The sequence below is a fragment of the Fictibacillus norfolkensis genome (assembly GCF_014836645.1).
GTDB classification, from domain to species: domain Bacteria; phylum Bacillota; class Bacilli; order Bacillales; family Fictibacillaceae; genus Fictibacillus; species Fictibacillus norfolkensis.
In genome coordinates, this window is the sequence record NZ_JACSQM010000009.1 from 1 (window position 1) to 57,671 (window position 57,671).

Genomic DNA, 57,671 nt, shown 5'->3' on the forward strand with positions numbered 1-57,671 from the left:
TGGACTCGTGGTGTAGTGGTTAACATGCCTGCCTGTCACGCAGGAGATCGCCGGTTCGACCCCGGTCGGGTCCGCCACTTTTTTGGCTCGATAGCTCAGATGGTAGAGCAGAGGACTGAAAATCCTCGTGTCGGCGGTTCGATTCCGTCTCGAGCCACCATTTTACTTTAAATCCTAAAACATGTTGCATGTTCCTTGAAAAGGGAGCATGCTTTTTTTATTTGTGTTTGTGTTTTTGTGGGCAGGCTTGGGTGAGGGGTATTGAGCGGAGGCGTGAATGTCGAGTATGATCGAATGGCCTTTATGTTGTCTCTTAGACTTAATTGATATCGATTTTGACTTAATTTTTTTCGTTTAGACTTAATTACATCACGATTAGGCTTAATCTACAGTTTGAGTACCCCGCTAGGTATATGTGCTGGCCTATTCTGACCGCAAAAACAACACCGATATGCCTCCCAAAAAGCATACAAAGAGACATGCACTGCACAAATCAGCATCTACTCACTCACGTTTCATACATTTTCACACCAACCATAGACTTTTAATGCTGATAAAGAGGGATAAGTACTCAATCGTTCGAATATAGTGTATCAATTGGGATGAGGAAGGTAGTGATCATACAGATGGAATTTGAATGGGCGCTGTATTTGATCGCGAGTTACCTTGTTGGTTGCATCATGACAGGGTTTCTTGTAGCAAAGCTTATAAAAGGCGTTGACTTACGATTATTAGGCAGCGGAAATATAGGAGCGCGGAATGCTGGCAGAGTATTAGGGTCATCAGGATTCGTACTCACGTTAGCTGGCGACATTTTAAAAGCGGCTGCGGTCGTTTGGGCAGGGATACAATTTCAATATCCACCCTATATACAGCTTCTCGGTTTTTTAGCGGTGATTCTAGGGCACCTTTATCCGATCTTTCTTCGTTTTCATGGGGGAAAGGGAGTGGCTTCCTTTATCGGAGGTATGATTATTTTTCATCCGATATCTGCGGTTCTTGTAGCAGCTGCGTTTCTGCTTTTTTACGGAATAAAAAGAAGTCTAACCGTAGCGGGACTCTTTGCTTTTGCACTCACTCCTTTCTTCTACTGGCTGTTTGAAAAGCAGTGGCTAGAGACGTTGCTTCTGATTCCGATCAGCTTCCTCGTTGTGTATGTTCAAAAAGAAGATATAAAAGAACGCATCAAAATAACGGAATAAGTGTAAAAAAGGGGTATAAATCGGTGAATTTATGCTCTTTTTTATGTCGTTTATTTACAATTGCATTACAAAATCCCTGAAATTCTGACAAAGCGAAATTCCTTATGATAGGATACTAGAGGTGCTAAAGACATAAGAAGCAGTAGGTCTTTAGACATATTTTAGAGATAGCAGAGAGAATCTTTAGGGGGAAATAGAAAAAGTGAACAGTCGAAAAACCACTGAAAGATTTATTAAATATATCGCACTGCCGTTTGTTGCAGTGATTCTAATAGTGTCAGCATTCACGATGAATCCATCGAACACATCCGCGAGTAGCGACGATAACCAGTTGATCAAAACGGTGTATCACGTTTATGTAGATGGAAAGAAGGTTGGAACGGTTCGTGAAGAAAGTGTTGTCGATGAGGCAGTGGACCAAATTCTCCAACAGGCAAAAGGCAGAAAGAATAACTTTACATTTGCGGTGAGAGAGTCTATCGAGCTTAAGCCTGAAAAGATGTTCAGACCAGAGTTCGATAACGAAGAAGTAAGAGAGAACTTGAAGGACCAGCTAACGGTTGAAGTTGAGGCTTATCGTTTGGTCGTTGGCGGACAAACTGTTGCGTATGTTTCTAGCAAAAAAGAAGCGAAAGATACGTTGCTGAAGTTAAAGCTTGAGCATGTCTCAAAGGCTGAGCTAGATGACATCGAAAAAAAGAAAGCAGAGAACGAAAAGCTTGAAGTACCGGACTTAAAACCGGGAGAACGAAAAGTGGTTGATATCGACTTTTCAGCGCCAGTACTTATTCAAAGAGCGCAAACGTCCATCAGTGAGCTCGTTACGGTAGATGATGCCATTACTTCTTTAAAAGAAGGAAGTCTGCACAAAAAAGAGCATATGGTTCAAAAGGGAGAATCGGTTCAGTCCATCATAGAAAAATATCACTTAACGATGGATCAGTTCTTTACGCTAAACCCAAGGCTTATGCTAGTACCGGTTGTTCGTACGGGACAGGCAGTAACGGTTACAGAGAAAAAGCCTTTTACTGAAGTACTTCTGTACGAAGCAACACGTGTTCAGAATGAACTTCCTTTCCAGGTTGAGAAACAAGAAGACAGTACGCTGGAAAAAGGACAGATCAAAACGGTTCAAAAAGGACAAGTTGGCTTAGAAGATATTACGTATACAACAAGAAAAGCTGATAACAAAGTGCTGAAAAAAGAGATATTAGAGAAGAATCAAGTGAAGACACCGGTTACGGAAATTCAAAAGATTGGTACAAAAGTGATTCCTTCTAAAGGGACAGGCACTCTTTCATGGCCGGCTGTAGGTGGATATATTTCTAGCCATAAAGGCACGCGTTGGGGTAAAGAACACAAAGGTATGGATATTGCCCGACCTTCAGAACGCTCAATCCTGGCTGCAGATAACGGTAGAGTTGTTTCTGCAGGATGGGATGGAGATTATGGGAACAAGATCATTATCGATCACAATAACGGCATGAGAACCATTTATGCTCATTTAGATTCTATTTCTGTTTCAGCAGGTGATGTGGTGCAGAAGGGGTCTAAGATTGGTGTGATGGGTTCAACGGGTCAATCGACTGGTGTGCATTTGCATTTTGAAGTGTATGAGAATGGTGTTCTTAAAGATCCAGCTGATTTTGTAAGTGAAAATTAAAGTAATGTGAAGTAGGTTGATTTTCGTTTCAGATGCTCGCTTTCCGTGGGGCAGGCGGTGAGCCACATTTGTACGTTTCACTTTTAAGTGTCTCACCTGCCCGCCTGTCCCACAGGAGTCTCGCATCTTACACTACAATCAACCCTTCAATGATGATATATAATAAACAAACCTCTTAGGAACAATAGCTTCCTGGGAGGTTTTTCTTGCTAGAATCTAATAGAATTACTTTTCAGGATGTAATTCACGCTACACAACCGTAAAACTAGAGTGAAACCAACTTTTCTTTGTCTAAAATTAGAAGGTTTTGCTAGTAGTATGGAGAAAGTTTCAACTGTGATAAAATAGTAGAGATACCATATAATCGATACTACAAAATATTCTGCTATATATAAAATAGAGTTTCCGAAAAAGGAGCGTTCTCATGGATAAGAAAATTCTCGTTGTGGATGATGAAAAGCCCATTGCAGATATTCTGCAGTTTAATCTTGAAAAAGAAGGTTTTACCGTAAGCTGCGCGTATGATGGCATCAATGCGTTAGAAAAGGTAGAAAAAGAGAAGCCGGATATGATTTTATTAGATATTATGCTTCCACTAAAAGACGGCATGGAAGTTTGTCGTGAGATTCGTAAAAAGTACGATATGCCGATCATTATGCTAACTGCAAAAGACTCTGAAATTGATAAAGTATTAGGCTTAGAGCTTGGTGCAGACGATTACGTGACAAAACCATTCAGCACGCGGGAATTAATTGCACGTGTTAAGGCTAACCTGCGCCGTCATCAGCAGGAATCAGAGCGTGAGGTAGATGAGAACAATGAGATCACGATCGGTTCTCTTACGATTCATCCTGATGCGTATATCGTGACTAAACGTGGTGAAACGATTGAGTTAACACATCGTGAATTTGAACTGCTGCATTATTTAGCCAAACATATCGGACAAGTGATGACGCGTGAACACTTGCTTCAAACGGTATGGGGATATGACTATTTTGGGGATGTAAGAACGGTCGATGTAACGGTTCGTCGTCTGCGTGAAAAAGTAGAAGATAATCCAAGTCACCCATTATGGATCATTACAAGACGCGGAGTGGGGTATTACCTAAGAAATCCTGATCAGGAGTAGTTATGATGGATAAAGTCAATTTTTTTAAATCAATACACGTTAAGTTTGTATTGATTTATGTGTTGCTCATCTTAATAGCCATGCAAGTGATCAGCGTTTATTTTATCAACAACTTAGAAACTGATCTTCGGCAGAGTTTCTCTAAATCACTTTACGATAGAGTGAATTTATTAGAGTTTAACGTTGAGCAAAAGATGAAAGACAAAGATCGGTACAAAGAAAAGAAAGCTGAAGATGGTGAAGATCCGATAACGCTTGAAGATGATATTCAAGCGTTAATTGACGAGGAGTTCGAAGAGAAAGAGATCCAAGTACTTAATGAAGACGGTATGGTGCTTGCGAGCAATAAACCGCAGTTGGTGGGGCAGATCAGCTTCAACCCGAAGATCAAGCTTGCTCTTGAAGGAACGGTCGATGATGAGATCATGCTTCATGAAGGAGAGCGGGTCATGGTGCTCGCAAAACCGATCAAAATTGATGCTACAGGTGAGAACATTGGGGCTATCTATTTAGTAGCTTCTATTGAAGGTATCTTTAAACAAATCTCTCGTATTAATAGCATTCTAGTGACAGGAACCGTAATCGCTCTTATTATAACCGGACTGCTAGGGGTCTTTTTGGCACGTACGATTACACGGCCTATGGCAGATATGAGAAAGCAAGCTCTTGTTATGGCAAGAGGGGACTTTTCTCGAAAAGTTCAGCTGTATGGAGACGATGAGATCGGTCAGCTTGCTATGACCTTTAACAACTTAACAACTAAGCTGCAAGAAGCAACGGCCATTACAGAGAGTGAACGTAGAAAGCTGCGTTCCGTTCTAACGTACATGACAGATGGTGTGATTGCGACAGATCGTGACGGAGCGATCATCCTGATGAACGACCGATCTGAAGAGATGCTGAACATCTCTAGACAGAACGCGCTGGGAACGCCTCTTATGGAGCTATTGCGTTTAAATACGGAATACACGTGGGAAGAGCTTTATAACGAATACGAATCCATGCTGCTCGATTTTAGTACAGACGACATGCATTATGTGGTGCGAGCAAACTTCTCCACGATACAAAAAGATGACGGGCCAATCAATGGTCTTATTTGTGTTCTTCATGATGTTACTGAACAAGAACAGATCGATAATGAACGACGTGAGTTTGTATTCAACGTTTCGCACGAATTAAGAACACCGCTGACGACGATGAGAAGTTATCTGGAGGCGCTGGCTGAAGGGGCGTGGCAAGATGAGAACATCGCTCCGCGTTTCTTAGAGGTTACTCAGAACGAGACAGAACGTATGATCAGGCTCGTAACCGATCTGCTTCAATTATCAAAGATGGACAGCAAAGATTACCGATTTAACTTTTTTGAAATTGATCTTGTCGACTTCTTAAACGGCATCATCGATCGTTTTGAGATGCTTGAAAAGGAAAATATTGAACTTTCAAGGTCCCTGCCTAAGCACAAGATCAACGTTCAACTGGATACGGATAAGATGACACAAGTGCTTGATAATATCATCTCGAACGCGATGAAATATTCTCCTGAAGGTGGAACGATCACCTTTAACGCTTCCGTGATCGGCCGCAAGGTGAAGGTAAGTATTTCAGATCAAGGTGTTGGAATCCCGAAGAATAACGTTTCTAAGATCTTTGATCGATTCTTTAGGGTAGACCGTGCCCGTTCTCGAGATATTGGAGGCACAGGCCTAGGTCTCGCGATCGCAAAAGAAATCGTACTTGCGCATGGCGGAGACATCTGGGCAGAAAGTGAATGGGGCCAAGGAACGACCATCCACTTTACTCTTCCTTTAAAAAAGGTTAAGGAGGGGCTGCAGCAATGAACTGGTTAAAGTGGATTACACATGCAAAAGAAGTGATCACATTTTTTAAGAAGAATTATGAACATATCAAATCGATCGCGCTTACTTTATTAATCGGTTTGAGCCTTGTTCTCACATGGAGCTTATGGACTTTCAAGCCAAGCTATCCATCTTTAGAAGGAGCTCGTATCGTTAAGAAACAGGAAGTAGATGTTGAAGCTGGCATGAAGCAACTTGTTTACCCTACACAGGTGATCTACCATAGTGGGGATGAGTTGTACGGACTTGAAGCAAGCAACTTAATGAAAGAATTTCAAATGGGCTTGAACGAAACAAAATTTACATTTGATACTGGCTCTAAAAATAATCGAGCTTTCGATCCTAATGAAAAGTTTTTACGCGACAACAAGTATGTGGAGATTATTTTTCCAGTAGGTATGAGTCAGGATATTTATAAAGAAATCTTCTCATTTGAATCCGAGATACAAGCTACTAAACCACAAAATGTAGACCGAATCTTTTTATATCAAGATAAGATGACAGATAGTATCGAAGGCTATCTTGTTTCTTATCAACAAAATAAGATGCAAAAGATTAGGGCTACTAATAATGAGCTAAATCCGTTAATAAGAGATATGGATAAGTGGGTCGATACGGGGAACTTAATTCCTTATATCAAGTATGACATTGAGGGTGACGGGAAAGAAGGACAAGCAGAGATCCTTAGAAGGTTTTATTTACCTCAAGATTCATTAGCCTTAACTCGCTATACGTACTTTTCTAAAGCAACAGGTGAAGATACGTATGAAACGTATAAAAAAGCACTGTTTAAAGATCCGTTAGCTGTTAAAAGTGCATCTGATAAAAATCAGATCACATATGCTGATGGAACAGCAGCAATGGTTGTGAATGAGGTGCAAAATCGATTCACGTTCACAAACTTTGCCGGAAATCGGAACCCAAACACAACACCAAATATTTCACCACTCTATCAATCTTTAGACTACATCAATACGCACGCAGGATGGGGAAACCCATATATTCTTTCCGGTCTATCAACGTATTCCGCAAACTTCTGGCTGTTTGTTGAGAATTTGCCTGTGTTGGATCCGGAGATGCAGATGAGCCTAGTGTGGTATGAAAACGAGCTTAAGGAATATCAGCGCTCACTCGTTCAGTTACAACTCGACCAAAAGTCTTATCTTTCACAGAAGGTAAACATCCAATCAGGGTTAGATGTTATTAAAGAGCTTGAAGAAAAAGATTACAACCAGAACTATGTACAAGATATTCGAATTGGATTCACGATGAAAAAGCAAAAAGAACCACATGTATATAAGCTAGAGCCACAATGGTTTATTAATTATGATGCTAAAGGATGGCAGCCGTTATTTTCACAGACAGGAAAGGAAGGATTTAATTGAATTGGCAAAGAACAAAAAGTATTTTTATCCTTACCTTTCTTGTCTTAAATCTATTCTTGGGTTATCAGCTCTATCAAAAGAACGACATTAACAACATCTCGAGACTTACAGATCAGCCTTTAGAAGAGCGGTTAGCGAATAACGAAATATCACTATCGGAAAAGCTGCCGAAATATAAAGAAAAACAAACCTTAATCAGTGCCCAGCGTTACAAGTTCTCGGAGGAAGAAAAGAAATTCCCTGAAAAAAATGTATCGCTGGATAAGGAAGCGAGCACTGACATCACCCTTCAATATAATCTTAGTAAACCGATGGATCTTCCGAAGAAGGATACAAAAGATCTGATCTCAGAGCTTAATCAATTTGCAGAAGATAACATAACCCGCGGTAAAGAATACGCTTTTTATGAATGGGATAAAAAGAGCAATATCGTCTGGTTTACACAAGTCTATCAAGAGAAAAAGGTCTTCTATAATCCTACTAATTTTGGCATTGTTTCTGACGGAAAAGATTTTGATGTGCCGAACGGAATGATTAAGTTCAAGCTTGATGACAAAGGAAATCTTACTAGTTTTATGCAGACCTATCTCTTTATTACAAGACAGGGTGCTTTTCAACAGATCATCTCACCTAGCAAGGCGCTTGAGAAACTATTAGAAACGAACCTTCAAAAAGGTGATCATATACAAAAAGTAGAGCTTGGCCACTATAGCCTTGTAGGTGAAGGGGAAGTTCAGGTTTATACACCTACGTGGTTCATAGAAACCAAGGACGGACAGTATTTAGTTAATGCGACTGACAGTTCCATTCAAGTTTTGACGGAAAAGGCAGAGTAGAGAGGAACATGCGGTTATGAGTTTAAAATTTAGCGTTCTTGCAAGCGGCAGTTCGGGAAACGCTGTTTACGTTGAAACCGAACAAACACGCTTGCTCGTGGATGCGGGCTTAAGTGCCAAACAGATTCAGATTTTATTTGAAAAAGCAGCATGTGGTGAGGTGGCCGACATTGACGGCATCCTCGTCACGCATGAACATAGCGATCACATAAAAGGACTCGGTGTGCTGGCTCGAAAATTTAAGCTGCCGATCTATGCGAACAAAAACACGTGGAATGCTATGAACGGTTTGATTGGAGAAGTAGCGACCGAGCAAAAGTTTGAGTTTGAGATGGAAAGTGTTAAAACGTTCAACGATTTAGAAGTTGAATCCTTTGGCGTGTCTCATGACGCGGCGGAGCCAATGTTCTACGTGTTTCATCACAACGGCCGCAAGCTAGCACTCATGACAGATACAGGCTATGTAAGCGATCGTATGAAAGGTATCATTCGTGACAGCCACTCGCTCGTGATCGAATCGAACCATGACATCAACATGCTCATGATGGGACGTTATCCATGGAACATTAAACGAAGAATCTTAGGGGACCATGGTCATATTTCGAACGAAGATTGTGGACATGCTCTCGCTGATGTAATCGGTGACGGCACGAAACACATCTATCTTGCTCACTTGAGTAGAGACAACAACATGAAGGATATTGCTCGCTTAGCTGTTGAGCAGACGTTAAAAACGTATGATATCTCAGCAGGTGAACAAGTGATTCTGCACGATACAGATGCGAGTCAGCCAACAAAATTGGCTTTAGTCTAAATACTTACTTGTTTAAAGTAAGCCGTTTCCGGAAATAACAATAAGTGTGGGAAATTATGAAAAATAACCCAAAATGTCCATAATTTCAGGACTAATTGCTTATACTAGGTTATGAATTCATCCATTTAATTGTTGAAAGGAACGGTGAGGAGCATATGGGCTATTACGATGATGATTATGAATCACCATCTCGACAAAAAGGAAACCGTGGAGGAAAGTTTCTACCAGCTTTGCTAGGAGCTATTCTAGGCGGTTTGCTTGTCTTATTTACAGTACCTGCACTAGGAGGAGCTGGTCTTTTGCCAGACAATCTGTATCCTCCGAATGAAGAACAAAATGGTCTAGGTACTGACGAAGATGTAGAACAGCGAAAAGTGGATGTCGATCTGACGACGAATGTAACGGATGCCGTTGATAAAGCATCTGGAGCGGTAGTGGAAGTCATCAACATTCAGCAGACTGATTTTTGGAGCCAGCAGCCAGCGGGCACAGGATCAGGTGTTATTTATAAAAAAGAAGGCAATAAAGCGTATGTGGTAACAAATGACCACGTTGTGGCCGATGCGAACCAGATTGAGATCACGCTTAGCAACGGCACGAAGCTTAAAGGCACACTACGTGGAACAGATCCTCTCATGGATTTAGCTGTAGTTGAGATTGATGGCAGCAAGGTCGATAGTGTAGCGGAATTTGGGGTATCTGGTGACTTAAAACGTGGTGAACCTGCTATCGCGATCGGTAACCCGCTCGGAAACTTCCCAGGATCAGTCACACAAGGTATCGTATCAAGTGCGGACCGTTCGATTCCAGTTGATCTGGATCAAGACGGAAACCCAGATTGGCAAGCTGAAGTTATTCAAACAGACGCAGCGATCAACCCTGGTAACAGCGGTGGTGCTTTGATTAACATCGCTGGTCAGGTGATCGGGATCAACTCTTCTAAGATTGCTCAGAACGAAGTAGAAGGAATCGGATTTGCCATTCCATCTGATGTGGCAAAACCGATCATCGAAGACCTAGAGAACTATGGTGAAACACGCCGACCGTTCTTAGGGGTTAACATCATTCCGCTTTCTCAAGTGAACACGTATCAGCGTGAACAAACGTTGAAGATTCCAGACAGCGTACAAGAAGGTGTCGTTGTTATGGAGATCACGTCAGCTTCACCAGCAGCTCGTGCGGGTATTAAGGAAATGGACGTTATTGTCGAGATGGGTGGAGAGAAGATTAAAGACCCAATCGCTCTTCGTAAGTTCCTTTATACAAAAGCGAAGATTGGTGATGAGGTGGATGTGACGTATTATCGTGATGGGAAGAAGAAGACCGTGAAAGTTGAATTGAGCGGTGGTAAGCAATCTCAATAAAAGCGGGAAACAGGGGGCTTTAGGGTCTCCTGTTTTTCTTTTTGGTGAGGCTTTGGTGTCTTTGGAAGTGAGTTGATTTCCGTTCCAGGTTGCTCGCTTTCCGCGGGGCAGGCGGTGAGCCACTTGCCGCTATGCGCCATTAAGTGTCTCACCTGACCGCTTGTCCCGCAGGAGTCTCGCCACCTTACACTTCAATCAACTTGGCGGTGAAGGAAGAAAAATAAAGAGACTAAGACAAGAAAAACAAAACGTCACCCACCATTTAAGAAAAAACTATTAGTTGATTCCACATGTGGACAACTTTATTTTAGCAGATTGTTTACACACAGCTGTAATTTCGTTAGTGTAAGAAGAAGGATTGTGGATAAGTTAGGAGGGAAAAGATTTGGTTATTATTTGTTGCAAAGACCATGCTGAGCTTGCGATTGACATCATTGTGGATGAGTTTGAAACGCCACCTGTTGTTGAGTTACTAACAGAGAATGACGAGTTATCAACAGGTTGTGAATACTGCGATAACAAAGGTGCATATAAAGTATCGAACATATGAACGCCTACAAGATATAGCACTAATTGTGCATATGTGGATAAGTTCTGGGGATAACTTATTTGAAAGGAAGTTTTCAACAAGTGAATATTTCAATCATTTCCGTAGGGAAATTAAAAGAAAAATACTTAAAACTAGGTATTGATGAATACTTAAAACGACTAGGACCTTATGCAAAAGTAGAAATTATCGAGGTGCCAGATGAAAAAGCACCTGAAACACTAAGTGATCAAGAGATGATCATGGTTAAAAACGCTGAAGGTGAAAGAATTCTGGCAAAGATCGGTCAGGATGTTCATGTGATTGCAATGGCGATCGAAGGTAAGGCTGTGTCATCTGAAGATTTAGCTAAGAATTTAGATCAGCTTGCGACGTATGGCAAGAGCAAGGTTGCCTTCGTCATTGGAGGCTCTTTAGGGTTGAGTGATGCTGTCATGAAGCGCGCGAATGAGAAGATTTCGTTTGGAAAGATTACGTATCCGCATCAGTTGATGAAGCTGGTGTTGGTTGAGCAGATTTATAGAGCTTTCAGGATTAATCGAGGGGAACCTTACCATAAATAATAATCCTTTAAATAAGGAAACAGCACCTCCTTTATAAAGGTGCTGTTTCTTATTTCATTTTGTTTTTTTTTCGTATCTAACTATTTGAAACAGGATACTTCAACCCATTTTTCTTAATCTTATCTTTAATAATTGTCTCGACATCTAAATCCAATTCACTGCAGAGCATAAGTCCGTAGATGAATACATCAGCAATTTCTTCTTTAATGTTTTCAATGTTTTGTTCTACAGCCTCTTCACTGCTTTTCCACTGAAAATCTTCTAATAATTCAGCTGCTTCAATGGAAAGAGAAATGGCAAGATCTTTTGGATTGTGGTGAGGTTTCCATCCTCTTTCATCTCGAAATTCATTGATAGCGTTTATTAGCTGCTTAATTTCATTCATGTTGTTCATCCTTTTTTGTGTTTGTTTACAAACTAGCTTTAATACTTACTCCGATCTTCCGCAGCCACTTCTACCTGACGAGGTGACAAATCCTGATAAACAACTGATTTCTTCAGTCGTTCTCTAAAATACTCATTTAATTCTGGATCCGTACAGAAGATGAAACATCCTTTTTGTCCTCTAGTCATAAGAGTTCGGTATGTGTTCCTAATAATTTGGTCTGCCAGGGCATGAGCTTTTTCTGGATTTTCTTTTGCTAGCGTCTTAATACCTTTAAGGGATTGATCAGTTTTTGCGCGTTTTGTGTAGTCGGTCATTACCTGGTCATCCTGAAAGGCAAGGTCTGGCCCAATAATAACACCGACATAATCAAATTCAAGTCCTTGAGATGTGTGAATGCAACCTGCCTCAGAGACAGAATCCTGGTGTATTGCCCATATGCTGTCAGAGAGGTTCCAGCTGATATTAAAATTATGTTCTGGAATAACAATGTCTTTATGAAGAGTACTCGTCCGACCATTTTTTGGCCACTCCCAACAGTAACCGGCAAGCATACGTGATTTATTGTTTTTCCTATTTAGCTCTTCAATTTCCTGCAGCATACTATTCGGATTATCATACACTCTAAAGTCGTAATCTACGCCTCTATCATTTGTATTAGCCGTTTTTCTGATTTGAAGTACGTCATCAAGCCAGGCGATATATGCATCAGATCCATCGCACCGAAATTGTGAAGTGAGTTTCCCTTGTACTAATTCAGCATCTAACTCATTTGCATACTTTTTAATTAAATCTATACTTCCAATATCTTTTAGTGTCACTTTTTGGTTTTCATCGATAAAGAAAATAGTAAATTTAGATGAATGGATTACTTCTTTTATCTGGTTGTCTCCTAAATTGCTGAATAATCCTGACTTTTCATTCAAACGATGAGCTTCATCTATGATGAGTACATCAAACTCATTCTTTTCTGATTCATAGAAACTACCTGAACCTTTAAATAGATTATCGATTTGTGTTTTCTTGATGGTGCCTTTCAGTTTAGAAGCATAAACGTTACGTGGAGCTGAATTTTTTGAGACATATAGGGCTGTTAAGTTTTCATTGATAAGATTCACAAGAAGGTTTATAGCCATAACGGATTTCCCGGTTCCTGGTCCTCCTTCAATTACCATTACTGTCTTCTGATTGCTTTTGATACTCTCAATTGCTAAGTGAAAGGCATCTTCGTAAAACACTTTTTGTTCATCAATAAGCACAAATTCTTGATTACCTTTTAATAAGCTTGCGAGAGAATCTTGTAAGGATTTAGACGGCCGAATTTTACCTCGCTCAATCTGATAAATCAATTGGTTATGGTCACCGTAACGAACGTATTTCTTTATAAAATCTCTTAATTTCTGTATCTCACCTTTTGCAAACACAGGTGCTTTAACAAGATGATCTGAATAGTGAGGGTCCATCAATGGGTCATTTTCTAACTTTCGATAATTATGTAAATAGGCACACGGTTTCAATGCAATATGTTGATCTTGTACATTCTGATTAAAATCTTCAATTAAAGCAGCGTATGACCAAGCTTGATAAGATGGATGCGTTACCGTTCTCATTTTCCCTCCAAGATAGGTAGACACAAGCGCATCTTTAGACGTTACCTTTTCAACCTCTGACCACTGTTTTAACTCTACAATCACCACATGATCTTGAGCACCGTCATGGCCAGCTATTAGAAAGTCGACTCGTTTAGATGTATTCGGAATCTTGAATTCTATCGCGACAGATGCATCATCCGGAATCTCGTTATCCTGCATCACATTTGACATACGGTGAAGAGAGTTCTCCCATGAGTTGATTTCACTTTTAGAAGTACGGCCGATTTTCTGTTGGTATGACTCGTAAAGACGTTCGACGAGAAGCTCGTTTGTAACATCGGAAATAAATTCGGTTTTTGTCGCTTCGTAAATAATCAAGTGTGTCACCTCTTTTGGGATTCTTCTCCATATATTTTATCACTTTTAAAGGTAGCAGATTAATAATTATTAATGTAAGTAGATTAGAACCCATTATTGTACATTTGACAAAACCCCAACTCCGTAATAGTATTAAAAACTATATTCAGAACTAAAAAAATTAATAGATAGAAAGCTATGATAGCTGTAGGTCGTACTACAGCAGGAGCAGCTTCTGGAGAGACCGCTTTGTTAGCGGCGCCGAAGGGTTCACAATCTCAGGCAAACGGACAGAAGAGTATTGAATTTTGACATTGTTGTGCTGTTAGTTTTAGCGCAGTGAATGCTTTTTTCATATTCTCATGTACAAGAGAGATTGGAGATTCTTCCAGTCTCTTTTTTTCGTTTGATTTGCATCTTAGAAGGAGGATTCATACGTGTCACAGCAAGAGTTGAAGAGAGATTTAGCTAACCGCCATGTGCAGCTGATTGCCATTGGCGGAACAATTGGTACGGGGTTATTTTTGGGTTCAGGAAAAGCGATTCAGCTTGCCGGACCGTCTGTTATATTTGCTTATTTAACGTTGGTATTGCATTGTTTTTTATGATGAGAGCACTAGGGGAACTGTTGCTTTCGAAGGAAGGCTATGAGTCGTTTACCGATATCGCGGAGGATTATCTTGGTCCGCGAGCTGCGTTTATCACAGGATGGACGTATTGGTTCTGCTGGATCATGACAGCGATGGCAGATGTGATAGCGGTCGGTGTCTATGTACAATATTGGTTTAACATACCGCAGGGGGTTCCAGCAATTGTCTGTTTGCTTCTTTTACTTGGGCTAAATCTTTTAACCGTAAAGCTTTTCGGAGAATTGGAGTTTTGGTTCGCTTTGATCAAGGTGATTACGATTCTAGCGTTAATTGTGATAGGCGTTGTCCTACTCGTTATGGGTTACCAAACGGATGCGGGAACGGTTTCCTTAGACAACCTGTGGGATCATGGAGGTTTGTTTCCTAATGGTGTGACTGGTTTCCTACTCTCGTTCCAAATGGTTGTGTTCGCGTTTGTCGACGAGTCGCATTCTATTTACGTTAAGCAAGAGTGAGCAGGCTCCTCGATCTTTTAAGGAACTAACGAAAAATTCTGTGCCGGGAAACGCATTGTGGGTTTCGACTATAGTCGTTTCAGTGGGAGCGCTGCTCAGCAAGTTGATTCCAGAGCAGGCTTTTGGCATCGTAACAACCATCAGTGCTATCTGTTTCATCTGGGTGTGGAGCGTGATCTTGATCAGCCATATTAAATTCCGTAAAACACGATCTGATCTGCACAATAAGTCAGCGTTCAAAGCACCTTTTGCTCCATTCATTAATTATGTGGTGCTCGCGCTGTTTGGGTTAATTTTGATCGTGCTGCTCGTGGCAGAAGCTACACGTCCGGCGTTATTGCTGACACCCATTTGGTTTATTTTATTATTTTTCTTGTATGCTTTTAAAAAACCTATGCTGAAATAAAAGGATTGGTTATTTGGAATGCATCATTGATCTGGATCTTTAGAGACATCTTACATTTTATAAGTAGCATCTTTAAGCAGGTGATAAGCAGGAAGCGACGAATTTTCCTTTAGAGTTAATTACAAGGAGGTTTTTAGGGTGAATTTGTCAAGAAATCGGAGAACAGATACTGCTTCAAAAGTGATCCCAGTTCCACCTCAAATCGTCTATCTAGCTATTATAAATCCGAATTCACTAATTCAATGGCTTCCGCCTGAAGGGATGTCGGGTAAAATTGATACCTATGATTGCCGTGAAGGAGGAGCTTATAAAATGACGCTTACGTATGAATTGGATGAGTTGATTCTTGGCAAAACGTCGGATAACACCGATGTGGCGGAAGGAACATTTTTGGAGCTGGTCCCAAACCAGCGAATTATCCAATCTGTTAACTTCAATTCCGAAGATCCTGCTTTCTCGGGTGAGATGATACAGAAATGGATATTGGAAGATGTTTCGGGAGGCACTAATGTTACAATCGTTTGTGAAAACGTACCAGAAGGTATTCGTAAGGAAGATCACGACACTGGACTAAGGTCCACGCTAGAAAATCTTGCTGCTTTTACTGAGAAATTGTAAATAGACACATGAAATTTATCGGATTAACAATCCAGAGATTTTTTTAAATCTCTGGATTGTTTCAGTTATTGATCAGCGCGTATCTTTTAGTTATTTAGTTTAGGTGCGCGGGGACGGTTCTCGTGCTTCTTATTGTATAATTAGATGGAAAGGTGAATCCTTTAGTGTTTACAGTTGTAAGTTAGGAAGCAGCAGAACCGTCCCTTTGCTTTCCCTACCTCCTCGCACTCCATCGATTTATCAGTCCAACTAGATGACCATTTACGATAATAACCCCAAGGATAATGATTGCTCCACCTAGAATACTGGTATAAATGACCTTTTCATGTAGAAGTAGCACGGCTGCTATTAGTGTAGAGATTGGTTCGAGGTATAAGAAAACAGATACTTGAGTTGCTTCCAACACCTCCAATGCTTTTGCCCAGTACCAATAGGCAATACCGGATACAAAGACTCCAAGGAAAATAAGATGAGCCCATTCTACTCCATCTAGAAGAGCAAGCTTTTCCCAGCTTTTATTCTGATAAATGAATGGGAGAGTAAGCAAAAGTCCCAAAGCACTCATGTAAAAGGTGAGGACCAATGCAGGCAAGGGCACCTTTAGGCTTTTTAGTAAAACTGAATAAATGGCCCAATTTAAGGTACTGAGAACCATCAGTAGATACCCGATGTTGATTGAGAATCCTAAGGACCTATCTCCACCTGCTGTTGTGACCAGCAACACACCACTAATGGCCAAAATAATTCCAACTGCCTTTGGAACTGTCAACTCTTCATGCAGAAAGACCATGGAAAGAACGACAGTGAAAACCGGAGAGAACGTAATGAGCCAGCCTGCAGAGGATGCATCAATAGATAAAAGTGCGCTCGCTTGAATGACCTGATGAAGAAAAACCCCAAGAATCCCTAATACAATTAAGTGCGGGATATACTGTATCGGGAGTTTCATGGAATGTTTCTTTTTCACAAGGATAAGTATAAATAAAAACAATGCACCTATACCAAAACGGATGACCAGAAGAGTAAAAGGATCAAGCTTGTCCAGTACTGCTTTAGTCGAGACAAAAGATATTCCCCAAAAACTGATGGACATGGTGGCATATAATGAGGCTCCTAGCATTTTTCGAAACGAGATCATAGATAGGCATTCCTTTCTCAATTATTTCTTCTACCATCTTATGCTTGTCCTGAAAAAACATGAGAATGAGAAGATTATCTAGGATCAAGAAAGTTCTTGAGAAGCGGAAGCACAGAGACGGTTCTCGTGCTTCATTTACTTAACATACTTTGCAAGGGAAGTTACTTAATATGTTAATTTCTTCTTTAAATTATTTATTAGCATCCTAAATATACGAAATGTACCTTTGATTCATTCCAGTTTAATAAGGGTATTTAATATGTGAGATGTGGCCGTTTAATATTGACTATGTTAAAACTTAACGATTAGTAGATATAGCGAATCTATGGCACCCTATTCCGAACGCTCCTTGAAAAAAGAGTAATCCGGAGTTAAGACAGTATTGGTTTTAAAAGGGAGATTCATTATGAAAATCTATACGATTGGACATTATAATCATTCAAAAGAACAGTTCTTAAAGATACTCCAAGCAGCAGAAATTAGCTTTGTTGCAGATGTCCGGGCATTTCCTGCAAGTCGTAGGAATTCACATTTTAATAAAGAAAACATGGTCCAATGGTTGAAAGAAGCAGGAATTTATTATCGACATTACCCAGGTCTAGGCGGTAGAAGAAAAATAGCCGGAGTTGTAGGAGAGCAATTGAACGAAGGTTGGAATAACCGTTCATTTCACAACTATGCAGATTATACGCTCACGGATGATTTTCAGTATGCTTTGGAACAGCTCAAGGAACAAGCTAAACAAAAAAATCTGGTTTATATGTGTTCAGAACATCACCCGGCAAGATGTCACCGTCTGCTTATCAGCAACTGGCTACAGGCAAATGGATGGGATGTGCGCCATCTTATACCTAATTCCAAGGGAGATCCTAGGATAGTCTCTCATGAATTGGGACAGTGGGGAGCCGTGCCAATCATTGAAGAGGATGGGACCGTCGTGTATCCGAAACTATAAAATGAGAAAATGCAAACAAAGATGCCTGTCCCAACTACTAAAAGGGGCAGGCGCTTTTTTAAAGGAAGCATGAAGACCGTATTCGACGCTTCATTTATGGATAAAAAAGAAGTGCTTTTCTATAATTTCTATTAGCCGAGATTGCACATATGAAAGAATTTAATTTTATAATGTTGTTTTGAAAAAATGATAGAACATAATTATAAAAACCTGCACAGGGTGTACTATTTTTATGTTTTTTATTTTATGCAGTAGTTACTGTTTTATTTAACATTATTACATGTAGAAGAAATACCCTATAATCAACCCACTACCGAGGTTATTCTAACGGAGTTTTCTGTTAACAGACAAAAAGAATTTAGGTTCACGGTCACTATGGGTATGGCATAGGATAGCTGTAAATTTAGGATATGTAGGTGATTAAGTTGAAAGAGCCTTCTATTGTTTACAGTGAAATACCTTTTGTTGCGATTTACGAAAATATATTGAGTGATAGTGAATGTCAGCAATTAATAGCTTTAGCCAAAGAACGTTTAAAGCCTTCAACGGTCGTTGGAGCAGCGGACATACGAAAATCAGATCAAGCGTGGCTTCCTCATCTGTTAAATGAAACGGTTCATCAGATTGCACAGCGCATTGCCTCTATAGTAAACAAGCCGCTTACTCATGCAGAACAGTTACAAGTGGTTAGGTATCAGGTCGGCGGAAAATTTGATGCTCATTATGATACGTTTAGTCCCTCCACTCAGTTAGGGAGAACATATTTATCGAATGGAGGACAACGGATCGTAACAGCCCTTCTCTATTTAAACTCTGTGACTACTGGAGGAGGAGAAACTTTTTTTCCATCGCTAAATTTCGAAGTAGCTCCTAAAGAAGGGAGTTTACTCGTTTTTGAAAACTGTATAAAAAATACAGATCACCCACATCATCTTTCACTTCATGGTTCTCGTCCCTTAACAAAAGGTGAGAAATGGATAGCTACGCTCTGGTTCAGAGAAAAGCCACGTCACTAGTGATCATCATGTAAAAGCCAGAGATATTATCAAGTCTCTGGCTTTATTGATTTTGATAGAAGTCACGGTTTACCTGAATGATTTTGTTTTCCTTTTCCAGGGTAGAGAGATAGATAAAGGGTGAGAGGAGAACGATATGAACTGGACAGTAGTGGTTAGCACATTTTTTATCATTTTTTTAGCCACATTGGCTTTAATGAAGTTTAATAAAAAAAAGTGAACTCTATGTTACAGGTTGACATTTTCCTAAGTTCGTACTAGTATAGGGAATTATTTAGAAATATATATTAAAGATAGCAAGCTATGATTGCTGTAGGTCGTACTACAGTAGGAGCAGCTTCTGGAGAGACCGCATGTTAAGCGGCGCCGAAGGGTTCACAATCTCAGGCAAACGGACAGAAGAGTATTGAATTTTGACTTTGTTGTGCCTGTCATTTATAGCGCAGTGAATGTTTTTTTCATATTCTAATGTACACGAGATTGGAGATTCTTCCAGTCTCTTTTTTTCGTTGTATTTGCATCTTAGAAGGAGGATTCATACGTGTCACAGCAAGAGTTGAAGAGAGATTTAGCTAACCGCCATGTGCAGCTGATTGCCATTGGCGGAACAATTGGTACGGGGTTATTTTTGGGTTCAGGAAAAGCGATTCAGCTTGCCGGACCGTCTGTTATATTTGCTTATTTAACGTTGGTATTGCATTGTTTTTTATGATGAGAGCACTAGGGGAACTGTTGCTTTCGAAGGAAGGCTATGAGTCGTTTACCGATATCGCGGAGGATTATCTTGGTCCGCGAGCTGCGTTTATCACAGGATGGACGTATTGGTTCTGCTGGATCATGACAGCGATGGCAGATGTGATAGCGGTCGGTGTCTATGTACAATATTGGTTTAACATACCGCAGTGGGTTCCAGCAATTGTCTGTTTGCTTCTTTTACTTGGACTGAATCTATTAACGGTAAAGCTTTTTGGGGAATTGGAGTTTTGGTTCGCTTTAATAAAGGTGGTTACGATTCTAGCGTTAATTGTGATCGGCGTTGTTCTACTTGTTATTGGTTACCAGACGGATGCGGGAACGGTCTCTATAAACAACCTGTGGGATCATGGAGGTTTGTTTCCTAATGGCATGACGGGATTCTTACTCTCTTTTCAGATGGTTGTTTTCGCGTTTGTCGGAGTAGAATTGGTTGGTGTGGCTGCAGCAGAAACGTCTGATCCTAGAAAGAATATTCCCTCTGCGATCAATAAGATTCCACTTCGAATTCTATTCTTCTACGTTGGCGCATTGATCGTGCTGCTCTGCATCAATCCTTGGACAGAGTTAAACGCAGTGGAAAGTCCGTTTGTTAAAACGTTCAGCTTAATAGGAATTCCGCTTGCGGCTGGAATCATCAATTTTGTTGTGTTGACTTCAGCGGCATCTGCCTGCAACAGCGGATTATTTTCAACGAGTCGTATCCTATTTACTTTAAGCAAGAGTGAACAGGCTCCTCGATCTTTTAAGAAACTAACGAAAAATTCGGTGCCTGGTAACGCGCTTTGGGTTTCGACTATAGTTGTTTCAGTGGGAGCGCTCCTCAGTAAGCTGATCCCAGAACAAGCTTTTGGCATCGTAACAACCATTAGTGCGATCTGTTTCATCTGGGTGTGGAGCGTGATCTTGTTCAGCCATATTAAATACCGTAAAACACGTAAAGACCTGCACAAGAAGTCAACATTCAAAGCACCTTTTGCTCCATTCGTTAACTATGTGGTACTCGCGCTGTTCGGGGTCATTTTAATCGTGTTGCTTGTGGCAGACGCTACACGTCCGGCGTTATTGCTGACACCTATTTGGTTTATTCTGTTGTTTATTCTTTTTTCGTTTAGGAAAAGACCTTAATCTAATATTATACACACTAAAAAAGTAGAGGAACTCGTGTTGGTTTCTCTACTTTTTAAATCGCTCTTTTCTAGAAGATAGTTGCTTTTAACTCCGTCACCTTTGACAATTGATTGGAGTGGAAGGTTGCCTTATACAATTTCATTCTTTAATAAATTTTGCCGATCATATATTTTTTCAAAAAGGATTCCAGCTATATAGTAAAAACCTAGTCCAAAGAAAATATGAGTAAGTGTAAACTTTGCACCGAATGAAGTGAATTCATATACTAGTACGGGTAGTTTTACAGTGGACCAAGCTCCTAAGAAAAACACGATATAACGAACGCTAGCTCCCTTTTTTAATAATAACACTGCTATGGGAAAGGCTATATAAAGTGGACCTGCAGCAACAGTTGCTAATATTAAGGTGAACAAGATTCCATATATACCCGATTTGTCACCCATATATTTTATTAAAGATTCTTTTTTTATCCACTGATCTAATAGCCCTACTAAAATAAAAATCGGTGGAAGTAAAAACAGCATATTCCAGAGACTTTCAGCAGTTAACTGAATAGTATTCATGGCAATAGACTGATTTATATATGCAATTACTAACAGTCCCACTAGTAATACTAGAAAGAGACGATATCTTTTTAATTTTTTCACACCATCACCACCCAAACTATCCATGCAAATAGAAGAGACATAATTATGGCAGAGGCATTTCGAGCATACGCAAAACTCCTCCCAAATATTTTTTGTTCCATAGTTAAAGTAGCAAGTCCTACAGACATTAGGGTAGACATTAAAACCGCTACTTGAGGGAGGGCAGCACCATTTTGAACGAGTGTACGACCGAGAGGAAAGACAATAAAGCTTGGAACTAAAGCAACAGAGCCAAGAATTGTAGAATAAACCATACCTAATAATCCCGAATTTTCACCTATCACTGAAGATATCAAGTCAGGTGACAATAATGACAACGTTAATCCAACAAATAACATGATTGCTAATAAATCTGGGAGAACTTTTCGAAACATTTTCCATGCACTAATTAACGCTAATTTTGTTTTGAGTTTATTTTTCTTAAAAGAAATTATCAAATAAATAGTGGCTAAGCTATATAGAATGATTCCGCTAAGCATTAATTTGTGTCTTCCAATCGTTATATTTCTCTATGAAAAAGGATAAATTCTTCATTTTTTCCTCTATATCCAACTGATGTTCTTCTAATTTTTTTTTTCCAATGGCGGTTATTTTGTACATCCTCATTGGTTTGTGTTGATCAGTGGTATTCAAATAAGATTCAATTGCTTCTTCTTGCTCCAATTTTTTTAATGTACGATACAAGATCGCGCTATCGATGGGATTGACTGGAAGCTCTTCTTCACATTTTTGCAATAGTCTTCCCCCGTAATTATCTCCTTCTGTAAGAAATAACAATAGAAATGCTCCTGTATGTCTTCCTGTATGTTTCATGATGTATACACTCTCCATTTCTAATTTATTTTTTTACTGTCATTAACAGTATACTGTCGTTAACAGTGTTATGTCAAATCTTGAATAATACCACCCCAACAACTAACATTGCGTTTCTATCGTCAATTTCCTCATAACACGTTTATCTTTTTTATGAATTGTGCTCTAATAAGAAAGAGTTAAAAAAGCAGGTAGCTTACGTGCACAAAAGCTTTTGGTGTATGTATAATGAGTTTGCGAAATGAGGAAATACTTTGAAAAGATTTAAGAAGTTCTATATAGAAATTACAAGCATCTGTAATTTGGCGTGTCATTTTTGTCCTCCAACTGAACGAGCCAAGCAGTTCATTTCTGTTGATGATTTTACAAAACGATTAGACCAGATCAAGCCTTATACTGATTTCATCTATTTGCATGTAAAAGGTGAGCCACTGCTTCATCCGAAAATCGATCAGCTGTTAGACTTAGCCCATGAAAGAGGGTTTAAAGTTAATATCACTACGAATGGAACGCTCATCAAAAAGAATTGGGACAAGCTTATCAATAAGCCTGCGCTCAGACAGATGAATTTTTCTCTTCATAGTTTTGATGGCCACGTCGGTCAGAGTATGACGGATAAAGAAGAATACGTAAGAACGATTCTTTCTTTTGTACAAGAAGCAACGAGGGAATCTCCGTTATTTGTTTCTTTAAGGCTTTGGAACCTGACGCAAGACAATGCGACGAACTTGGAAAAACAGCGTAACCGTCAGCTGCTTGAGATTATTGAAAACGAATTTAATCTCGGATTTAGAATTGAAGAAAAGCTCACGCCGGGTAAAGGAATTAAACTGGCTGATCAAATTTTCATCAATCAAGATTACGAGTTTAAATGGCCGGCACTTCATGAGGAAGAGGATGACGGAAAAGGATTCTGCTACGGCCTCCGCAATCAAGCGGGTATTCTGGCGAACGGTACAGTCATTCCATGCTGCTTAGATGGAGAAGGTGTTATCAACTTAGGAAATATTAATGAAACACACTTTTCATCTATTATTGAAGGTGACCGAGCAAATAATCTTGTAGATGGTTTTTCGCGAAGAGAAGCTGTTGAGGAACTTTGCAGAAAATGTGGTTATCGTAAGCGGTTCGGTAAATAGAACGAAACACATGTTAGACATTTAAGGCGGGGAGGTACCCTGTCTTTTTTTATGAGAAAAAACGCACCTAATCTCAAGAACTCTGAAGCAGCAAATTCTGATCAGAAATCGTGATTAGGTGCGTTCATTATCTATTATTTTAATTTAAAATCAAATCGATCAGCGTCCATCACTTTTACCCATGCTGCGATAAAGTCGCGTACGAATTTTTCTTGGTTGTCGTTCTGCGCATACACTTCAGCGAGTGCGCGAAGTTCTGAGTTGGACCCGAACACAAGATCAAAGCGGGAAGCTGTTCGCTTCACTTCTCCTGATTTACGGTCGCGGCCTTCGTACTCGTTAAAGCCTTTTGATTTCCACTCCACGCCCATGTCGAGCAAGTTTACGAAAAAGTCATTCGTTAACGTGCCAACACGGTCTGTGAATACACCGTGTTTCGTATTCTTATAGTTTGTCCCAAGAACGCGAAGACCTCCGACGAGGACGGTCATTTCAGGTGCAGAGAGACCTAGTAGCTGTGCTTTGTCTACAAACATCTCTTCAGGGCTTGTGCTATATTCTTTCTTTTGATAGTTGCGGAACCCGTCTGATACCGGCTCAAGTACATCAAAAGAAACAGCGTCCGTTTGTTCAGGCGTTGCATCACCACGTCCAGGTGTAAATGGAACCGTTACATCAAAGCCCGCATCTTTTGCTGCTTTTTCAACAGCAGCACTTCCGCCAAGAACGATCAAGTCGGCTAGACTCACCTTCGTGTCGAGTTGGTTTTGTAGATCAGAATAGATTCCTAGCACTTTCTCCAGCTGTTGGGGTTCGTTAACTTCCCAACCTTTTTGAGGAGCTAAACGGATGCGTGACCCGTTCGCACCTCCGCGCATATCAGAAACACGGTACGTGCTTGCTGAAGCCCATGCCGTTTTGACGAGCTCACTCACCGATAATCCTGTATTTAGAATCTTTTCTTTTAACTGAGCGATGTCAGATGCTGATAGATCATAATCTACACTCGGAACAGGATCTTGCCAGATGAGTTCTTCGTCTGGAACCTCAGGGCCTAGATAACGAACTTTCGGCCCCATGTCACGGTGAAGCAATTTGAACCATGCACGTGCAAAGGCATCAGCGAATTCATCTGGATTCTCGTAATAACGGCGAGAAATTTTTTCATAGTCCGGATCCATACGCAATGCCATATCAGCTGTTGTCATCATCGTCTTCACACGGATTGAAGGGTCTTCTGCATCAGGAGCCATGTGTTCTTCTGTCACATCAACAGGACTCCATTGGTAAGCGCCTGCTCTACTCTTCGTTAACTCCCACTCGTAACCGAACAGAAGATCAAAGTAACCGTTATCCCATTGTGTTGGGTTCGATGTCCAAGCTCCATCAACACCACTCGAAATGGTGTCGCGTCCTTTTCCGCTTCCGTGACGGCTAAGCCAGCCTAGTCCTTGTGTTTCGATGTCTGCTGCTTCAGGATCGTCTCCTACTAGAGATGGATCGCCTGCGCCATGGGCTTTTCCGAAGGTATGCCCACCTGCGATAAGTGCAACCGTTTCTTCGTCATTCATCGCCATACGGCTAAACGTATCACGAATATCACGAGCACTTGCGAGTGGATCAGGCTTTCCGTTCGGCCCTTCAGGGTTCACGTAGATCAGACCCATCTGAACAGCAGCGAGCGGGTCTTCAAGCTCACGGTCACCCGAATAACGGTTGTCTGCTAACCATTCTTTTTCCGATCCCCAATAAACATCTTCTTCTGCATGCCAAATATCTTCACGACCGCCAGCAAAACCAAACGTTTTTAACCCCATAGATTCAATAGCTACGTTACCAGTGAAAACAAGGAGATCTGCCCATGAGATCTTGTTGCCGTATTTTTGTTTGATCGGCCATAAAAGACGGCGAGCTTTATCAAGGTTTACGTTATCTGGCCAACTGTTTAGAGGTGCGAAGCGCTGAGAACCTGATCCGCCGCCACCCCGTCCATCAGCCGTACGGTATGTACCTGCAGCATGCCAAGACATACGGATGAAGAAAGGACCATAGTGACCATAATCCGCCGGCCACCAATCCTGGCTGTCCGTCATCAATGCATGAAGATCTTTCTTCAGTGCGTCATAATCCAGTTTGGAGAACTCTTCACGATAATTATAGTCGTCTCCCATCGGATTTGATTTTTTGTCATGTTGGCGAAGAACATTTAGATTGAGCTGATTCGGCCACCAATCCTTATTTATCGTTCCATGAGGAGCTCTAGATGTCGTAATCGCACTATCCTTGTGGTGTGTGACAGGACATTGACCTGCAGATGTGTGCTCTTTTTGATCGGGCTTGTTGTTGTTTTCCATTACAATTTCCCCTTCCTTTTTTGGAACTTAAAAATTGCAAAACACGAAAAGCCATGATGTTAAATATTTGATTATTATGATAACTCAATTATAGTGGACAGGTATGTGGATTCAAAGCGTAATGCACTTTTGGTTGTCACATTATGAGTTATGTGTAAAACGCGAACTCTGGAAGAAGTCTTGAGTGAAATTCATTGTGGTAAAATGAACAATAACTATAAGAAATGAGGACTACATAGATGTCTAACCTACCAAACTGCCCAAAATGCAATTCTGCTTATGTGTATGAGGATGGAGCTTTTCTCGTATGCCCCGAGTGTGCTCATGAATGGGCTCACGAAACAGAGAGCGAATCTGACGAGAAGGTTGTAAAAGATTCGAACGGAAACATCCTTCAAGACGGTGACTCTGTATCTGTTATTAAAGATCTTAAAATCAAAGGTACATCTTCTGTTATTAAGATCGGCACGAAAGTAAAAGGAATTCGTCTCGTTGAAGGCGATCATGATATTGATTGTAAGATCGACGGATTTGGCGCGATGAAATTGAAGTCTGAGTTTGTAAAAAAGATATAGAGATTCTGATTAACCACCATTCTCCGGTGGTTATTTTTTTTTCGTAAAATAATCCTACTCCTCAAGATCCCAACTCGCTAATCCCTGTCCTTCCAGTATTTAACGCTCATTTTTTCTCAAAAAAAGATGGAGAAACATAAATAAAAAAAGGTTAACAATCGAATACTTAGGGTATTTAAAGAAAGTATGTGTGCATAAAAATTTTAAATACAAACCTTTATATTCTAATATAGTAATTATTCATAGATTGATCGCAAAAGGAGAGGCAGAATGAATATACATTTTGAACAAAAAAAGCAGCAATTAGGTATTCGGGAAATTTGGGGAAGCACACAGCAAACCATTTCTTCTGTCTGCTTTGATTCCAGAAACGTAATGAATAACTCTTCCTTTGTCTGTATAACTGGAGAACAATTTGACGGTCACACCTTTATTGATAGTGCCATCGAGAACGGTGCAGTTGTGGTGACCGGTGAAAATAAATCGATTTTAAAAGAGGCGAGCGAAACATATCGTGATGTTACATTCATACTCGTTGAAGATGCTCGTGTATTTATGGCTCAATTATCTATCCTATTTAACGAACGTATACATGAAAAATTAATAACAGTTGGTATTACAGGGACGAATGGTAAAACGACGGTCGCAGCTTATGTGAGATCGTTGATGAACCTTTGTGATGTAAAATCCGGTTCGATCGGAACTACCGGAATGATTTCCTCTACAGGAAATCTGAACATGAAACAGTCAACGCCAACTACGCCTGAAGCGCCTGATCTTCATCACATCTTCAAACAGTTTGTAGAGAATGGCGATCAACTCGCTGCGATGGAGGTCACTTCTGTTGGAATCGAACAAAAACGAACAGCAGGTATCGATTTTGATGTAGCAATTCACACAAACTTGTCGCCAGAACATTTAGAGTTTCATCATACGTTTGAAAACTACAAACAAGCAAAGTTGAAGTTATTTAAACAAGCAAAAAAAGCAGTAGTGAACATCGATGATGAGGGAATGGGTAAAGAAATCGTTGAGTTGTTTGCAGGTCCTCTGCTAACGTACAGCATGAATGAAGAGAGCGGTGCGGATGTGATTGCAACGGACCTTAAGCAGGTAGCTAACGGCACTTCATTTACCATATCCGTTCACGAAAAACGTTATTCTGTAATAACACCATTTTACGGATCTTATAATATAGCGAATCTCCTTTCTGCAATCTGTACAGGTTTGCATATTGGAATTCCATTAGAAAAAATGCTTTATGTTCTGCCTGAAATGACAGGACCTGAAGGAAGATTTGAAATCATTCATAAGCAAAAGCGTAAGATTATTTTGGACTACGCACACACTCCTGTTGCGTTACAAAACCTTGTAACAGAAGTGAAAAAGCTGCCATACAGTCGATTGATTGTGCTAGTAATGGGCATCGGAATAAGAGATAAAGAAAAGATGCCAAAAATGGCAGAAACGATTGAGAACCAAGCCGATGAAATCGTCGTATCTGTAGACCATCCCGGATATAACGATCCGAGTGAAATTGTTGGCCACGTGATGAGAGGGTTCAAAAATCCTGATGCACCTAACATTCACTCAGAACTTACTCGTCATGATGCGGTGATTAAGGCATTATCTCTTAGTGAAGAAAATGACATCGTTCTCCTCACGAGTGGCTGTATTAATGGTGCTCAGATTGTTAAAGGCGAGAAGATTCCTCACTCCGACAAAGACATCATTGCAGACTTCTTTAGAAGTAAAAAAGTGTCGAAGAGCGGAAGAATGTTTGCTTCTTCTAAAATAAGATGGGCTCCGCCTAAAAAGAGAAACGTATTGTAAAAAAGTTTAGTTAAACATGAACCCCGTTATGGATATAGCGGGGTTTTTACTCGTTGTATTTTCCATAAACGAAGCATCAAACACTCTCTTTTTACAGTTATGGGGCATAACCCCTAAACAAGCCGGGTATTGGTTAATACTTACAAAATGTCGAAGGAGCTGACAGCGTGAATACACTTTTCTTAGTATCTTTTTTAGTGAGTTCAATTGTGACAGGTGCGAACTCAAGCGAAATGGCCTTAAATCGGACGAGCAATGAAGTAACGCAGAATGAAGAGGAAACACAAAGCTTTTCTGAGCCGATCAATACGGAAGAACAGCAAGATGCTGTTTTGAAATTTATCAATGTGGACGTGGCAGCAGTATCTACCTTTGAAGTACAAGCCTTTGATTCTTTAGCTAGCGTTTCAGGCGGAAATTATACCGACGACGAGACGATGTATTTGGAGTTAGTGGAAAATACGATTCCTGCTTATGAAAAAGCAGTAACCCAAGCGAAGATCATCGATGTTCAAGGAAAAGAATTAGTAGGAATGAAGAAGCAAATCGTAAAAGCTACCGAAACATTTTACGAAGGCATAATTTTGCAAAGACAAGCGTTAGAACAACAAGATGAAAATCTGATGACACAGTCTAATCTAAAATTAGAAGAATACTTCCAATTGGTAGACGCTTATCACGCAGAGATGGAATTATTGAGCAAAAAATACGACATCGAATATAAAGACGCTCCAAGTAATTCTGAGCAACTGGAACAAACAGAAGAAGGAGATTTCTTGTAAATGCCTAGTGAAATGGCTAGTACTAAAACATAGACACCCCCAAGACATCATTGATTAGTTGATTGGAGCGTAAGGTGAGAGACTCCTGGGGAATCAGCGGGACATTTCGAAGAGTGCAAGTGGCTAGTTCAGCCCCGACAAGCAAAAGGTGAATGGGTTGGAAGGCGCACTTTGCCTTCTTAGCCATTTAACTTTTGACCTCGAGGGGCTAGCCACTGTAACAAGCCAGGTGAGACTCTTAACAGCGCAGAGCGCTAAGAGGCTCACCGCACGCCCCCCGGAAAGCGAGCATCCTGGAGCGCAAAGCAACCTCTTTCAAATCTTCTAGACATAACAAAAAAAGTAGCTACCCTGCAAAACGGATAGCTACTTTTTCTTAATGTGCCTGTGATTCACTCACTTCTTCATCGCGCATGGAAAAAACTTTCTTCGCAACCGTTAACGCGTTCAGCACACGTGGAAATCCAGTATACGGAATTAAGTGCGTAATGCTTTCCACAATCTCTTCCTTCGTTAGTCCTGCCGTCAGCCCTGTATTGATATGCAGCTCCAATTGTGGCTCCGTTCCTTGTGTCACAAGAGAAGAGATCGTTACAAGCGCTCGTTGCTTGTTCGTCAGTCCTGCTCTTGAATAGATCTCGCCGTACGCGAATTCAATAATGTATTTTCCTACATCTGGCGCGATATCTTGCAGGTCATCCGAGATTTTTAAGTGCGTTGAGATGTCTTTGTTATCCGTTAACGTATACTCCATTAACTTATCTAGTCCATTTTGATAACGATCTTTTTCCATGAGTAGTGCCTCCTATAATTTGTATAGGAATTACTTTATCTCTACTCAATCTATTCGTAAAATACATATAATTCATATAAGTCATGCATTTTAGTTATATATCATTCGCTAAATGGTGAAAGCATATTAATAAATTCTCGAGTCGCATACGTAACGTATTTATCTTTCTTTTTTATAATACCTAGCTTATAAGGCAGGGAGGGATCAACGATCGGAATGGCTTTAATCAAATTTTGATCTACCTTTTTTGCAATCGATTCTGGAAAGATGGAAACCCCCAAGTTCTCCCCGATCATACCGCTGATAAAGTCCCATTGTGAGCTTTCATAGGAAATCTTCGGATGAAAGCCAGCTGTAATACATTCTTCGATAACACGATCATGCAGGGTGAAGCCTTCTTTGAAGATAATAAAAGATTCATTCTCCAATTCTTTCATCGTTACTTTTTCTCTATCAGCGAGCGGATGAGAGTGATGAACAAACAACATGAGCTGTTCGGTTAAGAAAGAAACGATCTCAAGTTTATCTTCATTTAAGGGCATTACGACAACCCCTAGATCTAAGAGACCGTCATTCACTTCTTGCTGCACACGGTTTGCGCCATGTTCCACGAGCTGAATCTGTATTTCAGGGTATGAAGCTTTGAATTTCTTGATGATTTTAGGGAAAAATAAGAAGCCGATAAGAGGTGGGATTCCAATTTTGATTTTCCCTTTTTTTAAGTTCATTAAGTCGTAAAGGTTCGATGAAAGATTGTCCAAAGACTCTAGAATCATCTTGCTTTGTTCAAAAACGATCTCGCCGGCTTCTGTTAGTTCAATTTGTCTAGAAGAGCGATCGATCAATTCCATCTCGAGTTCGTCTTCTAAACTTTTTACCATTTTACTAAGACTAGGCTGAGATAAATGCAGTACGGTTGAAGCTTTCGTGAAGCTTTTATGTTTGGCTACAGCGTGAAAATAGGTCAATTGTCGAATATCCATATGGAGAACTCCATTCTATAACTTTTGTGCATACTATCTATAGTTATAATTCATTTTACTTAATAAATACACAGGAGTAAAATGTCCTTCGTGCAATAAAAACTTTTGAAAAGTAAGTGCTAATAGATGAAAGCGCACTCTTTCTATATAAAAAAGGAGGAAAGATTTTGATTAGTATCATAATAGGTCTGGCTCTACTCATGTTTTTTGCCTACCTGGGCTGGTCGATCATCTGGGTCGCTCCAATTGTAGCGGGTATCGTTGCTCTAATGAGTGGATTAGACTTGATGGACGCGTATACCAATACGTATATGACTGGCTTTGTAGATTTCGCAAAAGCTTGGTTTCCGATCTTCTTATTAGGAGCGGTACTCGGTAAGTTGATGGAAGACACGGGAGCTGCTAAATCGGTTGCGATTCAGTTTACAAAGTTTATAGGTGAGAAACGAGCGATTCTCGGAGTTTTGGTAGCATCAGCTGTCTTAACTTACGGTGGCGTAAGTTTGTTTGTCGTCGTGTTCGCGATCTATCCGATCGCATTGGCATTGTTTAAAAAAGCCGATATCTCTAGAAGATTGATCGCACCTACGATTGTTCTTGGGGCATTCACCTTTACGATGACTGCTGTACCAGGAACACCACAGATTCAAAACTTAATACCGATGAACACGTTTAAGACAACCCCTATGGCGGGTACCATTATCGGTATTGTAGCTACGCTGATCATGGCAGTTGGCGGCTATTTCTGGCTGAAGTTCAGAGAGAACCGTTTAACAGCAGCTGGTGAAAAGTATACCGAACCAAATAAATCAAAAGAGAATGAAGATGAAGATGAGGAGAACCTTCCAAACTGGATTCTATCATTAGTCCCTTTAATCGTTGTTGTTATTTTACTTAATTTCTTAAAAATCGCTCCAATTCCTTCGTTGTTAGCTGGAATTCTAGCTATTCTTCTTATCAATATCAAGCAATACAAAACGTTCATCCCTTCTATGAACGAAGGTGCTAAAGGTTCTGTAATGGCAATCATCAATACGAGTGCTGCAGTTGGATTCGGTGCGGTTGTAACGAGTGTACCGGACTTCGACAATATCACAGATATGCTTTTAGGAATCTCTAGCAACCCGCTCGTATCTGAATCACTAGTCGTACAGCTTTTAGCGATGATCACAGGTTCAGCATCAGGTGGTATGGGAATCGCATTACAAGCTCTTGGCGGAACGTACTATGATTTGTCTCAGTCAACAGGCATGAGTCCTGAGGCGTTCCATAGAATGGCATCCATTGCGTCTGGAGCATCGATCCTGCCTCATAATGGAGCACTGTTAACGCTTCTTGCGGTAACACAGTTATCTCATAAGGAAACGTACAAAGATGTATTTGTTGTCGCTTTAATCATCCCTACCATTGCCGTAATTGTTGGAATCATTATGGCAAGCATGGGAATTATATAAAAACTTTTTAGGAGTGAGTATAGTATGGTAGAAAATAAAGTAGTCGTTATTACAGGTTCTGCAAGTGGTATCGGATTTGAAATCGGAAAAACATTCGCTCAAAACGGAAGCAAAGTAGTCTTAACAGACCTTAATGAAGAAGGCGTTAAAAAGGCTGCAGAAGAATTAAAGAGTCTTGGACTTGAAGCGATCGGCCTGAAAGCGGACGTTACAAGTGAAGAAGACATCAAGAGCATGATCGAAACAGCACACAAAGAGTATGGCCGTGTTGACGTTTTGATCAACAACGCTGGTCTTCAGCACGTTTCACCGATCGAAGAGTTTCCAACAGCTAAGTTCGAACTTATGATCAAAATCATGCTAACAGCACCATTCATCGCAACGAAGCATGTAATGCCGATCATGAAGCAACAAGGTTTCGGCCGTATCATCAACATCTCATCCATCAATGGTTTGATCGGATTCGCTGGAAAAGCAGCCTACAATAGTGCTAAGCACGGAGTAATCGGTCTTACAAAGGTTGCTGCACTTGAATCAGCAGCAGAAGGTGTTACGGTAAACGCACTTTGCCCAGGTTACGTGGACACACCGCTTGTTCGTGGTCAGATGGAAGATTTAGCGAAAACAAGAAACGTTTCATTAGATAAAGTGCTTGAAGAAGTTATCTATCCACTAGTTCCTCAAAAACGTCTTATGGAAGTTAGTGAGATCGCAGACTATGCGATGTTCCTATCAAGCGACAAAGCGAAAAGTGTAACTGGACAAGCAATCGTAATCGATGGCGGTTATACAGCTCAATAATTTTTAGTTTTGATGAACCTCAGCCATGTATTTTGGCTGGGGTTTTCATTTTGTGTATAAAGTGGAGTGGGAGGCGGCTGTTGTTTTGCTAGGGGTGAGGGTATATGCAGAGGTGGTACTAGTCGAACGTTGTCGACTCGCCGATATATGAGGAAAACTCGCGGGATTATGGGCAAAACTCGCCGGATTAATTCAAAAATTTCAGGGATTATGGCTGGGATTTCCGGAATTATCTTGGTGAATACCCCTTGTGGTATCAACTGAAATCACCTATGAGCCACAAAAAACATCATTTTTACCTTCAAGTATTGAACTATGTGCCACAAAGATCACTCGAGATAGTAAACAAAGAAAAGACCGACTAAAATCACCATTTTTTAGTCGGTTTTTGTACTTTTTTTATTCATTTGACGTGTTGTAAGGAAAGCAAGCATCCAGAAGCGTAACCTAACTCTCCCACGAGCTTCAATATCATACTCTAAAGTGCTTCCCTAACCACTTTCTTATAATAAAGAACAGACAGCACCCCAAAGATTGAATAGAGGATCGTATACACGACCATGACGATGTTCATTGGTGTCCAGAGTTCAGCTCCGAACAGGAACCAGCCAGATTGTACGGCGAAATAGCTGTGAAGCAAGCCGACCAACAGTGGAATTCCAAAATTAAAGAGCTGCTTATACTGAATGCCCTTCAACAGATCACTCTGGGTGTAACCTAGTTTTCGCAAAATCATATAGTTCGGCTTTTCACTTTCTCCCTCGTCCATCTGTTTGAAGTAGAGGATGCACCCTGAGGTGACGAGGAAAGTTAGTCCGAGGAAACCTACGATAAACATCATGAGTCCCATGTTTTTCTTTTGATTCGTGCTGATCTCATGACGAGATTCGTTGTATAGCTTTTTATACGTTTCGGTTGATTTAAACAGTTTATCTGCCTCTTCCAGTTGTTCTTTATTTTTAATGTCGATCCCAATATAGAGGCTGGATTCTTTTTGGACCTTAGGATCGATATCTTTTTTCATCTTCTTAAAAATTGCATCATCAACGATTGCGGTTGGAACACCTCCGGCTGTGAAATACCAGGAGACGGGATAATCATCTTCTAAGCCTGCATAACGTTGAGTGAGCGTTTCTGTCTTTCCTTTGATCTTAATAGAACCAGAGCTCTTTAATGGCATAAATTTTTGAAGCAGGTCGTCATAGCCGGTAAAGACCACTTCATCCGGTGAAACGTCCATGCCGGATATTGACTTTTCGCTAACTAAAGGGAGCGCCATCGCTTTTGGATCGATTACGAGTTCTTCTAAGCTTCGATCAATAAGCTGCGATGCGTTAACTGTCACCTGGATCACTTCAATCGATTTTTCCGAATATGGAATATTGTTCTTCTCTAAAGCAGCTTGAAACGTATCTGCTGACTCTCTATCGATGATTGAAAAGTCATGTGGAACGTTATTTTCAGCTGTTTTCTCTGCAGAATAATACGAGATGTATGCAAGGCACAACAAAGCGATTGAGAGCGCTGAGACGGTTGTAATGATCATAAGCAGAAGTGCGTTCGACTTCATGCGGAACATAACGGATGCGAGTGACATCACTTCGTTAATGGAAAGATATCCACCTTTTCGCTTTCTCACTAGGTTTAGCAGAAAACTAACAGAGCCTTTGTAAAAGAAGTACGTACCTAGAATGACGGCAGCCAAAATGAAGATCATTGCTCCAAATAATTGAGGCATCGTTGTAAAATCGCCGCCGAACAGTTTGGAAGATACGATGTAACCTGTCGCGATCAGAACAAGACCCACTATTCCCATCACCATCTCGAAGCGAGATAGTTTTTTCACTGTGATTTCTGTAGAAGAAGTGACACGGAATAGGGATAGGATGGTCTGCCTTTTAATGAATGTATAGTTCATGATCATGATCAACAGATAGATGACTGTGAAAACGATAACCGTTTGTACAAGAGCTTGTGGTGAAAACCGTAGTGATGCGATCGAATCAACACCCGTCGTCTTGAACAAAACGAGAATTATTAATTTTGAGAACGAAAATCCTGCAAAGATTCCGATTAATAGGGATCCAAAGTAGAGAAATAAGTTTTCAATAGAAAGAATGCGAAAAATCTTACCCTTTGTCATCCCGATTAATTGAAACAAACCGATCTCTTTACTGCGTCGTTTGATAAAGATGTTGTTCGCGTAAAGTAAAAAGACGGATACGATCACGACCAGCAAGATAGAAGCGGCTCGAATGGCTGCTTCACCTTTTACTGAACCTTCAACAGAATCCATCGATGGGTCATATTGCAGAGTCACAAAAGCAAAATAAAGGGCAGAACTGAACACTAAAGCAAAAACATATAGATAATAACTTCTTAGGTTTTTCTTTAAATTTCGAAAGATCAATTGATTAATGTTCATGCTGAACACCACCTAAAACACCTTGCGTTTTCATAATATCCTTAAAGAAACTCTGTCGATCCTGTTCTCCTTTCATAAGCTGCGTGTAGATCTGTCCGTCTTTTATAAAAACCACACGACTGCAGTAGCTTGCTGCAACAGGATCATGCGTCACCATTAAAATTGTCGCTTGTCTGTTCTCGTTAAGACCGCTTAATTTGTTGAGAAGGTCAGACGCAGACTTGGAATCGAGAGCACCCGTCGGTTCATCCGCGAAGATGATGCTTGGCTCATGAATGAATGCGCGTGCCGCAGATGTTCGCTGCTTTTGGCCACCTGAGATCTCGTTCGGATATTTATCTTTTATCTCAGAAATACCGAGCTCTGTTGCGACTTGATTAAATTTCTTTTCAGCTTCTTTTTTCGGTGTTTTGGTGATCGAAAGCGGCAGCAGAATATTTTCTTTAACGGTTAATGTATCTAAAAGGTTGTAATCTTGGAAGATGAAGCCAAGGTTGTTCTTTCTGAATTCTGCCAGCTGTTTTTCCTTCATAGCTGTCATCTCAAATGAGTTGATTTGAATCGTTCCTTCGCTTACTTGATCGATAGAGGATAGAACGTTCAACAATGTCGTTTTACCGGATCCGGATGCTCCCATGATACTGATGAACTCACCTTTTTCAACGGAAAGATCAATGCCTTTTAGGACGTGCTGTTTATTATTTTTATTTCCATAGCTCTTATGAAGCTTAACTGCTTTCAATATACTCATAATCTAATTACCCCTCTCTGATAGTTTCATTATAGAAAGCATTTCAGTCCTTTTCCTTCTTTTCACATAACAAAACAGAAAAGCATGTGACACTTTCGTCACATGCCCATCGTTTGATCGAACTCATTTCTTTTTGGGAAAGCGAGTGTAACGGTTGTTCCTTCATTACGCTTTGACTCTACAGAGAGTTGAATATGTAGGGATTCGGCTGCTTTTTTGGCTAAATATAACCCCATGCCGGTGGAAGCTTGATCTTGATGGTCTGTTGTTGACGTGAACCCTTTATCAAAGATACGAGGCATATCCTTTGTATCAATTCCTCGACCAAAGTCTTGAATTCTTAAATAGTTTCTGTCGTTCAAGCTATAGCTGTTAATGATGATTTCTGAAGAATGGCTGTATTTCACAGCATTCGTTAATATCTGACGAACGATGAAAGCTAGCCATTTTGCATCGCTTAAGACATGATGAACTTGAAGATCGAAATTGAAGCCAATTCCTTTTTGAATGCACCAAGATTGCAGTGTTTTCAGTTCAGAAAAGAGCAGTGTCTCAAGCTCCGTCCTTTCCATATAAAGATCGTTCTTAATAAAAGGAATCCTCTTTTGATGGAGCTGCTGATCAAGCAGAAGGTGGATACGAAGCCACTCGTAGGTCAGATCTCCTTTTAGTGGCGTATCGTCCATCCGCTGAATCATCAGATGCATGGCCGTTAGAGGCGTCTTAACCTCATGGATCCAGGCTAGGAGATCGTCCTTTTCCTGTTCGATCAATAAACGGTTCTCAGAAGCGGTTTGTTTTAAATGCTTCGTTTGTTCGATGATGCTGTTTTCAACGATTTTCTCAAAAGGCGAAGAAGGTGATGACATATTAGAAAGGTCAAAATCATTTTCCCTTTCCTCGAGCTGGTTGAAGAAGGCTGTTTCTTTTTGATACCGAGAAAAAAGAAAGATAACAAAGACGATTAATGAGATGAACACGATATAGCCAACAGCAGAAAGAGGAATCGATGAATCGAGATAGGCGATCAAGAGGAAGATGATCTGCTGTAATAAAAAGAGAAAAATCCAACTGACGCGTTCGATTAAAAAGCGTTTAATCATACAGAATCCTCTTCTATTGCACGATAGCCTTGTCCTACTTTCGTCTCGATAAATTGCCCGAGTTCGATTTCCTCTAGACGTTTTCTTAAACGATTCACATTCACGGTGAGGGTATTGTCACTAATGAACTTTTTATCGTCCCATAAGCTGTTGATGAGATTGTCGCGACTAACAATTTTATTCTTTTGCTCGATCAGAAGTTTAAGAATAAACACTTCATTCTTAGTCAGTTCAACGGAACCTTTCTCGTTTGTTACGGTATTCTTTTCATAATCAATTTGAGCGCCGCACCACGTTTTAAGGCTAACAGTGTCTGTATTATAATTATAAACACGCCTGAGAATCGCATGAATCTTTGCGATCAAGACTTCAAAATGAAACGGTTTTTGGACAAAGTCGTCTGCACCAAGCTGCATGGATAAGACCATATCGCTCGGATGATCACGCGAAGATAAAAAGATGATCGGCACATTAGAATGCGATCGAATGTTACGACACCAATGAAAGCCATCGAACTTCGGCAGCTGTATATCGATGACAACAAGGTCAGGTTTAATTTCTGTAAACTCCTGCATCACCCGTCCAAAGTCAGTAATACCATATACCTCATACGACCATTGAGACAATCGTTCCTTGATCTCGCTGAATAGCGTCAAATCATCTTCAATAAGCAAAATTTTAAACATCTATTATCACCACATCATTACTTGATATGTTTTTTAGTGTATAGCAAAACTTGGATATTTTCTAGGATGTGCATTTTTTTAATTGGTTTTCATATGCTTCGGAGCTCTTGAAAGTGGTTGGTTTCCACTTCAGATCGCTCGCTTTCCGCGGGGTGTGCGTTGAGCCTCCTAGCGCTTTGCGCTGTTAGGAGTCTCAACTGTCCCACTGATCCCGCAGGAGTCTCGCATCTTACGCTCCAACCAACTTCACAATGATGAAAGGAAAAGTGATGCAAAGTTACAGCAGAAAAAAGATGCCTTCTGTATATAGGCATCTTTTCTAGAAAACTTATGATGCTACAACCTCACTCATTAAAGCGTGGGTATTTCCTTCTGAATCCTTATAAAATACCATCCATGTCTCCGTATGCTCCATCTTAGCGACGATATGAGGGGAGTCTAGGAAAAATACATCTTTATGTTTAAGTTTCTCATAAGCTTCTGTGATGTTTCCTACCTGAAAGTATATAACGGAACTAGCTCCTCTAAATTCTTCCTTTTCAGGAAGGCTGAGAAGTAATCTTAGACCGTTACAATCAAAAAAGGCCATATTCTCGGTACTAAAAAGAAGTTGTAAACCTAATACGTCCTTATAAAAGTGAATCGAGCGTTGGATATCTAGAACGGGTACTGCAATTTGTCCAACACTTTGAATGACATCAGTCTGAATGGTCATGTTAATCTCTCCCTTATCATTTTCTTCATCATAAACATTAGTAATAGCTATTTCTTATCCGATATCACCTTTTTTCGATATTGAAGGGGAGAGATCCCTATATGTTGTTTAAATAATCTGCTGAATGAAACAGGGTTATTCAATCCAATTTCATAAGTAATGTCAGTCATGGAGTATTCGGTAGTCTTGAGCATCGTTATTGCTTTTGCGATTCTTAACTCAGCAATATGCTGAAAAGGTGTTTTTTTGTAGATGGTTGAGTAATTTCTTAGCAGGTGATTAGGAGATAAGCATGAGATTGCTGCAATTTCATCAAGCGTAAGTTGTTTATCATAAAAGGCTCTTATGTATTCATTTGCGATGCTGACACGTTTATAAATTTCTTCGCGTGTAGATTTTCGGACTAAATCTAGTCGATCGATTTCTTTGAAGGTTTTCATTTGTTCTCTTAATAGAGCAGTCATAATGGAATGAAATTGTTCATCTAACAAGCTTGTGTCATTTTGGAATTGATTTGTATGGTATTTTAAAAGATTCATTTGATGAGTTAGCAGCGGGCTTTGTTCATACGTTTTTTCAAAAAAAGAAGCAGATGTATGATGACTAAAAGAATCATCTAACAGTTGGTGATTGGACGCTGATAGGTTACGGAATACATCGTTTGCAAAATCTTCTTGAAAAAAGATACAGAATGATTCTACTTCTTTTTGTTCGTCTATGGTTATGGTGTAAGGACCTTGATTGAGCAGCAAATAACTTCCTTTCTCAACAGCAAAATATCCTCGTTTCGTTTTGTAATGAGCCCTTCCGTTCGAAAAGGTTTTAATAGAGAGAAGTCCATTACCATCCCAATGAAATTGCGCACTCTTTGCATGAAGGATGTAATTGGATTTGCGTACGTTTTCTTCAGTCATATGATTGCTCCTAAAAGAGTTAGTAATAGGGAAATTATACCTTATTCAGCGAAATCTAAGAGAAACTTTTTCTTATTGTTCCACATGAAACAATGAAAAAAGAAGGTGATATTGTTCACCTTCCAACGTTACTCAACCTATCTTCGCACCCTCAAATCGAGTGGCGATTGGGTTTACTTCTATTTCAATGGTTGCGCCTGATGGACTCGAAGCGACTACTTGAACTTCATCGCCTCTTCTTAACTCGACGAGTGATGAAGTAGCTACGATCGCATTTGGCGATGTTATCGTTTCTTGATTTCCTGCGACGATCTCACCATTAACACGAATACCAACGAACGCAGAATACGGTGTTCCTGTATAAATCGGCAAAAAGATACTTGCTGTGAACGTATAGATGCCATGGCTCTTTGGAACAAACGTTGATGTATCTGGATTGTATTCATTATTGCTATCAAAGACCTCTACTGGATAAATCACTTGATTTGGGGTAGATCCTAAAATAAATTGAAACAGATCTTTAACTGCCTTAAACGCAGAAACTTTTTGGCAAGGCTGAATCTTTCTATGCTTGCACTCACAATCTCTTTTCATATGTGCGTACGGATCTTGATCATAATTGTAGTACATACAAACTTCCCTCCTATTTTCACTCTAATCTAGAAAATAAATCAGAGAATAATCTATCAGATTATTACTAGTAGATTATGCGGACAAGTTGTAAGTGGTGTGGATAAATAGAGGTAGGGGAAGTAGATTGCTAGACACAATTAAATAAGCGATTAGTAGTTTCTAATCGCCGTTAAAAGGTTTGAACGTACATCTAATCATATTTCACAACAGGCCATTTTTCTTTTCGAAGGGAATTCATGAGCTCAGGGCTAGCGTTCACATTCGTCTGCACGATTTCTTTAGGTGTTAAAGCCATCCATTGGTTTAATGAAACATCTGCAAAACGGTCACTTTTGAACATTTCTAAAAACCATAAACTCTTATTTCCGGTATTCTGCACATAATGCCCAAATGCAAACGGGACATATCCTACATCTCCGGCTCGTACGTCAAAAGTTCGTGCCGTTCCATTTCCAGCGAAAGCGGTCATCCGCCCTTGGCCAGCTAAATAATATTGCCACTCATCATTATTCGGGTGCCAATGCAACTCTCTCATTCCGCCAGGTTTTATTTCTACTAAAGCGGCAGCGATTCTCTGTGAGATCGGAAAATTAGTAGAGTCAACAATGCGTACGGTACCACCGGGTGTAACGAGCGGTTTTTGGGCCATTAAGCGGTGCGTGAAGCTTAATGGTACCGTTCCATAGGGATCAGGTACGGCTTGTGTTTCAATCGGACCGGGAACGGTAGACTGATAAATATAACGTTGTTCAGTCGGAATGTTCGCAAATGCGCTCTCCGGTATACCGAAGTTTGCTGAAAGAACTTCTTTCGGTGTATGTGCAAACCAATCTGAAATAGAGAATGTGCTCAGATCGGAGAAATTCCCATCATCGAATACGAGTAAAAACTCACAGCCTTCTTCAAGTCCTTGAATGGAATGAGGAATGCCAGGAGGGAAGTACCAAAGATCACCTTCACCCACATCGGCGATAAAATTCCTGCCGTTTTGATCAACTGAGGTAATACGAGCACGGCCTAAAATCATATAAGCCCATTCCGCTTCTTGGTGCCAATGAAGCTCCCTTACACCGCCTGGGGTCAGACGCATGTTTACACCAGCAAGCGTCTTTGCGACAGGAAGCTCACGAACCGTAATCTCTCTTGACCAGCCTCCAAAATTCAACTGCATATGTGTATCCGAATAGGAAAATCGCAAATTCGGGACTGTTCCAGCATCTGTTGCAGGTGAAACTAACATATCCGGATTTTGTATATCACGCATAATGTCGCGAGGTCCTAAGTCGGTCGCACCCGCACCATCACTGCGAATTGGTTGCGGAATCTGCATTGGTCTTCGTTGCTGTTGCTCTTTATTGTTCTTATCCATGTGATGAGCTCCTCTCTTATAGAAGGTTCAAACGTCATCTCTGTATTCATATGGAGAGGACATCTTGAACATGCAGATTTCTTGAGAAGGAGCCACACAAAAAAACACCTAAAAAGCCTAAGGCAGCTTAAAGGTGTTTCGTATGCGTGAAAATCTCATCTTGGTGGCTTTTAATGCGTTTTAATTGTGCCACAATAATAATGCTGATGATCACGAGCAAGAACCAGGAGCTGATCTTACCAATATGAACGAGTGACCAAGCTGCTTCCTGATTTGGATACTGCCAGGCCCCTAGAAATGTTGTAATGTTTTCTGCGATCCAGATAAAAAATCCAATCAACAAAAAGGAAAGAAGGATCGGCATTTTATAGACACGCTCGTTGATCGTATAATGAACAACGGTCTTATAAAAGATAGGAAATAAAAGCAGAATCAGAATCCATCTGGCATCAAACAAGTAATGATGAGTAAAAAAGTTAAAATAGATCAGGACACAAATACCGAAAGAAAAGAGAGGGTTCGGCCAACCAGTAATCTGAAGGTCTAGCCTCCGCCAGCTTTGGCAAATATAACTCGCAACACTTGCATACATAAAACCGCTGTAAAGAGGTACACCATAAATTTTCGAATAACCCTCTTCCGGATAGCTCCAGGACCCCATATGAACTTTAAATAGCTCTAGAGCAAGTCCGATCAAATGAAAGACACAGATGACTTTTAGTTCATCTATCGTTTCAAGTTTCGTTACGATCATCGCAACCTGTGTAAGGAGACAAAGAAGGAGTATGAAATCGTATCGAGGGATGAACGGAATGCTGACGAATTTTGAAAGAGCTAACGCACCAAAGATGATGACTGGAAAGATGCAAGAAAGTGCTTGTAAATAAGTGAATGTAAGAAGCGCCCTCATGAGCAAACCACCTTTTATCGATTGATATGGAAATATATTGTATCCATAATAACCTATGGTGATCTAAATCTCATCATATAAAAAAATGTTCAGTTTAACATGAATCTGTCAGTTGACTTACTTACTTAAGCGCTGCATCCGCTAACGAATAGACGATCGCATCATCTGTTGGTGGATTATGAAGACCGGCTCTCACATCGCGAAAGTGCCGCTGAAGCGGATTTTGTACAGAAAGACTTCTAGCCCCAACGATCCTCATCGCAAGATCTACGACTCTATTTGCACTGTTTGTTACAGAATGCTTAACGGCAGCGAGTTCTGTTCCTAGATTCTGACGCTGTTCAGGGTGGTTCACCCATTTTTCAGCAACGGCATGAAGAATCGTTCTTGCTTGGAATAATTCAAGTTCTATCTTTCCAATCTTTCTCCTCACTTCTGGCACGTCTGAGATCGGTCCTGATAATGTGTTAGGGCTATATTCTGACGCAAATTCAATCGCGTAATTCCGTGCTGCTCTTGCGATACCTAGGTACACAGCTGGTACTTGAAGATACCAGCCTTTCGGAACGACGTTCTTCCCATCTTCAACAACAAGAAGGTTTTCCTTGGGCACATAAACATCTTTCAAAAGGAGATCGTCACTTTTTGTGCCTCTCATAGAAACACTGTCCCAAGTTTCTTTTACAAAAATTCCTTTTTCCCGATGATCCACTAAGAAAAAACCTTTATGGTTCGTTTCAGAAATGGTGGCGGTGATGATCGAGTAATCAAGAGCCTCTGCCATAGAAGTAAAAGCCTTACTCCCATTGATCAGCCATCCGTCTGCTTTCTTGACTGCGGTTGTAGTAGGAATACCCCCGCGAGACGGACTTCCCGTCGCGCGCTCTGTTTGTGCCAAATTAATGAGTGCTTTTTGAATAACAACTTTCCGGCTAAGATCAGCGAACGCATCTCCGCTCCAATGACGGTTTTCCGCCGCCTCTAAAAGAGTACCCAGATGCCACCCAAGGGAAAGAGCAGTAGGAGCATCCCCCTCAGCTAAATGCTCTTGAATGGTTAAGAACTCAAGTAGATTCAACCCTTTACCACCATATTCTTTTGGAATGGTAAGAGAAAGAAAGTCAGCATTCTTCAAATCTTGAAAGTTCTCATAAGGAAATACGCCTTCTTGATCTACAAAATCTGCCCGTTTCTTAAATATTTCTTTTAGTCCTAGAGCGGTACTAACCGCTTCATCAAAATGATCTATCTCAGTGGTTTTTCTCAAAGGTAAGCTCATGGTTTCCTCCTGATTTTTTTATCATGTAGTGATTTTTTTTACATAGTTTTTATACTTCAGTGACTTGTTGGTTGGAGTGTAAGGTGCGAGACTCCTGCGGGACAGGTGGGGAGGTGAGACACTTAAGAGTGAAACGTACGAATGTGGCTCACCCCCTGCCCCGCGGAAAGCGAGCACCTGAAACGGAAATCAACAGCTCTCAAGTACTTACTTTTAATAACAACAAACACAAAAAAGCCCTCTTTCAAAGACGAAAGAGGACGTAGATTCCATATGCTTACACGCTCTCTCATCTATCAGACATTCATAAAAACATCTGCTGGAATTAGCACCTTTCTTTTTACAAAGCGGTTGCTGCAGGATCGTAGGACCAGTTCCTCCCCTGACTCTTGATAAGAAAAATATTTAATTAGTCATCACTATAGAGGATAAAGCAAACCACTGTCAACTAAAAACTGATTGTTAAGAAAATTATTTTATTTCTCTAAATTCCATTGACAGGTTATTTTTATTCCTGTATATTTCGTTACTAAATTGAATAGTATCGATTCCTTATCGAGAGAGGTGGAGGGACTGGCCCTTTGAAGCCTCGGCAACAACTATTTTTAGGACTGTGCCAATTCCAGCAAGCGAAAGCTTGAAAGATAAGAGGAAATCTTTATACGTATGTTTATTTCACGTATTTTTTAACCTCTTCTCATCACAGAAGAGGTTTTTTATTTTCTCTTGGAACGGGTACGAAAAAAATTGGATACGGAGGAATGTATGTTGAGTAAAGAAATTTTATTAAACGCGTTCGATATGACGAGTGCCATGCACAATTCTCATGGCCTTTGGAAACACCCGGAGAACAAGAGACAAAGAAGTTACAAGGATCTGAACTATTGGATCGAGTATGCAAAGCTTTTAGAAAGAGGGAAGTTTGACGCGGTTTTCTTTGCAGATGTATTAGGCGTTTATGACGTTTATAAACAAAGCAAGGCACCTTCTATTCAAGATGGGCTTCAAGTTCCTTTAAACGATCCAGCACTTCTTGTATCGGCGATGGCGAGCGTAACAGAGAACCTATCTTTTGCTGTTACGGTAAGCACAACGTATGAACAGCCGTTTGGCAACGCGCGCCGCTTTTCTACGCTAGATCATCTAACGAATGGGCGAATTGCTTGGAATGTAGTTACTTCTTATTTGCCAAATGCGGCGAGGAATTTTGGACTGCAGAATATGATCAAGCACGATGAACGATACAACATCGCAGATGAATACCTGGATGTTTCATATAAGCTTTGGGAAAGCAGTTGGGAAGATGGAGCCGTTGTAGAAGACGTTGAAAACAATAAACTGGTAGATCCTGAAAAAGTCCATGAGATCAATCATGAGGGGCAATACTTCAGCGTTGAAGGACCTCACTTGACCGAACCTTCTTTGCAGCGGACACCTGTGATCTACCAAGCGGGAACGTCTGAGCGTGGACGAGACTTTGCTGCCAAGCATGCTGAATGTATTTTTGTAGGTGGTCCAACGCCAGAGAGAATTCGTTTTTATGCTGACGATATTCGTAAGCTCGCTATCAAACACGGCCGAAATCCAGAAAACATTAAGATCTTTTCTTTTTTAAACGTGGTGGTAGGAAGAACGAGTGAGGAGGCAGAGGAAAAGTTCAAAGAGTACGCAAGTGTTTGGAGTGCGGATGCTGCAAAAGCTCAATATGGAGCGAGTGGATATGATATCGCGGAATATGAAGATTTAGATCCGGAACTTCCATTCTCGTACAATAAATCAACAGAAGGCGGACATTATAAAGCCGCTACGCTCACTACGGATGCTCCTAAACAGTTAACAGTGGGAGAAGTATTGAATCGATTCGAGTCACCAGACAGAGGTAGTTTTATAGTAGGCAATCCGGAAGAGGTAGCGGATGGGATACAAAAGCAGTTTGAAGAGTCTGGCGTGGATGGTTTCAACCTTAATCACCTTGTAACACCAGGAGACTTAGAAGCTTTTGTGGAGCTTGTTGTACCTGTTCTTCAAGAAAGAGGATTATATAAAAAAGAGTACAACAGTGGCACGCTTCGTGAAAAATTATTCTCACCCGGACAGCCTCTGCTGCCAAACGATCATCCTGCAGCTAGATTTAGAACGGTGCTAACGGAAAGTAAATAAAGAGTGAGTGAGGAGAGAAAACATATGAAACGATTTAACATATTTCTTACAGTAGCTTTATTAATTGGCGTTTTAGCGGGGTGTGGCGCTTCGGGTGAGAAAGAAAGTAAGAAAATCACGCTCGGCGCAACCGTCCCTTACAGCGACATGCTAGAAAAAGGCGTAAAGCCCTATCTAGAGAAAAAAGGATACAGTGTTGAAGTAAAAGAATTCAATGACTATGTACAACCGAACATCTCTTTAAAGAGCGGTTCATTAGATGCGAATTTATTTCAGCATAAAGTGTACATGGATGCTTTTTCAGAAGAAAATGATATGAAACTAGCTTCAGTTGTTACGGTACCAACTGCACCAATAGGCATCTATTCTAAAAAGTTCAAGTCATTAGATGAGATCAAGCCTGGAAGCACGGTTTCACTAGCCAATGACCCTACGAATTTAGCAAGAGGACTTACTGTTTTAAGAGACAATGGATTAATTGAGATCGATTCTTCAGCAAACCCGTTAAGAGTCTCGGAAAAAGATGTGACAAAAAATCCAAAGAACTTGAAGTTCCAGCCTGTTGAAGCTGCTCAAACTCCAAGAACGCTCGACTCGGTAGATTTAGCTGCGGTAAACGGAAACTTTGCAATATCGTCGGGTCTAGATCTAAAGGATGCGCTTGTAAAAGATAAACTTCCAGAAGAGATCATCAATCGAATCGTCGTGCTAGAGAAAGATAAGAATTCACAGCTCGCAAAAGATCTTAAAGCGGCGGTAGAGTCAGACTCGTTCAAAAAAGTCATACAAAGTGATTTTGAAGAGTTTCATAAGCCAGATTGGATGAACAAATAATTTAATGAAAAATAATTATCTTATATCTTGGAAAAGCTGTACGAAAGCCGTTACCAACTCTCTTATATGCTCATAGAATAGGTTATGTTGACTCAAGGGGGGATTAATATGAGTAACTGCCCGCACTGTGGCCTTTTCCGATATGATCTAAGTGGCTGTATCTGTTCTGATAAAGATTTTACTAGTGATTGGAATCAAAGATACATTGAAGAAATCTTCAATCCAAACAACAATCAGGTGAATGGATCGAAGAAGACAAGACGCCCGCAAAATCTCTTAGATCTGTAAGATCAATAAGACTTATTCATTCTTATTATAAACGTTAAAAAGCCGACTTTTTGATTTGTGTTTTCGAGCAAATCATGAGTTGGCTTTTTTAAATAGACCATGAAGGTAAAGAGCACCTTCCTTTTCTATTCACCTTTTGCTTGTCGGGGCTGAACAAGCCACTTCCTCCTCGCATGCCTTGCAAGTAGTATTCCATGAGGAAGGCACGCTTCTTACACTCCAATCAATGATCAAAGAAGTGTGTTTAAGGATTTTTTATTTCCTTCTTCAATGCAAGTTGATTGGAGCGGAAGGTTGCCGACTCCTAAGGGCGCAAAGCGGCAGGAGGCTCACCGTTCGCCCCATGGAAAGCGTGCAACCTGGAGCGGAAATCAACTACTTTCAAAGAGCATCTAAGAATACGAAAACAATACAAAAAGCAGACCTTACATGGAAGATCTGCTTTAAATAATTTCCATGACTTAGCGAAGCGATGGAGGAGTAGCAAGCTTTCTTACGCTTGAATTCGTACGAACACCAGTCGGTGCTGAAAAAGAATTTGTAAGCTCTTTTTGGATAACAATGCTAGAACCTAGCTGTCCGTGTACTTTAAAGCCCCAATGCTGGAAAGTCTTTAGAGCATCCGTATTCTCTTCATCAACCGTACCAAATACATTGCGAATTCCTTGTTTCATAAGGTGACTCTCAAATACGGGAAGAAATGAGGTAGCGATGCCCTTTCCTTGATGTTTTGTATCCAACACAACGTAATCCACAAAAATTGTTTGCCCGATTCTGAATCGATAACATACAAAACCAATGATCGTATCATTGCTGTCACAGACAATCATGACCTCGTTGGCCATGTTTATAATCATTTCAATCACGTTTTTACGGACTTGAAAATTACTTACTACCATATCTACTAAAAAAGGATCGTCCTTACCAGGAACCCGTTTGCGAATATACAAATATATTCCCCCTTATATTACTTTACGAAGGGAAGATATAAAGAAATAAATAGAAGATGATTCACTTATAGAAACACTTAGTTTACATTAGAACATAACTATTATTTTATTAAAAATCCCCCTTGCTTGTACTATATGTGCTTGTCCTTGAAAGGGTCTGGATACCGTCCTAGTTCTAATGAAAAAGGCGCTATGTAGGAGGATGTTCTAAAAATAGAAAAGCCGAGGAGGAATCCCCGGCTTTTTACCTGCTTATGCAGCTTGTTTCTTACCTTTTTTTCTTTTCTTAAATCCTAATAGGCTACCGATTAAGCTCACTATAGACCCCCCCTTCTATAAGCGAACTATTGAGAAAAAGAACAATCACTCTTGTTTTCTTCTCTACTCTATCTTACGCAAGCTTGTCTCAAAGGTTTGGACGATTCTAAAAAATGGATGCTAAAAAAATACATTTACAAATACATACAGAGATTCGTTTATAATTTAAGAACTAGCATGAAAAAGGAGTACAATTTATGAATGTTGAGCGTGAGCAAAGAAAACAGATCTTCAGAGTTTTGGAGTATATTGAAGAGCATGTAGAGGATTCATTGCCATTAGAGAAACTGGCTGGCATCTCTACGTATTCTCCTTTCCATTTTCAGCGAATTTTTAAAAGTATTGTGGGGGAAACACCAGCTGCTTACGTAAAAAGGTTCCGATTGGAGAACGCGGCACATCGATTGATCTATGAAACGTATATCCCTATTACTCAAGTTGCGATGCTGTGTGGGTTTTCTTCCTTATCGTATTTCACGTATTCTTTTCAATCTTATTTCAAGACGAGTCCGAAAAATTGGCGGGAAGGAGCTTATCTCCAGCAATTTCCTCGGGAATATGAAGATAGCAAGAAATCTAAACAAGTTCGCAAACCATCGAAAGAAAAAGAGGACAATGCTATTTATAATGAGTTTAAATGGCTAGATTTATCTAAAATAAAAATTGAAACTTTTCCAAACAGCACTACGATTAAAGGTCACCATTTTGGGACGTACACGAGTGGGGTTTCTGAAGCTTGGGAAGAAGTTCATAAATGGTGTGAATCAAGAAACCTGATTGATTCACATACGTTGTTTCTCGGCGTACCGCGAAACAATCCATACATCACGCCTCCTGACAAATGCCGATATGATTGTCATATTACGATCAGTAAAACAATAGCAGCTGATTCGATCGCGTCTGATGATAGATCTAAGTTTGTTGGTGGAAAGCATGTAGTATATGAATTTGATGAACCTGTCGATTATTCAGAACGCAATCTGATAATTGACTGCTACTCTGAACTGTATAGCTATTGGCTGCCAAGAAGCGGGTTTAAATATTTAAGTAATCCAGTAGAAGTCATAGAGATCCAACAGGACGGAGATACGTTAAAACGGGAAAGTAAGATTAAAGCGATTGCCCTAGCCATTGAACCAAAATAACGAGGGGGCCATTATGGAACTAAACGGAGTGCTATTAAACATGACAGCGATTATCGCTGGGGGACTTTTATATATGATCTACGGAGGCATCTACTATTCGACGATTCTCGGAAAGAAAAAGGAAAATGGTGAGACAGGACCTTTTAAATACATTTTTTCCGTAATCGTTGCCTTTGTGAGTTCATTTCTTATGTCTTATCTTATCGGAATAATTGGAGCCGAAAGTGCAGCAGAAGGACTCATGGTTGGGTTCATCATAGGGATCTTGATTACGATGGTCTATTATAAAAACACACTTTTCGGTCTACTGACAAGAAAGTCTTTTATCATTGCAATCGGAGACCACTTGGTGATCTTCACCTTACTAGGATTGTTGCATGGTTGGATGAATTAAGAATGAAGAAGCTTAGTTGATAAGCTTCTTTTTTTGTGAAAGCTTAAGTGATAAAGCATGATGTTTATGCTTACAATGGCATCTTTGACAAGTTGATTGGAGTGTAAGGTGCGTGCCGTCTACATGAGAATCTTCTCGCAAGGCATGCGACGAGGAAGTGGACTGCGTTAGCATTAACTGGTAGACGCAGGAGCAAGAATGCTTCATTGAAGTGGGACAGGTGAGACTCTTAATAGTGCAAGGCACTAAGAGGCTCACCGCACGCCCCCCGGAAAGCGAGCACCTGAAACGGAGATCAACTACTTCTAAGCAAAAAAAACCACTGACGCAATGGAGGACCATCACATCAGTGGTTTTTATTTTGATTAACGAATACCTTTCATCTTCTCTTGAATCTTAGGTGAGATGACAAATAGGATAAGTGATAACACAATCGCAGCTCCACCGATCGTACCGAAGTACATCATTTCTGTTTCTGCAGAATAGAACTTAACGATTTGTGCGTTGATCGCTTGTGCAGCTGCACTTGCTAAGAACCATAAGCTCATTGTTTGTGCAGAGAATGCTGCTGGAGCAAGCTTCGTTGTTGCAGAAAGTCCTACTGGAGACAATAGAAGCTCACCGATTACAACGATAAAGTAACTAAGAACAAGCCATAGTGGATTTACTAGTGTATCTTCTCCACCAAAGTATGCAGGAAGAAGAATAACTAAGAATGATAACCCAGCGAATAACAAACTTAGTGCAAATTTCTTTGGTACTGTCGGTTGACGGTTACCAAGCTTTACCCACATCCAAGCGAATAGTGGAGCTAGTGTAATGATGAATAAAGGATTTAGAGATTGGAACCAAGCTGGTGAAATCTCAAGTCCTGCAAACGTTAAATCCGTACGCTTGTCCGCATAAGCAGCAAGAATCGTTGAACCTTGCTCTTGAATCGCCCAGAACATAACAGCAGCGATGAATAGCGGAATGTACGCAATAATTCGTGAACGCTCGTCTGATGTCGTTTTTGGACTGCGGTACATCACCACGAAATAGATAGTAGGGATCGTGATACCAAATAGACCAACTAATGTAATGAATACTTCAAGTGTGAAAAGTCCTGCTGGGATGGTTGTACCTAAGATAACAGCTAGTACAACTACAGTAATACCAACGATGATTGATACTTTCTTCTTCTCAGCTGGAGTTAATGGGTTAGGCACATACGTACCTGCAAGCCCAAGATTCTTTTTCTTTGTTACAGCAAATACAATTAGTCCTAATAACATACCAACTGCTGCGATACCGAAACCTAAATGGAAGCTCTTTTTAGCAACTTCCCCAACGATTAATGGAGACAAGAAAGCACCTAGGTTGATCCCCATGTAGAAGATACTAAATCCTGCATCACGACGATTATCGCCAGGAGCATAGATATCACCTACGACACTGGAAACGTTAGGCTTAAGTAATCCTGTACCAATAACGATAAAGACCATGGAAATAAACAGCATTGTCAGATCGCCTGGTAGTGAAAGGACGATATGACCGATCATGATTAAAATACCACCATAGAACAATGCTCTAGATGTACCAAAAACTCTGTCTGCTAACCAACCACCGATTACACCGGACATATATACGAGTGAACCATAAATGGACATGATTGCAAGTGCAGTGGACTCTTCTAAGCCTAGACCACCTTTTGAAACTTCATAGTACATGTAGTAAATAAGGATTGCACGCATTCCGTAGTAAGAAAAGCGCTCCCAAAACTCTGTGAAGAAAAGTGTGAATAATCCTTTAGGGTGTCCAAAGAAACCTTTTTGCGGGACACTATCCACAATTTTCTGTCTATTGATGTCTGACATATGACAACCTCCTCTTAGTACATTAAATATAATACTTTGAAATATTTATTATTGTCAAAAGTTTTCGGCTTATCTATTATTACAGGTTCTTATGCATACGTAAATGGAAATTACACCCTATATGGGCATAATGTCTTATATATATGCAAAAACAGGGTATAAAAAGTGTATAAAAGTAGTGTGAAAATTTACTTACGTAGTATGCTCAAAAAAATAAAAAAATTGTAAGGTGCTGGGAAAGAGGTTCAACCATTGTGAACATAGTGAAATTTTTAGTACTATAGAAGAATAAGTTTAAAGGTAGTGAAAAGAGGTCTTTTTACATGAACAAAAATTCCATTTATGGATTAACGATTGAACAACTAACAGAATGGCTCGGGCAACATGGATATAAACCGTATCGCGCTTCACAAGTTTGGAACTATCTATATAGAGAGCGAGTAACCACGTTTTCGGAAATGGTCGATATCAAAGCAGATTGTATTGAATTATTAACCGAAAACTTTACCATTCAAACGCTTCGGGAGCACGTTAAGCAGGAAGCTTCAGATGGAACGGTGAAATTTCTCTTCAAATTGAATGATGGCAACTTGATTGAAACTGTACTGATGAGACATAAATACGGTTTATCAGTATGTGTAACCACTCAAGTCGGTTGCAACATCGGCTGCAGTTTTTGCGCAAGTGGTCTGTTAACGAAAACACGAGATCTATCGAGTGGGGAAATTGTAGAGCAGATCATGAACGTGCAGCATCATTTAGACGCTGCAGGTGAGGGAGAAAAGGTAAGTCATATCGTTGTAATGGGAATCGGTGAGCCTTTCGATAACTTTGAGAACATGATTGATTTTCTTAAGATCATGATCGATCAAAAAGGTCTAGCGATCGGATCGAGACACATTACAGTCTCGACAAGCGGGATCGTAAACAAAATGTATGAGTTTGCAGATGTGAACATCCCAGTCAATCTGGCACTATCCCTTCACGCACCGAACAATGAACTGCGTACAAAAATCATGAAGATTAACCGAGCATTTCCAGTTGAAAAGCTAATGGATGCGATCAACTATTATATTGAGAAAACAAATCGCAGGATTACAATAGAATATATTTTATTAAAAGATGTAAATGATCATGTAGAAGAAGCCGTTGAACTCGCAGCTCTTTTTCAAGATAAAAAGAAAAAAACGTATATCAATCTGATCCCATATAACCCAGTTGATGAGCACAGCCAGTATCAGCGAAGTGACCAAGAATCGGTTCTAGCGTTTTACGACACGCTCAAGAAAAACGGCATCAACTGTAAGATTCGTCAAGAGCACGGTACAGATATCGATGCAGCTTGCGGTCAGTTAAGAAGTAAACAGATCAAGAAGGATAAAGATCAATCGATTACGTCGTAATGGAAGACTGTTTACTCCTAAAAGTGCGTGGCGAATGGAAGTGGACAGTAAAAATGGCCAAGTAGACAGTAAATGTGTAAAAGTGGACAGTATTTCATCGAAAGTGGACAGTAAAACTCAAAAAGTGGACAGTATTTTCTAAAAAGTCGACAGTAAGCACACTTTGAGGTGTTTGCGCTACCCACATGCCTGTCTACGCTTTAAAACTGCCCCTGTGTAGAGGTAGTTTTGTTGATGGTGACGGTAATCTGTCTGATTCGTAGATTAATCTGTCCATTTCAGCCAATAATCTGTCCAATTATATATTTCAAAAGCAGCATTGAATTCGAAAACATCCTAATGAAAAGAGACCGGTTTTTTTAACTGGTCTCTTTTTATTATGTTGACAACTGTTAAACAATTACATAAGATAATGGTAATTCAATGGAAGGGATGGTGTGTTTGTGAGCGTTGTCGTTCTTAACTAAAACAATTTGGATATCGGTATACAAAAGAAAAAATGAAACGGTGTGTCCGGTTTATTTGCTATGTCTTTTGTTTGCCACCAATAGTTAAGAACAGCGGTCAGATACAAGCCATCATACTCAATCCCTTGATGCTGCGGACTCTTCTTATGAGCCGATTTTTTTATGCATTTTTTAGGGTGAAGTCTATCTATGAGGCAGAAATGACATGTTCATTTCTGTCTTTTTTTTATTGGCACGTTCCTGGCCTCTGTTAAGAGGAGGGGATAATCAACAATTGTTTAAAGTAACTTGTTTTTGCTATTAAAAATTTTTGGAGGTAGTTCCATTGAATACACAAACCATAAACATGCTTGAATATAACAAAATTAAAGAACAACTTGCGTCTTTTGCATTAAATAAAGCTACAAAAGAACAAATTGAAAAGCTTCAACCATCTTCAAACCTGTCCGTGATTCAATCATGGATGCTTGATACGACCGAATCAAAACGCATTTTAGAGAAGAGTGCTAGTGTTCCGATCGCTAATTTAAACGGTTTGGAGCAAGTTCTAGAGATACCGAAAAAGGGATTGAATCTATCTCCCGAACAACTCACATTAATATTTGGACTTTTAGAAAATGTGAGCCGGATGCAGCGATATATGAAAGACAAAGTCTCTGTAGGACCCGTTGTATCTTCTTATACGTATTCCATGTTTGATCTAAGTGACTTGAAAGAGGAGATCTATCGTTGTATTCGTAACGGTGGAGTAGATGATCATGCTAGCAAAGCTTTGTTAAAAGTAAGAAAAAAAATTACCGTTGTCGAGGAAAGAATAAAATCAAAGCTCGATAATATGATGAAGTCTTCTGTTTACCGTGATATGCTGCAGGATCAAATCGTTTCCATGAGAGATGGTCGTTATGTTATTCCTGTTAAGAGCAAATACAAGCGTAATATTGACGGTCAAGTACTTGATAGTTCCTCTAGCGGAGCTACAGTATATATTGAACCTCATGATATTCGTAAACTTCAAACCGAAATCAGTATGCTTAGAGCAGAAGAGGAGATCGAGATCTCTATGATTCTAGGCGTGCTAACAGGAATGGTTGCGAGTTATGAGAGGGAATTGCACATTACGATCGAAGCGATGATTCATTACGACTTTATCTTTGCAAAAGCGAAATATAGCAGAGTGCTAGATGCGAAATCAGTAGCGTTAAATCAGGAGAACAGGATAAACATTATAAACGGCAAACATCCGTTGATCGGTGAAAAATGTGTTCCACTGCATTTTAATCTTGGCATAAACTATCAGTCACTCATCATCACAGGACCTAATACGGGAGGAAAAACGGTAGCTATCAAAACAGTAGGTTTATTAACTCTAATGGTTCAAACAGGGCTGCACGTACCCGTTGAGGAAGGAAGTGAATTTGCCGTATTTAGAGACGTTTTTGTCGATATCGGAGACGGTCAAAGCATCGAACAATCTTTAAGTACGTTTTCTTCCCATATGACAACAATCATCTCCATTCTAAAAGATGCGGGACCACAGGATCTAGTAATCTTAGATGAACTTGGTGCAGGAACGGATCCTTCTGAAGGGATGGGGCTTGCTGTTGCTATCCTTGAGAGATTGTACAGCAAGGGAAGTATGATTTTAGCAACCACTCATTATAGTGAAATAAAAGAATTTGCTTCTGTTACACCTGGATTTGAAAACGGATCGATGGATTTTAACCTTCAGACGCTTCAGCCTACGTATTCTTTAATTATCGGTAAAGCCGGTAAAAGCCAGGCTTTCTCGATCGCAAAGAAATTGGGGATGGACGATGAAGTTATCCACCGTGCACAACTCATTTCAGGAAAAGAAAGTTATCCACATGTGGATAAAGAGGGTGTTTCCATGTTTTCCACAGATGAATTTATACAACTTAAGAACTTACGTGATAAAGCTCAGTCAAAAGTGAAAAAACATCAGGAGAAACCACGAAAAACGGAAGAGCAGCTAGGAGAAGTTTTTCATATTGGTGATCGTGTATTCGTTTCAAGTCTAAAAGCGGCAGGAATTATTTACAAGCTAGAGAATGATCATGGAGAATTAGGTGTATTGGTCGGAGAAAATAAGCATATCATTCATAAAAAGCGCTTAAAACTTCATATTGAGAGTAAAATGCTGTATCCAGAAAATTATGATATGGACATTGTATTTGAATCAAAAGAAAATAGAAAAAAGAACAATTCCATGAAAAAGCGTCATGTTGACGGCCTTTCTATCGAGACGGAAGATCATTAAGTGAGGGAGCTAAATGAAGAACCTTGTCACGTGTAAAGTAGTAGGCGTTATTGAACTAACGGATGATTTCTTAAAGGAATTCAACCGATATCAAGAAACAAAACAAGTATGGTATGTAGAGGATAAATCCTGCAAAGTGAAGGATGATTATTTTATTGATGACTGGTCGCCTGAAAGGAAGATTAAGGTCATTGAAGAGTTAAGAAGATGTGTAAGCAGCGGAGGAGTAGTTGCTGCAGCATGGAAACAGAAGCAGTTAGTAGGGTTTGCGAATGTTGAAAGTGAACGCTTTGGTTTCGAGGCGAAATATGTAGAGCTGCCTTACCTGCATGTCACAAATGATGCGCGGGGTATGGGGATAGGGAAGAAGCTTTTTTCTCTGTGCTGCCAAGAAGCGAAGAGGATAGGTGGTAAGAAACTCTATATTGCAGCGCATCCGTCTATAGAATCACAAACGTTTTATCGCGCTGTAGGATGTTCACTAGCAGAAGAAGTGAATGAGCGTATCTTCAAAAGAGAACCATTAGACATTCAACTCGAAAAAGACCTATAACAAAGGGAGAGAGACATCTACGTAGTGTTAGATGTCTCTTTTTCAATAACGATCTCATCAGTCAGTGCTTGCTCGATGTCTGTAGCAATATCTATCGCTTTTGTAAAAAAATGATCGCAGCGAATGCTTTGCAATGTTATATCATTGGGACGATGAGGTCCCCCGTACACTTTTACCGCCGGTCCAGAGGTTGTAAAATCTTTTACGACAACATCGTTCAGAATGACGTTATGAGCGCGATATTGAATGGCAATCACCGGATTACCATCATAATTATATGTGCGATCGCCTAGAACGGTTAAACCATTGATCACAACATGATTATAACCTGATACCACGAGGCCCCGAGGTGTTGAATCTTTATAGAGCTCAGTATAAATAGGCGCGATGCTAAAGAGATTAGTCGCTGAGATATGATGAGCTGTTTTCGATTCAGGATCTATATCCTTATGATGGCCGATATGACGAAAATTGTAGGATCGGTTATCATTTACAGATAAATGTCCATAGATGTGTACGTTCGAAGCGGCAGAAGCGTTATGATGTGCTTTAATCTCAACACCACCAAAACAACGTGCTGTTGAGTTGTTCAGAAGCCAAACATTATGAGAACCGTCATCGATTTCAATGCCATTAGAGTTCGAAAATCCTTTCTTATGCGACCTTCCGCTTGGGTCACACATATGGGAATTCGATATAAAGATATATTCACTGTGGTGTGTGGTTATACCATCATCACCAAAGCCGTATCCATTGAGATTATCTAACCAGATGTATTTACTTCCTCCTCTTGAACGAGTACCGTCCCCGAGGTAAGTATATAGGGAAGAAGACACATCAAACCCGTGCAGCCCTGGATTAACAGCTTCTAAGTCAAACATCCAGCCATAAGTGACGTTAGCGAAGGTTAAACAGCTTGAGCGATTGTTACCTGCACTTGTTTTTTCTTCAGGATCTAACCGTTCTAGGTTCCAATCCAGCGTCATCCCTTTTACAGCTATATTTCGATTACCTTTAAAATGGTTCTTATTTGTGATCAGCCATTCTGCTTTAGGGCAATCATCATGCAATTTTAGGGTCGTTTCTCCTTTTCCTTCCCCTAAAAAAATCGTCCACGAAGGCAATTTGATCCCTTTTGTTATGAATTTTCCTGCTGGAATACGTACAATGACTCTTCCTTTGCCGATTGCCTTTTTAAGAGCCTCCGTATTATCGGTTCTTCCGTCCCCAACTGCTCCATAATCTAATACG

The 57,671-nt window shown here is 40.2% G+C and carries 49 protein-coding genes, 2 tRNA genes, 2 pseudogenes and 4 riboswitches (1 of these 57 running past the window's edge); of the genes and pseudogenes, 31 read left to right on the forward strand and 22 right to left on the reverse strand.

Going from position 1 to position 57,671, the window contains the following annotated elements:
• Position 1 precedes the first annotated feature (1 nt).
• The 12 genes from H9648_RS16750 (at position 2) to rlmH (ending at position 11,359) form a co-directional block, all read left to right on the forward strand.
• Positions 2 to 77 (forward strand) — tRNA-Asp (locus H9648_RS16750).
• Positions 78 to 84: 7 nt separating this feature from the next.
• A tRNA-Phe gene (locus H9648_RS16755) sits at positions 85 to 160 on the forward strand.
• A gap of 454 nt (positions 161 to 614) precedes the next feature.
• A complete protein-coding gene (locus H9648_RS16760) occupies positions 615 to 1,202 on the forward strand; it encodes a glycerol-3-phosphate acyltransferase (protein WP_191754955.1) in 588 nt (195 codons plus the stop codon).
• Positions 1,203 to 1,404: 202 nt separating this feature from the next.
• A complete protein-coding gene (locus H9648_RS21015) occupies positions 1,405 to 2,865 on the forward strand; it encodes a peptidoglycan DD-metalloendopeptidase family protein (RefSeq protein WP_191754956.1) in 1,461 nt (486 codons plus the stop codon).
• Positions 2,866 to 3,289: 424 nt separating this feature from the next.
• Positions 3,290 to 3,994 carry a response regulator YycF gene (gene yycF / locus H9648_RS16770; protein ID WP_066244253.1) on the forward strand — a complete coding sequence of 235 codons (705 nt, stop codon included), beginning with the start codon at positions 3,290 to 3,292 and terminating at the stop codon, positions 3,992 to 3,994.
• Positions 3,995 to 3,999: 5 nt separating this feature from the next.
• Positions 4,000 to 5,832, forward strand: coding sequence for a cell wall metabolism sensor histidine kinase WalK (gene walK, locus H9648_RS16775; protein WP_191754957.1), 1,833 nt, complete (start codon positions 4,000 to 4,002; stop codon positions 5,830 to 5,832).
• The gene (locus H9648_RS16780) at positions 5,829 to 7,235 is read left to right on the forward strand and encodes a YycH family regulatory protein (protein ID WP_191754958.1); all 1,407 of its coding nucleotides are present in this window, start codon (positions 5,829 to 5,831) and stop codon (positions 7,233 to 7,235) included. The genes walK and H9648_RS16780 overlap by 4 nt, the downstream gene beginning before the upstream one ends.
• Positions 7,232 to 8,071 (forward strand): two-component system regulatory protein YycI, encoded by an 840-nt coding sequence (locus H9648_RS16785; RefSeq protein ID WP_191754959.1) that lies wholly within the window; start codon positions 7,232 to 7,234, stop codon positions 8,069 to 8,071. Before H9648_RS16780 ends, H9648_RS16785 begins: the two co-directional genes overlap by 4 nt.
• A 16-nt stretch (positions 8,072 to 8,087) precedes the next feature.
• Positions 8,088 to 8,885, forward strand: coding sequence for an MBL fold metallo-hydrolase (locus tag H9648_RS16790; RefSeq protein ID WP_144696598.1), 798 nt, complete (start codon positions 8,088 to 8,090; stop codon positions 8,883 to 8,885).
• A 155-nt stretch (positions 8,886 to 9,040) separates the two neighbouring features.
• Positions 9,041 to 10,249: a S1C family serine protease gene (locus H9648_RS16795; RefSeq protein WP_191754960.1), complete on the forward strand. Its 1,209-nt coding sequence runs from the start codon at positions 9,041 to 9,043 to the stop codon at positions 10,247 to 10,249.
• A 385-nt stretch (positions 10,250 to 10,634) separates the two neighbouring features.
• The gene (locus H9648_RS16800; RefSeq protein ID WP_137791296.1) at positions 10,635 to 10,799 is read left to right on the forward strand and encodes a CxxH/CxxC protein; all 165 of its coding nucleotides are present in this window, start codon (positions 10,635 to 10,637) and stop codon (positions 10,797 to 10,799) included.
• A gap of 80 nt (positions 10,800 to 10,879) precedes the next feature.
• Positions 10,880 to 11,359 (forward strand): 23S rRNA (pseudouridine(1915)-N(3))-methyltransferase RlmH, encoded by a 480-nt coding sequence (gene rlmH, locus H9648_RS16805; protein ID WP_191755060.1) that lies wholly within the window; start codon positions 10,880 to 10,882, stop codon positions 11,357 to 11,359.
• Between the two features lie 76 nt (positions 11,360 to 11,435).
• Here rlmH and H9648_RS16810 read toward each other — a convergent pair whose 3' ends face one another.
• On the reverse strand, positions 11,436 to 11,744 hold the full coding sequence (locus H9648_RS16810) for a nucleotide pyrophosphohydrolase (RefSeq protein WP_191754961.1): 309 nt from the start codon (positions 11,742 to 11,744) through the stop codon (positions 11,436 to 11,438).
• A gap of 38 nt (positions 11,745 to 11,782) precedes the next feature.
• Positions 11,783 to 13,714, reverse strand: coding sequence for a DUF2075 domain-containing protein (locus tag H9648_RS16815; RefSeq protein ID WP_191754962.1), 1,932 nt, complete (start codon positions 13,712 to 13,714; stop codon positions 11,783 to 11,785).
• 204 nt (positions 13,715 to 13,918) lie between these two features.
• Positions 13,919 to 13,997: riboswitch (glycine riboswitch) on the forward strand.
• 133 nt (positions 13,998 to 14,130) lie between these two features.
• On the opposite strand from H9648_RS16815, the pseudogene H9648_RS16820 reads away from it, so the two are divergent.
• Both H9648_RS16820 and H9648_RS16825 read left to right on the forward strand, forming a co-directional pair.
• Positions 14,131 to 15,204, forward strand: a pseudogene (locus H9648_RS16820) (amino acid permease).
• Positions 15,205 to 15,342: 138 nt separating this feature from the next.
• Positions 15,343 to 15,822: an SRPBCC family protein gene (locus H9648_RS16825; protein ID WP_191754963.1), complete on the forward strand. Its 480-nt coding sequence runs from the start codon at positions 15,343 to 15,345 to the stop codon at positions 15,820 to 15,822.
• Positions 15,823 to 16,036: 214 nt separating this feature from the next.
• On the opposite strand, the gene H9648_RS16830 is transcribed toward H9648_RS16825, so the two are convergent.
• Complete coding sequence (locus H9648_RS16830) at positions 16,037 to 16,960, reverse strand: DMT family transporter (protein ID WP_191754964.1); 924 nt, start codon at positions 16,958 to 16,960, stop codon at positions 16,037 to 16,039.
• Between the two features lie 406 nt (positions 16,961 to 17,366).
• Here H9648_RS16830 and H9648_RS16835 point away from each other — a divergent pair, with 406 nt between their 5' ends.
• The 3 genes and pseudogenes from H9648_RS16835 to H9648_RS16845 all read left to right on the forward strand — a co-directional run bounded on the left by H9648_RS16835 (position 17,367) and on the right by H9648_RS16845 (position 20,812).
• Complete coding sequence (locus tag H9648_RS16835) at positions 17,367 to 17,915, forward strand: DUF488 domain-containing protein (RefSeq protein ID WP_191754965.1); 549 nt, start codon at positions 17,367 to 17,369, stop codon at positions 17,913 to 17,915.
• A gap of 416 nt (positions 17,916 to 18,331) precedes the next feature.
• Positions 18,332 to 18,931: a prolyl hydroxylase family protein gene (locus H9648_RS16840; protein ID WP_318243553.1), complete on the forward strand. Its 600-nt coding sequence runs from the start codon at positions 18,332 to 18,334 to the stop codon at positions 18,929 to 18,931.
• 330 nt (positions 18,932 to 19,261) lie between these two features.
• Positions 19,262 to 19,340: riboswitch (glycine riboswitch) on the forward strand.
• 132 nt (positions 19,341 to 19,472) lie between these two features.
• Positions 19,473 to 20,812: pseudogene (locus H9648_RS16845) on the forward strand (amino acid permease).
• Positions 20,813 to 20,943: 131 nt separating this feature from the next.
• On the opposite strand, the gene H9648_RS16850 reads toward H9648_RS16845, so the two are convergent.
• The 3 genes from H9648_RS16850 to H9648_RS16860 are packed head-to-tail and all read right to left on the reverse strand — an operon-like array spanning position 20,944 to position 22,275.
• Positions 20,944 to 21,462, reverse strand: a complete 519-nt coding sequence (locus H9648_RS16850; RefSeq protein ID WP_191754966.1) for a permease — start codon at positions 21,460 to 21,462, stop codon at positions 20,944 to 20,946.
• Positions 21,459 to 21,941, reverse strand: coding sequence for a hypothetical protein (locus H9648_RS16855; RefSeq protein ID WP_191754967.1), 483 nt, complete (start codon positions 21,939 to 21,941; stop codon positions 21,459 to 21,461). The genes H9648_RS16850 and H9648_RS16855 overlap by 4 nt, the downstream gene beginning before the upstream one ends.
• Positions 21,934 to 22,275, reverse strand: coding sequence for a PadR family transcriptional regulator (locus tag H9648_RS16860; RefSeq protein ID WP_191754968.1), 342 nt, complete (start codon positions 22,273 to 22,275; stop codon positions 21,934 to 21,936). Before H9648_RS16860 ends, H9648_RS16855 begins: the two co-directional genes overlap by 8 nt.
• A 254-nt stretch (positions 22,276 to 22,529) precedes the next feature.
• On the opposite strand from H9648_RS16860, the gene H9648_RS16865 reads away from it, so the two are divergent.
• Positions 22,530 to 23,414 (forward strand): radical SAM/SPASM domain-containing protein, encoded by an 885-nt coding sequence (locus tag H9648_RS16865; protein WP_191754969.1) that lies wholly within the window; start codon positions 22,530 to 22,532, stop codon positions 23,412 to 23,414.
• Between the two features lie 134 nt (positions 23,415 to 23,548).
• Here the strand turns inward: H9648_RS16865 and katG are convergent, their stop codons facing one another.
• Positions 23,549 to 25,768, reverse strand: a complete 2,220-nt coding sequence (gene katG, locus H9648_RS16870) for a catalase/peroxidase HPI (protein WP_191754970.1) — start codon at positions 25,766 to 25,768, stop codon at positions 23,549 to 23,551.
• A 239-nt stretch (positions 25,769 to 26,007) separates the two neighbouring features.
• On the opposite strand from katG, the gene H9648_RS16875 reads away from it, so the two are divergent.
• The 3 genes from H9648_RS16875 (at position 26,008) to H9648_RS16885 (ending at position 28,958) form a co-directional block, all read left to right on the forward strand.
• Positions 26,008 to 26,343 carry a zinc ribbon domain-containing protein YjdM gene (locus H9648_RS16875; RefSeq protein ID WP_191754971.1) on the forward strand — a complete coding sequence of 112 codons (336 nt, stop codon included), beginning with the start codon at positions 26,008 to 26,010 and terminating at the stop codon, positions 26,341 to 26,343.
• Positions 26,344 to 26,613: 270 nt separating this feature from the next.
• Complete coding sequence (locus H9648_RS16880; RefSeq protein WP_191754972.1) at positions 26,614 to 28,176, forward strand: UDP-N-acetylmuramoyl-L-alanyl-D-glutamate--2,6-diaminopimelate ligase; 1,563 nt, start codon at positions 26,614 to 26,616, stop codon at positions 28,174 to 28,176.
• Between the two features lie 167 nt (positions 28,177 to 28,343).
• The gene (locus H9648_RS16885; RefSeq protein ID WP_191754973.1) at positions 28,344 to 28,958 is read left to right on the forward strand and encodes a hypothetical protein; all 615 of its coding nucleotides are present in this window, start codon (positions 28,344 to 28,346) and stop codon (positions 28,956 to 28,958) included.
• Positions 28,959 to 29,334: 376 nt separating this feature from the next.
• Here the strand turns inward: H9648_RS16885 and H9648_RS16890 are convergent, their stop codons facing one another.
• Positions 29,335 to 29,751 carry a carboxymuconolactone decarboxylase family protein gene (locus tag H9648_RS16890; RefSeq protein ID WP_191754974.1) on the reverse strand — a complete coding sequence of 139 codons (417 nt, stop codon included), beginning with the start codon at positions 29,749 to 29,751 and terminating at the stop codon, positions 29,335 to 29,337.
• A 101-nt stretch (positions 29,752 to 29,852) separates the two neighbouring features.
• The gene (locus tag H9648_RS16895) at positions 29,853 to 30,734 is read right to left on the reverse strand and encodes a LysR family transcriptional regulator (RefSeq protein ID WP_191754975.1); all 882 of its coding nucleotides are present in this window, start codon (positions 30,732 to 30,734) and stop codon (positions 29,853 to 29,855) included.
• A 167-nt stretch (positions 30,735 to 30,901) separates the two neighbouring features.
• Between H9648_RS16895 and H9648_RS16900 the strand changes: the two genes are divergently transcribed.
• Together H9648_RS16900 and H9648_RS16905 are read left to right on the forward strand one after the other, a co-directional pair.
• The gene (locus tag H9648_RS16900) at positions 30,902 to 32,188 is read left to right on the forward strand and encodes a GntP family permease (protein WP_191754976.1); all 1,287 of its coding nucleotides are present in this window, start codon (positions 30,902 to 30,904) and stop codon (positions 32,186 to 32,188) included.
• A gap of 24 nt (positions 32,189 to 32,212) precedes the next feature.
• On the forward strand, positions 32,213 to 32,989 hold the full coding sequence (locus tag H9648_RS16905; RefSeq protein ID WP_191754977.1) for a 3-hydroxybutyrate dehydrogenase: 777 nt from the start codon (positions 32,213 to 32,215) through the stop codon (positions 32,987 to 32,989).
• Positions 32,990 to 33,467: 478 nt separating this feature from the next.
• On the opposite strand, the gene H9648_RS16910 is transcribed toward H9648_RS16905, so the two are convergent.
• The 10 genes from H9648_RS16910 to H9648_RS16955 all read right to left on the reverse strand — a co-directional run bounded on the left by H9648_RS16910 (position 33,468) and on the right by H9648_RS16955 (position 43,774).
• Positions 33,468 to 35,414 carry an ABC transporter permease gene (locus tag H9648_RS16910; RefSeq protein ID WP_191754978.1) on the reverse strand — a complete coding sequence of 649 codons (1,947 nt, stop codon included), beginning with the start codon at positions 35,412 to 35,414 and terminating at the stop codon, positions 33,468 to 33,470.
• Entirely contained in the window at positions 35,404 to 36,165 is a 762-nt protein-coding gene (locus tag H9648_RS16915) for an ABC transporter ATP-binding protein (RefSeq protein ID WP_191754979.1), read from the reverse strand. The genes H9648_RS16910 and H9648_RS16915 overlap by 11 nt, the downstream gene beginning before the upstream one ends.
• A 98-nt stretch (positions 36,166 to 36,263) precedes the next feature.
• On the reverse strand, positions 36,264 to 37,268 hold the full coding sequence (locus H9648_RS16920) for a sensor histidine kinase (RefSeq protein WP_191754980.1): 1,005 nt from the start codon (positions 37,266 to 37,268) through the stop codon (positions 36,264 to 36,266).
• The gene (locus H9648_RS16925; protein ID WP_191754981.1) at positions 37,265 to 37,954 is read right to left on the reverse strand and encodes a response regulator transcription factor; all 690 of its coding nucleotides are present in this window, start codon (positions 37,952 to 37,954) and stop codon (positions 37,265 to 37,267) included. Before H9648_RS16925 ends, H9648_RS16920 begins: the two co-directional genes overlap by 4 nt.
• Positions 37,955 to 38,282: 328 nt before the next feature.
• Entirely contained in the window at positions 38,283 to 38,663 is a 381-nt protein-coding gene (locus tag H9648_RS16930; RefSeq protein WP_191755062.1) for a VOC family protein, read from the reverse strand.
• 53 nt (positions 38,664 to 38,716) lie between these two features.
• Complete coding sequence (locus tag H9648_RS16935) at positions 38,717 to 39,583, reverse strand: helix-turn-helix domain-containing protein (RefSeq protein ID WP_191754982.1); 867 nt, start codon at positions 39,581 to 39,583, stop codon at positions 38,717 to 38,719.
• A 132-nt stretch (positions 39,584 to 39,715) separates the two neighbouring features.
• Positions 39,716 to 40,213 (reverse strand): C1q-like domain-containing protein, encoded by a 498-nt coding sequence (locus H9648_RS16940; protein ID WP_191754983.1) that lies wholly within the window; start codon positions 40,211 to 40,213, stop codon positions 39,716 to 39,718.
• Between the two features lie 193 nt (positions 40,214 to 40,406).
• Complete coding sequence (locus H9648_RS16945; RefSeq protein WP_318243554.1) at positions 40,407 to 41,585, reverse strand: oxalate decarboxylase family bicupin; 1,179 nt, start codon at positions 41,583 to 41,585, stop codon at positions 40,407 to 40,409.
• 127 nt (positions 41,586 to 41,712) lie between these two features.
• Positions 41,713 to 42,495 carry a DUF817 domain-containing protein gene (locus tag H9648_RS16950; RefSeq protein ID WP_191754984.1) on the reverse strand — a complete coding sequence of 261 codons (783 nt, stop codon included), beginning with the start codon at positions 42,493 to 42,495 and terminating at the stop codon, positions 41,713 to 41,715.
• Positions 42,496 to 42,616: 121 nt separating this feature from the next.
• A complete protein-coding gene (locus tag H9648_RS16955; RefSeq protein ID WP_191754985.1) occupies positions 42,617 to 43,774 on the reverse strand; it encodes an acyl-CoA dehydrogenase family protein in 1,158 nt (385 codons plus the stop codon).
• A 286-nt stretch (positions 43,775 to 44,060) separates the two neighbouring features.
• A riboswitch (SAM riboswitch) is annotated at positions 44,061 to 44,173 on the reverse strand.
• Between the two features lie 150 nt (positions 44,174 to 44,323).
• A riboswitch (SAM riboswitch) is annotated at positions 44,324 to 44,425 on the forward strand.
• A gap of 117 nt (positions 44,426 to 44,542) precedes the next feature.
• Between H9648_RS16955 and H9648_RS16960 the strand changes: the two genes are divergently transcribed.
• From H9648_RS16960 to H9648_RS16970, 3 genes are all read left to right on the forward strand, one after another.
• Complete coding sequence (locus H9648_RS16960; protein ID WP_191755063.1) at positions 44,543 to 45,934, forward strand: LLM class flavin-dependent oxidoreductase; 1,392 nt, start codon at positions 44,543 to 44,545, stop codon at positions 45,932 to 45,934.
• A gap of 24 nt (positions 45,935 to 45,958) precedes the next feature.
• On the forward strand, positions 45,959 to 46,768 hold the full coding sequence (locus tag H9648_RS16965; RefSeq protein WP_191754986.1) for a MetQ/NlpA family ABC transporter substrate-binding protein: 810 nt from the start codon (positions 45,959 to 45,961) through the stop codon (positions 46,766 to 46,768).
• Between the two features lie 108 nt (positions 46,769 to 46,876).
• Positions 46,877 to 47,056 (forward strand): hypothetical protein, encoded by a 180-nt coding sequence (locus tag H9648_RS16970; RefSeq protein WP_144696648.1) that lies wholly within the window; start codon positions 46,877 to 46,879, stop codon positions 47,054 to 47,056.
• A 461-nt stretch (positions 47,057 to 47,517) separates the two neighbouring features.
• Here H9648_RS16970 and H9648_RS16975 read toward each other — a convergent pair whose 3' ends face one another.
• Positions 47,518 to 48,006, reverse strand: coding sequence for a GNAT family N-acetyltransferase (locus H9648_RS16975; protein ID WP_191754987.1), 489 nt, complete (start codon positions 48,004 to 48,006; stop codon positions 47,518 to 47,520).
• A gap of 515 nt (positions 48,007 to 48,521) precedes the next feature.
• Between H9648_RS16975 and H9648_RS16980 the strand changes: the two genes are divergently transcribed.
• Positions 48,522 to 49,469, forward strand: a complete 948-nt coding sequence (locus H9648_RS16980) for an AraC family transcriptional regulator (RefSeq protein WP_191754988.1) — start codon at positions 48,522 to 48,524, stop codon at positions 49,467 to 49,469.
• A gap of 13 nt (positions 49,470 to 49,482) precedes the next feature.
• On the forward strand, positions 49,483 to 49,863 hold the full coding sequence (locus H9648_RS16985) for a DUF1761 domain-containing protein (RefSeq protein WP_191754989.1): 381 nt from the start codon (positions 49,483 to 49,485) through the stop codon (positions 49,861 to 49,863).
• A 365-nt stretch (positions 49,864 to 50,228) separates the two neighbouring features.
• On the opposite strand, the gene H9648_RS16990 is transcribed toward H9648_RS16985, so the two are convergent.
• On the reverse strand, positions 50,229 to 51,719 hold the full coding sequence (locus H9648_RS16990) for a peptide MFS transporter (RefSeq protein ID WP_191754990.1): 1,491 nt from the start codon (positions 51,717 to 51,719) through the stop codon (positions 50,229 to 50,231).
• A gap of 323 nt (positions 51,720 to 52,042) precedes the next feature.
• Here H9648_RS16990 and rlmN point away from each other — a divergent pair, with 323 nt between their 5' ends.
• The 3 genes from rlmN to H9648_RS17005 all read left to right on the forward strand — a co-directional run bounded on the left by rlmN (position 52,043) and on the right by H9648_RS17005 (position 56,420).
• Entirely contained in the window at positions 52,043 to 53,122 is a 1,080-nt protein-coding gene (rlmN, locus tag H9648_RS16995; RefSeq protein WP_191754991.1) for a dual-specificity RNA methyltransferase RlmN, read from the forward strand.
• Positions 53,123 to 53,914: 792 nt separating this feature from the next.
• Positions 53,915 to 55,867, forward strand: coding sequence for an endonuclease MutS2 (locus tag H9648_RS17000; RefSeq protein WP_191754992.1), 1,953 nt, complete (start codon positions 53,915 to 53,917; stop codon positions 55,865 to 55,867).
• 13 nt (positions 55,868 to 55,880) lie between these two features.
• Positions 55,881 to 56,420 (forward strand): GNAT family N-acetyltransferase, encoded by a 540-nt coding sequence (locus H9648_RS17005; RefSeq protein ID WP_191754993.1) that lies wholly within the window; start codon positions 55,881 to 55,883, stop codon positions 56,418 to 56,420.
• Positions 56,421 to 56,437: 17 nt separating this feature from the next.
• Here H9648_RS17005 and H9648_RS17010 read toward each other — a convergent pair whose 3' ends face one another.
• Positions 56,438 to 57,671 carry the 3' portion of a glycosyl hydrolase family 28-related protein gene (locus H9648_RS17010; RefSeq protein WP_191754994.1) on the reverse strand. It continues 332 nt past the right edge of the window, so 1,234 of the gene's 1,566 nt are visible here — the last part of the coding sequence; its start codon lies off the right edge, out of view — the gene reads right to left on this strand; its stop codon occupies positions 56,438 to 56,440.

Coding starts and splice junctions, on each gene's coding strand:
- H9648_RS16880 (WP_191754972.1), top strand. CDS start 26,614: ATGAATATACATTTTGAACAAAAAAAGCAGCAATTAGGTATTCGGGAA.
- katG (WP_191754970.1), bottom strand. CDS start 25,768: ATGGAAAACAACAACAAGCCCGATCAAAAAGAGCACACATCTGCAGGT.
- H9648_RS16810 (WP_191754961.1), bottom strand. CDS start 11,744: ATGAATGAAATTAAGCAGCTAATAAACGCTATCAATGAATTTCGAGAT.
- H9648_RS16795 (WP_191754960.1), top strand. CDS start 9,041: ATGGGCTATTACGATGATGATTATGAATCACCATCTCGACAAAAAGGA.
- H9648_RS16910 (WP_191754978.1), bottom strand. CDS start 35,414: ATGAACATTAATCAATTGATCTTTCGAAATTTAAAGAAAAACCTAAGA.
- H9648_RS16955 (WP_191754985.1), bottom strand. CDS start 43,774: ATGAGCTTACCTTTGAGAAAAACCACTGAGATAGATCATTTTGATGAA.
- H9648_RS16980 (WP_191754988.1), top strand. CDS start 48,522: ATGAATGTTGAGCGTGAGCAAAGAAAACAGATCTTCAGAGTTTTGGAG.
- H9648_RS16780 (WP_191754958.1), top strand. CDS start 5,829: ATGAACTGGTTAAAGTGGATTACACATGCAAAAGAAGTGATCACATTT.
- H9648_RS16890 (WP_191754974.1), bottom strand. CDS start 29,751: ATGGAAAAAGATCGTTATCAAAATGGACTAGATAAGTTAATGGAGTAT.
- H9648_RS16895 (WP_191754975.1), bottom strand. CDS start 30,734: ATGGATATTCGACAATTGACCTATTTTCACGCTGTAGCCAAACATAAA.
- walK (WP_191754957.1), top strand. CDS start 4,000: ATGGATAAAGTCAATTTTTTTAAATCAATACACGTTAAGTTTGTATTG.
- H9648_RS16920 (WP_191754980.1), bottom strand. CDS start 37,268: ATGATTAAACGCTTTTTAATCGAACGCGTCAGTTGGATTTTTCTCTTT.
- H9648_RS16790 (WP_144696598.1), top strand. CDS start 8,088: ATGAGTTTAAAATTTAGCGTTCTTGCAAGCGGCAGTTCGGGAAACGCT.
- H9648_RS16945 (WP_318243554.1), bottom strand. CDS start 41,585: ATGGATAAGAACAATAAAGAGCAACAGCAACGAAGACCAATGCAGATT.
- yycF (WP_066244253.1), top strand. CDS start 3,290: ATGGATAAGAAAATTCTCGTTGTGGATGATGAAAAGCCCATTGCAGAT.
- H9648_RS17005 (WP_191754993.1), top strand. CDS start 55,881: ATGAAGAACCTTGTCACGTGTAAAGTAGTAGGCGTTATTGAACTAACG.
- H9648_RS16905 (WP_191754977.1), top strand. CDS start 32,213: ATGGTAGAAAATAAAGTAGTCGTTATTACAGGTTCTGCAAGTGGTATC.
- rlmN (WP_191754991.1), top strand. CDS start 52,043: ATGAACAAAAATTCCATTTATGGATTAACGATTGAACAACTAACAGAA.
- H9648_RS16985 (WP_191754989.1), top strand. CDS start 49,483: ATGGAACTAAACGGAGTGCTATTAAACATGACAGCGATTATCGCTGGG.
- H9648_RS16970 (WP_144696648.1), top strand. CDS start 46,877: ATGAGTAACTGCCCGCACTGTGGCCTTTTCCGATATGATCTAAGTGGC.
- H9648_RS16940 (WP_191754983.1), bottom strand. CDS start 40,213: ATGTACTACAATTATGATCAAGATCCGTACGCACATATGAAAAGAGAT.
- H9648_RS16935 (WP_191754982.1), bottom strand. CDS start 39,583: ATGACTGAAGAAAACGTACGCAAATCCAATTACATCCTTCATGCAAAG.
- H9648_RS16990 (WP_191754990.1), bottom strand. CDS start 51,719: ATGTCAGACATCAATAGACAGAAAATTGTGGATAGTGTCCCGCAAAAA.
- H9648_RS16835 (WP_191754965.1), top strand. CDS start 17,367: ATGAAAATCTATACGATTGGACATTATAATCATTCAAAAGAACAGTTC.
- H9648_RS16915 (WP_191754979.1), bottom strand. CDS start 36,165: ATGAGTATATTGAAAGCAGTTAAGCTTCATAAGAGCTATGGAAATAAA.
- H9648_RS16860 (WP_191754968.1), bottom strand. CDS start 22,275: ATGAAACATACAGGAAGACATACAGGAGCATTTCTATTGTTATTTCTT.
- H9648_RS16965 (WP_191754986.1), top strand. CDS start 45,959: ATGAAACGATTTAACATATTTCTTACAGTAGCTTTATTAATTGGCGTT.
- H9648_RS16855 (WP_191754967.1), bottom strand. CDS start 21,941: ATGCTTAGCGGAATCATTCTATATAGCTTAGCCACTATTTATTTGATA.
- H9648_RS16925 (WP_191754981.1), bottom strand. CDS start 37,954: ATGTTTAAAATTTTGCTTATTGAAGATGATTTGACGCTATTCAGCGAG.
- H9648_RS16950 (WP_191754984.1), bottom strand. CDS start 42,495: ATGAGGGCGCTTCTTACATTCACTTATTTACAAGCACTTTCTTGCATC.
- H9648_RS16875 (WP_191754971.1), top strand. CDS start 26,008: ATGTCTAACCTACCAAACTGCCCAAAATGCAATTCTGCTTATGTGTAT.
- H9648_RS16830 (WP_191754964.1), bottom strand. CDS start 16,960: ATGATCTCGTTTCGAAAAATGCTAGGAGCCTCATTATATGCCACCATG.